General features: G+C 72.5%; 49 protein-coding genes, 1 tRNA gene and 3 pseudogenes (1 of these 53 cut by a window edge). 26 read left to right on the top strand and 27 right to left on the bottom strand.

Annotated features, from left to right (window positions below):
* From IE136_RS16860 to IE136_RS16840, 5 genes are all read left to right on the top strand, one after another.
* Window positions 1-494 carry the end of a carboxylesterase/lipase family protein gene (locus IE136_RS16860; RefSeq protein WP_189600743.1) on the top strand. 1,123 nt of this gene lie to the left of the window's left edge, so the window shows 494 of its 1,617 coding nt (coding positions 1,124-1,617); its start codon lies beyond the left edge, outside the window; the stop codon is at window positions 492-494.
* Between the two features lie 98 nt (window positions 495-592).
* Window positions 593-958: a hypothetical protein gene (locus tag IE136_RS16855; protein WP_158993084.1), complete on the top strand. Its 366-nt coding sequence runs from the start codon at window positions 593-595 to the stop codon at window positions 956-958.
* Between the two features lie 315 nt (window positions 959-1,273).
* Entirely contained in the window at window positions 1,274-2,050 is a 777-nt protein-coding gene (locus tag IE136_RS16850) for a hypothetical protein (protein WP_158993086.1), read from the top strand.
* A gap of 219 nt (window positions 2,051-2,269) precedes the next feature.
* A complete protein-coding gene (locus IE136_RS16845; RefSeq protein WP_158993088.1) occupies window positions 2,270-2,479 on the top strand; it encodes a helix-turn-helix domain-containing protein in 210 nt (69 codons plus the stop codon).
* A complete protein-coding gene (locus IE136_RS16840; protein ID WP_189600741.1) occupies window positions 2,479-3,072 on the top strand; it encodes a Clp protease N-terminal domain-containing protein in 594 nt (197 codons plus the stop codon). The genes IE136_RS16845 and IE136_RS16840 overlap by 1 nt, the downstream gene beginning before the upstream one ends.
* Window positions 3,073-3,148: 76 nt before the next feature.
* On the opposite strand, the gene IE136_RS16835 is transcribed toward IE136_RS16840, so the two are convergent.
* Together IE136_RS16835 and IE136_RS16830 are read right to left on the bottom strand one after the other, a co-directional pair.
* Window positions 3,149-4,699: a glycoside hydrolase family 53 protein gene (locus IE136_RS16835; RefSeq protein WP_158994999.1), complete on the bottom strand. Its 1,551-nt coding sequence runs from the start codon at window positions 4,697-4,699 to the stop codon at window positions 3,149-3,151.
* A gap of 295 nt (window positions 4,700-4,994) precedes the next feature.
* Window positions 4,995-7,016, bottom strand: coding sequence for a beta-galactosidase (locus IE136_RS16830; RefSeq protein ID WP_189600740.1), 2,022 nt, complete (start codon window positions 7,014-7,016; stop codon window positions 4,995-4,997).
* A gap of 189 nt (window positions 7,017-7,205) precedes the next feature.
* On the opposite strand from IE136_RS16830, the gene IE136_RS16825 reads away from it, so the two are divergent.
* The 4 genes from IE136_RS16825 to IE136_RS16810 all read left to right on the top strand — a co-directional run bounded on the left by IE136_RS16825 (window position 7,206) and on the right by IE136_RS16810 (window position 11,533).
* On the top strand, window positions 7,206-8,525 hold the full coding sequence (locus IE136_RS16825; protein ID WP_158993094.1) for an ABC transporter substrate-binding protein: 1,320 nt from the start codon (window positions 7,206-7,208) through the stop codon (window positions 8,523-8,525).
* A 140-nt stretch (window positions 8,526-8,665) separates the two neighbouring features.
* Window positions 8,666-9,568 (top strand): carbohydrate ABC transporter permease, encoded by a 903-nt coding sequence (locus tag IE136_RS16820; RefSeq protein WP_229818916.1) that lies wholly within the window; start codon window positions 8,666-8,668, stop codon window positions 9,566-9,568.
* Window positions 9,565-10,482 carry a carbohydrate ABC transporter permease gene (locus tag IE136_RS16815; RefSeq protein WP_158993096.1) on the top strand — a complete coding sequence of 306 codons (918 nt, stop codon included), beginning with the start codon at window positions 9,565-9,567 and terminating at the stop codon, window positions 10,480-10,482. The genes IE136_RS16820 and IE136_RS16815 overlap by 4 nt, the downstream gene beginning before the upstream one ends.
* Window positions 10,483-10,507: 25 nt before the next feature.
* Window positions 10,508-11,533, top strand: a complete 1,026-nt coding sequence (locus tag IE136_RS16810; RefSeq protein ID WP_158993098.1) for a LacI family DNA-binding transcriptional regulator — start codon at window positions 10,508-10,510, stop codon at window positions 11,531-11,533.
* 68 nt (window positions 11,534-11,601) lie between these two features.
* On the opposite strand, the gene IE136_RS16805 is transcribed toward IE136_RS16810, so the two are convergent.
* Complete coding sequence (locus tag IE136_RS16805) at window positions 11,602-12,381, bottom strand: LysR substrate-binding domain-containing protein (RefSeq protein WP_158993100.1); 780 nt, start codon at window positions 12,379-12,381, stop codon at window positions 11,602-11,604.
* A gap of 58 nt (window positions 12,382-12,439) precedes the next feature.
* Between IE136_RS16805 and IE136_RS16800 the strand changes: the two genes are divergently transcribed.
* Entirely contained in the window at window positions 12,440-12,844 is a 405-nt protein-coding gene (locus IE136_RS16800) for a DUF5997 family protein (RefSeq protein ID WP_158993102.1), read from the top strand.
* A 201-nt stretch (window positions 12,845-13,045) separates the two neighbouring features.
* Window positions 13,046-13,447, top strand: a complete 402-nt coding sequence (locus IE136_RS16795; RefSeq protein ID WP_158993104.1) for a nuclear transport factor 2 family protein — start codon at window positions 13,046-13,048, stop codon at window positions 13,445-13,447.
* Here IE136_RS16795 and IE136_RS16790 read toward each other — a convergent pair.
* From IE136_RS16790 to IE136_RS16775, 4 genes are all read right to left on the bottom strand, one after another.
* Window positions 13,444-14,265 carry an SGNH/GDSL hydrolase family protein gene (locus IE136_RS16790; RefSeq protein ID WP_158993106.1) on the bottom strand — a complete coding sequence of 274 codons (822 nt, stop codon included), beginning with the start codon at window positions 14,263-14,265 and terminating at the stop codon, window positions 13,444-13,446. The genes IE136_RS16795 and IE136_RS16790 overlap by 4 nt on opposite strands.
* 91 nt (window positions 14,266-14,356) lie before the next feature.
* A complete protein-coding gene (locus IE136_RS16785) occupies window positions 14,357-15,052 on the bottom strand; it encodes a type 1 glutamine amidotransferase domain-containing protein (protein ID WP_158993108.1) in 696 nt (231 codons plus the stop codon).
* A gap of 246 nt (window positions 15,053-15,298) precedes the next feature.
* Window positions 15,299-15,559, bottom strand: coding sequence for a hypothetical protein (locus IE136_RS16780; RefSeq protein ID WP_158995003.1), 261 nt, complete (start codon window positions 15,557-15,559; stop codon window positions 15,299-15,301).
* Window positions 15,560-15,564: 5 nt separating this feature from the next.
* Entirely contained in the window at window positions 15,565-16,056 is a 492-nt protein-coding gene (locus IE136_RS16775; RefSeq protein ID WP_189600739.1) for a hypothetical protein, read from the bottom strand.
* Window positions 16,057-16,139: 83 nt separating this feature from the next.
* Here IE136_RS16775 and IE136_RS16770 point away from each other — a divergent pair, with 83 nt between their 5' ends.
* Together IE136_RS16770 and IE136_RS16765 are read left to right on the top strand one after the other, a co-directional pair.
* Window positions 16,140-16,481: a PadR family transcriptional regulator gene (locus IE136_RS16770; RefSeq protein ID WP_158993112.1), complete on the top strand. Its 342-nt coding sequence runs from the start codon at window positions 16,140-16,142 to the stop codon at window positions 16,479-16,481.
* Window positions 16,478-17,176 (top strand): permease prefix domain 1-containing protein, encoded by a 699-nt coding sequence (locus IE136_RS16765; protein ID WP_189600738.1) that lies wholly within the window; start codon window positions 16,478-16,480, stop codon window positions 17,174-17,176. Before IE136_RS16770 ends, IE136_RS16765 begins: the two co-directional genes overlap by 4 nt.
* Window positions 17,177-17,241: 65 nt before the next feature.
* Here the strand turns inward: IE136_RS16765 and IE136_RS16760 are convergent, their stop codons facing one another.
* From IE136_RS16760 to IE136_RS16750, 3 genes are all read right to left on the bottom strand, one after another.
* Window positions 17,242-19,287 (bottom strand): pectinesterase family protein, encoded by a 2,046-nt coding sequence (locus IE136_RS16760; protein WP_158993116.1) that lies wholly within the window; start codon window positions 19,285-19,287, stop codon window positions 17,242-17,244.
* Window positions 19,288-19,316: 29 nt separating this feature from the next.
* Window positions 19,317-20,669 carry a pectate lyase family protein gene (locus tag IE136_RS16755; protein WP_189600737.1) on the bottom strand — a complete coding sequence of 451 codons (1,353 nt, stop codon included), beginning with the start codon at window positions 20,667-20,669 and terminating at the stop codon, window positions 19,317-19,319.
* A 176-nt stretch (window positions 20,670-20,845) separates the two neighbouring features.
* On the bottom strand, window positions 20,846-22,231 hold the full coding sequence (locus IE136_RS16750; protein WP_229818897.1) for a cytochrome P450: 1,386 nt from the start codon (window positions 22,229-22,231) through the stop codon (window positions 20,846-20,848).
* Between the two features lie 134 nt (window positions 22,232-22,365).
* On the opposite strand from IE136_RS16750, the gene IE136_RS16745 reads away from it, so the two are divergent.
* Window positions 22,366-22,956, top strand: coding sequence for an isochorismatase family protein (locus IE136_RS16745; protein ID WP_158993120.1), 591 nt, complete (start codon window positions 22,366-22,368; stop codon window positions 22,954-22,956).
* 69 nt (window positions 22,957-23,025) lie between these two features.
* On the opposite strand, the gene IE136_RS16740 is transcribed toward IE136_RS16745, so the two are convergent.
* Both IE136_RS16740 and IE136_RS16735 read right to left on the bottom strand, forming a co-directional pair.
* Window positions 23,026-23,757, bottom strand: a complete 732-nt coding sequence (locus IE136_RS16740) for a phosphatase PAP2 family protein (protein ID WP_308432422.1) — start codon at window positions 23,755-23,757, stop codon at window positions 23,026-23,028.
* Complete coding sequence (locus IE136_RS16735; protein ID WP_189600736.1) at window positions 23,754-25,112, bottom strand: diacylglycerol/lipid kinase family protein; 1,359 nt, start codon at window positions 25,110-25,112, stop codon at window positions 23,754-23,756. Before IE136_RS16735 ends, IE136_RS16740 begins: the two co-directional genes overlap by 4 nt.
* A gap of 234 nt (window positions 25,113-25,346) precedes the next feature.
* Here IE136_RS16735 and IE136_RS16730 point away from each other — a divergent pair.
* Together IE136_RS16730 and IE136_RS16725 are read left to right on the top strand one after the other, a co-directional pair.
* Window positions 25,347-25,418: transfer RNA gene (locus IE136_RS16730), tRNA-Pro, on the top strand.
* Window positions 25,419-25,420: 2 nt separating this feature from the next.
* Window positions 25,421-27,795, top strand: a pseudogene (locus IE136_RS16725) (hypothetical protein).
* Here the strand turns inward: IE136_RS16725 and IE136_RS16720 are convergent.
* From IE136_RS16720 to IE136_RS16700, 5 genes are all read right to left on the bottom strand, one after another.
* A complete protein-coding gene (locus IE136_RS16720) occupies window positions 27,746-28,357 on the bottom strand; it encodes a TetR/AcrR family transcriptional regulator (protein ID WP_158993124.1) in 612 nt (203 codons plus the stop codon). The pseudogene IE136_RS16725 and the gene IE136_RS16720 overlap by 50 nt on opposite strands.
* Window positions 28,358-28,415: 58 nt before the next feature.
* Entirely contained in the window at window positions 28,416-30,479 is a 2,064-nt protein-coding gene (locus IE136_RS16715; RefSeq protein ID WP_189600735.1) for a galactose-binding domain-containing protein, read from the bottom strand.
* A 166-nt stretch (window positions 30,480-30,645) separates the two neighbouring features.
* Entirely contained in the window at window positions 30,646-30,864 is a 219-nt protein-coding gene (locus IE136_RS16710; protein WP_158993128.1) for a DUF6296 family protein, read from the bottom strand.
* A 109-nt stretch (window positions 30,865-30,973) separates the two neighbouring features.
* Window positions 30,974-32,743: a serine/threonine-protein kinase gene (locus IE136_RS16705; protein WP_189600734.1), complete on the bottom strand. Its 1,770-nt coding sequence runs from the start codon at window positions 32,741-32,743 to the stop codon at window positions 30,974-30,976.
* 64 nt (window positions 32,744-32,807) lie between these two features.
* On the bottom strand, window positions 32,808-33,623 hold the full coding sequence (locus IE136_RS16700; RefSeq protein WP_189600733.1) for an NAD(P)H-dependent oxidoreductase: 816 nt from the start codon (window positions 33,621-33,623) through the stop codon (window positions 32,808-32,810).
* 98 nt (window positions 33,624-33,721) lie between these two features.
* Here IE136_RS16700 and IE136_RS16695 point away from each other — a divergent pair, with 98 nt between their 5' ends.
* Window positions 33,722-34,693, top strand: coding sequence for a helix-turn-helix domain-containing protein (locus IE136_RS16695; protein ID WP_158993132.1), 972 nt, complete (start codon window positions 33,722-33,724; stop codon window positions 34,691-34,693).
* On the opposite strand, the gene IE136_RS16690 is transcribed toward IE136_RS16695, so the two are convergent.
* The gene (locus IE136_RS16690) at window positions 34,640-36,274 is read right to left on the bottom strand and encodes an amidohydrolase (protein WP_158993134.1); all 1,635 of its coding nucleotides are present in this window, start codon (window positions 36,272-36,274) and stop codon (window positions 34,640-34,642) included. The two genes, IE136_RS16695 and IE136_RS16690, sit on opposite strands and share 54 nt — an antisense overlap.
* Before the next feature lie 466 nt (window positions 36,275-36,740).
* Here IE136_RS16690 and IE136_RS16685 point away from each other — a divergent pair, with 466 nt between their 5' ends.
* Window positions 36,741-37,475, top strand: a complete 735-nt coding sequence (locus tag IE136_RS16685; protein ID WP_189600732.1) for a TetR/AcrR family transcriptional regulator — start codon at window positions 36,741-36,743, stop codon at window positions 37,473-37,475.
* Window positions 37,476-37,540: 65 nt separating this feature from the next.
* On the opposite strand, the gene IE136_RS16680 is transcribed toward IE136_RS16685, so the two are convergent.
* Window positions 37,541-38,323 carry a metallophosphoesterase family protein gene (locus IE136_RS16680; protein WP_189600731.1) on the bottom strand — a complete coding sequence of 261 codons (783 nt, stop codon included), beginning with the start codon at window positions 38,321-38,323 and terminating at the stop codon, window positions 37,541-37,543.
* 168 nt (window positions 38,324-38,491) lie between these two features.
* Between IE136_RS16680 and IE136_RS16675 the strand changes: the two genes are divergently transcribed.
* A complete protein-coding gene (locus tag IE136_RS16675) occupies window positions 38,492-39,073 on the top strand; it encodes a DUF6328 family protein (protein WP_229818895.1) in 582 nt (193 codons plus the stop codon).
* A gap of 45 nt (window positions 39,074-39,118) precedes the next feature.
* Window positions 39,119-40,069 carry an aldo/keto reductase gene (locus tag IE136_RS16670; protein ID WP_229818894.1) on the top strand — a complete coding sequence of 317 codons (951 nt, stop codon included), beginning with the start codon at window positions 39,119-39,121 and terminating at the stop codon, window positions 40,067-40,069.
* A 27-nt stretch (window positions 40,070-40,096) separates the two neighbouring features.
* On the opposite strand, the gene IE136_RS16665 is transcribed toward IE136_RS16670, so the two are convergent.
* Window positions 40,097-41,596, bottom strand: coding sequence for a bifunctional phosphatase PAP2/diacylglycerol kinase family protein (locus tag IE136_RS16665; protein ID WP_158993140.1), 1,500 nt, complete (start codon window positions 41,594-41,596; stop codon window positions 40,097-40,099).
* A 114-nt stretch (window positions 41,597-41,710) separates the two neighbouring features.
* A complete protein-coding gene (locus IE136_RS16660; protein ID WP_229818893.1) occupies window positions 41,711-42,151 on the bottom strand; it encodes an ATP-binding protein in 441 nt (146 codons plus the stop codon).
* Window positions 42,152-42,318: 167 nt separating this feature from the next.
* Between IE136_RS16660 and IE136_RS16655 the strand changes: the two genes are divergently transcribed.
* A complete protein-coding gene (locus IE136_RS16655; RefSeq protein ID WP_158995017.1) occupies window positions 42,319-43,122 on the top strand; it encodes a DUF1206 domain-containing protein in 804 nt (267 codons plus the stop codon).
* Window positions 43,123-43,190: 68 nt separating this feature from the next.
* Here the strand turns inward: IE136_RS16655 and IE136_RS16650 are convergent, their stop codons facing one another.
* Together IE136_RS16650 and bdeA are read right to left on the bottom strand one after the other, a co-directional pair.
* Window positions 43,191-46,289 (bottom strand): helix-turn-helix transcriptional regulator, encoded by a 3,099-nt coding sequence (locus tag IE136_RS16650; RefSeq protein ID WP_189600730.1) that lies wholly within the window; start codon window positions 46,287-46,289, stop codon window positions 43,191-43,193.
* Window positions 46,290-46,469: 180 nt separating this feature from the next.
* On the bottom strand, window positions 46,470-47,336 hold the full coding sequence (bdeA, locus tag IE136_RS16645; RefSeq protein WP_158993144.1) for a bis(hydroxyethyl) terephthalate hydrolase: 867 nt from the start codon (window positions 47,334-47,336) through the stop codon (window positions 46,470-46,472).
* A gap of 382 nt (window positions 47,337-47,718) precedes the next feature.
* On the opposite strand from bdeA, the gene IE136_RS16640 reads away from it, so the two are divergent.
* Both IE136_RS16640 and IE136_RS16635 read left to right on the top strand, forming a co-directional pair.
* On the top strand, window positions 47,719-48,513 hold the full coding sequence (locus tag IE136_RS16640) for an RNA polymerase sigma factor SigF (RefSeq protein WP_308432421.1): 795 nt from the start codon (window positions 47,719-47,721) through the stop codon (window positions 48,511-48,513).
* Between the two features lie 294 nt (window positions 48,514-48,807).
* On the top strand, window positions 48,808-49,170 hold the full coding sequence (locus tag IE136_RS16635) for an ATP-binding protein (protein WP_158993146.1): 363 nt from the start codon (window positions 48,808-48,810) through the stop codon (window positions 49,168-49,170).
* A 164-nt stretch (window positions 49,171-49,334) separates the two neighbouring features.
* Here IE136_RS16635 and IE136_RS16630 read toward each other — a convergent pair whose 3' ends face one another.
* Window positions 49,335-49,589, bottom strand: a complete 255-nt coding sequence (locus IE136_RS16630) for a WhiB family transcriptional regulator (RefSeq protein WP_158993148.1) — start codon at window positions 49,587-49,589, stop codon at window positions 49,335-49,337.
* A 164-nt stretch (window positions 49,590-49,753) separates the two neighbouring features.
* Here IE136_RS16630 and glgX point away from each other — a divergent pair, with 164 nt between their 5' ends.
* Window positions 49,754-51,874: a glycogen debranching protein GlgX gene (gene glgX, locus IE136_RS16625; protein ID WP_158993150.1), complete on the top strand. Its 2,121-nt coding sequence runs from the start codon at window positions 49,754-49,756 to the stop codon at window positions 51,872-51,874.
* 141 nt (window positions 51,875-52,015) lie between these two features.
* Window positions 52,016-52,327, top strand: a pseudogene (locus IE136_RS16620) (alpha-glucosidase); the annotation flags it as partial.
* A gap of 18 nt (window positions 52,328-52,345) precedes the next feature.
* Here IE136_RS16620 and IE136_RS16615 read toward each other — a convergent pair.
* The 3 genes from IE136_RS16615 to IE136_RS16605 all read right to left on the bottom strand — a co-directional run bounded on the left by IE136_RS16615 (window position 52,346) and on the right by IE136_RS16605 (window position 55,683).
* On the bottom strand, window positions 52,346-53,695 hold the full coding sequence (locus IE136_RS16615) for a YihY/virulence factor BrkB family protein (RefSeq protein ID WP_189600728.1): 1,350 nt from the start codon (window positions 53,693-53,695) through the stop codon (window positions 52,346-52,348).
* 201 nt (window positions 53,696-53,896) lie between these two features.
* Entirely contained in the window at window positions 53,897-54,931 is a 1,035-nt protein-coding gene (locus IE136_RS16610) for a serine hydrolase domain-containing protein (protein WP_158993154.1), read from the bottom strand.
* Window positions 54,932-55,011: 80 nt separating this feature from the next.
* Window positions 55,012-55,683 carry a LamG domain-containing protein gene (locus tag IE136_RS16605; protein ID WP_229818914.1) on the bottom strand — a complete coding sequence of 224 codons (672 nt, stop codon included), beginning with the start codon at window positions 55,681-55,683 and terminating at the stop codon, window positions 55,012-55,014.
* A 235-nt stretch (window positions 55,684-55,918) separates the two neighbouring features.
* Between IE136_RS16605 and IE136_RS16600 the strand changes: the two are divergent.
* Window positions 55,919-56,434, top strand: a pseudogene (locus IE136_RS16600) (CARDB domain-containing protein); the annotation flags it as partial.
* Between the last annotated feature and the right edge of the window lie 10 nt (window positions 56,435-56,444).

Raw genomic sequence — 56,444 nt, 5'->3', positions numbered from 1 at the left:
CCGTCCGCCTCGCCGAAGCACATGCCCACGCCCACGCCCACGGCAGTGAGGGCGGCCGTGTCTTCCTCTCCCGCTTCGACCGCCGCCGCGGACGTCCCGACGGCAGCCGCGTGCGGGCCTGGCACGCCGCCGACGTGCCCTTCGCCCTCGGCACCCTCGACGCCGAAGGCGTCGACTTCCTCACCGGCGGCCCCGCCGACGAGGACGACCGGGCCCTTTCGCGGCGGATGGTCCGCGCGTGGGCCGACTTCGCGACCCACGGCGACCCCGGCTGGGCCCCGCTCACGGACCCGTCCGCCCCCACGGTCCACGTCTGGGACGTCCCCGCCGACCGCGAGGAGGGCGCGAGCCCGGCGCACGCCCTGTGGCGCGGCCTGCGCGCCGCGCCGCTCCCGACGCCGCCGCTCCCGACGCCCCCGCTCCCCTCGTCACCGCCCTCCGCGGACGGCGCGCGCCCGCACCCGGACGAGGCGTCCACGACGGCCACGGGATAATCACAGGGGTCGCGCCGACCCCGGGTCGCGCGCCCTCGGAACGACGAAGCACCCGACAGGCCGGGCCCCGTGGCGGCGCGGCGGAGATGGAGACCCCGATGGACGTCCAGCACTTCGAGCGCATCACCGCGTTCATCGAGGCCCGGCTGCGCCCCCTCTTCGACCCCGAGAACGGCAGCGACCACGGATTCGGCATGGACGACACCTCCCGTGCCCTGCGGGCCCTCCTCGGCACGGTGAAGGCGGCCGCGGCGGTCAAGGGGCTCGCCGATCAGCGGGCGGCGGCCGACCCCGCGCTGCGCCACATCATCGACCAGGCCCTCGAACACAACTGGGACGTCCTGCGCGGTGTCGCCCGCAATTGGGAGGACCACCCCGACTTCGTCCGGGAGTTCAAGCGCCACGCCTGGGAGCTCGACGAGACCCCCGCCGAGGCCGCCGCCATCACCGCGGTCGACAGCTGACCGCTCGTCATGGAGTTTCCGGCCTGGGCGCGGCACGGGCCGAGGAACCGCCGGTCAGGCCCGTCGTCGAGGCGCGTGGGACGGCGACACCGACGGCTGGACGGTCGACCGGCGCTGGTGACCGAGGCCCCGGCCGCCGAGCAAGCCCGCCGACGAGCCTTCCTGGCAGGCGTTCCGGCCGCGTCCCCGAACGCCCGCCCCGCTCACGCCGGCTCTGCCCCGGTCGGGTGAGTGCGGGGATCCTCCGACAGGGTCGGACACGGATCGGGTACGTATCGCCGCGTTGCCTTCCCCAGCGTCGGAGGATGCCGTCCCATGTCCGCCAGGAAGGGCCGCCCCGGCCCGCGTGTGCTGACCGCCGCCGTGTGCGCGACCCTCGCGCTCGTCGGTTACATGAACGTCTCGTCCGAGGAACCCGCACCGCGCCCGAGCCCACGCCCCGCGGCCCAGAACACGGGTGCCGCGGGCCCGTCCGCGTCGGCCGCGCCCGTCCCCGTCCCCGCCGCCCTCCCCGGCGTCGGCCCGCTCACCCGCACGAGAATCCCGGACGGCACGACGCAGGCGCTCGTGGTGACGGGCGGCGACCGGAACTCCAACACGGCCACGGCGATCCTCTACGAGCAGGACGCGACGGGCCACTGGCGCCGCGCCGCGGGACCCTGGGCGGCGCACAACGCGCTCCGAGGCTGGACGACCGACCACAGGGCGGGTGACCTGCGCACGCCGACCGGCGTCTTCGGACTGGGCGACGCGGGGGGCCGGCTGCCCGACCCCGGCGCCCGGCTGCCCTATGACCAGGACGAGGAGTTCGCCACGTCGGGCGTCGGCTTCCTCGGCGAGCCCCTGGAGGGATCCTTCGACTACGTGGTCGCCATCGACTACAACCGCGTCCCGGGACGGACTCCCCTCGACAAGAACCGCCCCCTCGGCCTGGCGAAGGGCGGCGGCGTCTGGATCCACGTCGACCACGGCGGCCCTACGCAGGCGTGCGTCTCACTTCCCCGTGACGACATGCGCGAGCTGCTGCGCGCGCTGAGCCCGGACCGGGAGCCCGTCGTGGTCATGGGGCCGGCCGCCGACCTCGCCCGGTGACCCCGCCGCGCCGCCCGTCACCAGCGGCGGCCTGAAGGGACAGCGCGGCTACTTCACCCGCGACGAGCACGGGACGGTCGCCGGAGTCGACCTCGCGGGCCGTCTCTTCCAGCGCGTTCCGATGGCCTCCTGACCGCTGACCGCCGACCGCGGGCCGTTGACACCCCCTCCTTGTCAACCAAGGTTGACAAGGAGGGGGTGTCAACGTAGGTTGACATCATGACCGATGCAACCGATCTCGCCGAGCGGGCGGGCGACCGCGACCCACGGGTCGGACTGCGCGCCGTCTCCGCGCTGCGGCGTCTCCTCGAACAGCTGGAAGCCGTCCAGGTGCGCAGCGCTCGTACCCAGGGCTGGTCGTGGCAGGAGATCGCGGCCGAACTGGGCGTGAGTCGCCAGGCCGTCCACAAGAAATACGGGAGGCATTGATGTTCGAACGATTCACGAAGGGCGCCCGGGCGGTGGTGACCGGAGCCGTGACGGTGGCCGAGCGCGAGGGCGCCCCGGTGGTCACCGAGGAGCATCTGCTGCTGGCGCTGCTCGACGCCGAGGGCACGAAGGCGGCCTTCGCACTGCGCGCCCTGGGGGCGACGGACCGGCGGGCATCGCTGGAGGAGGCGCTCGCGGCGGCCCGCCGCCGGGGCGGCCTCTCCAAGGCCGACACGGACGCGCTGGCGGGGCTCGGCATCGACGTGACGGAGATCGTCGCGCGGGTCGAGGAGGCGCACGGCCCGGGTGCCCTCGCGGACGACCGCGAGGACCGGACCCGGCGCTCGGGGCGACGGCCGTTCACCCGCGAGGCCAAAGGGGTGCTGGAGCAGTCGCTGCGGGTCTGCCTCGGCCGCCGCGAGAAGTCGATCGGCGACGAACACCTGCTGCTGGCCCTCACGGCCCGCCCGGGCGTCGTCGCCGAGACCTTGGCGGACCACGGCGTCACCTACGCGGCGGTGGAAGGCACCCTCGGCCGGAGTCAGAGCCGGAGCCAGACTCCGGGCAGGGGTCGGAGCAGAGGCCAGGGATAGCGCGGACGGAGGCCGGCCCCTCACGAGCCGGCCCCCGCCTGTGCGCAACCGTACCGACGGGCCGCAACCGTACCGATCAGCGGTGGGCGAGCCACCCCGCCGCCGGTAGCAGCCTGCTGTCGTAGTCGAACAGCGCCTGGTTCTCCCATCCGTTGCCCGACGACGGATCCGCCGGATCCCATCCGTTGCCGGGGACGGCGGTCCAGGTGGGCTCCCAGTAGACGACCCCGAGCCCGCGGCCGTTCGGCACGGCCTCGACCACGTTCATCACGTCGCGCAGCCAGGCCGCCTGACCGGCCGCACTCGCCGGGTAGCCCGAGATCAGCTCCGCCGAGGTGTCGATGATGTTCTCGTGGCCGTCCTCGCTGTCCAGCCGGAAGGCGTACGCCGTCTCGGCGACCAGCACCTTCTTCCCGTACCGGGCGGAGATGTCGTCGAGATTGGCCTGCAGGTCGGACAGCGGGCCGTGCCAGTAGCCGTAGAAAGACAGGGCGATGACGTCGAAGCTCACGCCCTGCGCGGTGGCGTTGTCGAACCACCAGCGGTACAGGCTGTTGTCACCGCCGTGGGCCAGGTGCAGGGCGACCTGGGTCGAGGAGGACACCGCCTTGGCGGCCGAAGCGCCCGACTTCAGGAGCCCGGCCAGCTGTGACCAGTTGTTCGTGGAGCCCTCTGGCCACAGCATGCCGGTGTTGATCTCGTTGCCGATCTGCACCATGTCGGCGGTGGTGCCCTGCGCCTTCAGTGCGTTCAGGACGTCGTACGTGTGCTGGTACACGTCCGTCGTGAGCTGACCGTACGAGTGCCCCGCCCAGGCGGCCGGCTTGGTCTGGGCCCCCGGGTCGGCCCACGTGTCGGAGTAGTGGAAGTCGACGAGCAGTTTCATGCCCTGGGCCTTGATGCGCTTCGCGGAAGCCAGCACCCGGGCCTTGTCGTTGTAGCCGTCGGCCGGGTTCACCCACACCTTGAGACGGCCGTAGTTGGCGCCCGCGGACTTCAGGATCGCCAGCGGGTCACCCGTGACCCCGGCGGCGGTGCGGTACGTCCCGCCGAGGTCCTGGCTCTTCCTCAGCGAGGAGACGTCGACGCCCCGGACCGGGAGACCGGTCGACCCGGGGCCGAACGCCAGGTCGTCGACGTTGATCCAGTTCCCGGCCCTGGCATCGGAGTTGATGCTCACCGTGCACTGGCCGCCGGTCACCGCGATCGAGGTGACCAGACGTATCCAGGCGCCGTTGGGGGTGGGCGGCAGGTCGGTGCGCTGTTCGGCCGAACCGCAGTTGCGCAGCGCGAGAAAGGCGGAGTTCTGGCCGCCGCTCGAACGCACCCAGGCGCTGAGCGTGTACGTGCCGTTCGTCAGCCCGGTCAGGTGCTGGTACGTCTCCACCTTGTAGGCGGAGGAGGACCAGTGGGTCAGCCGGTGACCGCCGCTGCGGCCGCCGGACTCGGTGAACGAAGCGGCGTTCTGGCCGCTCGCCGAGTAGGCCGACCAGCCGGCCGGCGTCGCCGTGCCTGCGCCGCCCGACTCGAAGCCGGTGTTGGTGAGGGTGGCGGCGGCTTCGGCCGGCGCCGAGGGCAGTGCGGTCAGGAAGAGAGCGGCGATCGCGGAGGCTGCCGCGGCTCGCAGTGACCACGGACCGCGTGAAGTGCGTGAGGTGCGTGTGGTGCGGGGAACGGCGTGCACTGTCGATGTCCCTTCGACGGTGGAGGGAGGGGGGAGTGTGGTGCTCGGTGGTGCCTTTCGCCCGGGGTGGCGGCGGTGTGCCGAGATGCCCCGGGTGGTGCTCGGTGGTGCCGTGCGCCTGGGCGGTCGTCGGTGTGCCGAAGCCGCCCCGGGGCGTAACGGGCCGTGCGGGATGGTGCGGTTCACCCGGGAGCGGTCGCTGCGGGGGCGGCCGCTCCCGGGGAGTAGGGGGAGGAGGTCAGGCGTCGAGGCGTACGACGCGAACAGATCCCGCCGGGACGGGGAGATGCCCGGCCGCGTGCTCGCCGCCGAGGAGTTCGGTGCCGGGGGACTCCAGCGGCACCTTCACGTCGTGCGCGGTGTGGTTGAGCGCGAAGAGGAAGTCGCCCCCGTCGCCGGAGCGGCGGACGACCTCTACGTCGCGGGGCAGCTCCACGCGCGGCTCGATGCCCGCGTCCTCGCAGGCGGCGCTCAGGATCACGTCCAGCGAGGCCGTGTCGAGCCGGGTGGAGACGTACCAGGCGGTGCCCTCGCCCAGGCGGTGACGGGTGACCGCGGGACGGCCGGCCGCCGGTCCGTCGGCGTACGTCCACACGGGCCGGGCCCCGCGCTCCACGACGAACTCGGTCCAGACGTCGCCGGTCAGCGACGCGCCGTCCGGCCCGGTGATCCGTACCGACTCGCCCTCGCCGAGCGGGGACCACTCCTCCACGGTCAGCCCCAGGACGTCGCGCAGGGCGCCCGGGTACGCGCCCGGGTGGACGGCGTCGTGCTCGTCGACGATCCCGGAGAAGTACGAGACCACGAGGGTGCCGCCGTTCTCCACGTACTCCCGCAGGTTGCGCCCGGCGGCCTCGGTGGTGAGGTAGAGCGCGGGGACCACGACCAGGGGATAGGCCGACAGGTCCGCCTCGGGGTGGGCGAAGTCGACGGTCAGGTGCCGGTCGTAGAGCGTCTCGTAGAAGGCGTCGGCGCGCTCCCGCGCCTCGTGGTCCTCGGTGGGGCGCCACTCCAGGCTCTGGGCCCACCAGGAGTGCCAGTCCCACACCATGGCCACGTCCGGGACGGTGCGGGTGCCCCGCAGACCGGCCAGCGAGTCGAGGTCGGCGCCGAGCCGGACCACCTCGCGCCAGACCCGCGAGTCGGTCCCGGCGTGCGGCACCATCGAGGAGTGGAACTTCTCGGCCCCGCGCCGGGACTGGCGCCACTGGAAGAACATGGCTCCCTCCGATCCGCGCGCCACATGGGCGAGGGAGTTGCGGGCCATCTCGCCGGGGCGCTTGGCGGGGTTGCGCGGCTGCCAGTTGACGCCCGACGTGGAGTGCTCGAGGAGCAGCCAGGGGGCGCCGCCGGCGACGGAGCGGGTGAGGTCGGCGGCCATTGCGAGGTTGACGTGGGTGCGGCGGCCGTCGGTGATCAGATAGTGGTCGTTGGTCACCAGATCGACCTCGCGGCCCCAGGCCCAGTAGTCGACGGAGTCGCTCTGGCTGAGGGCGGTCATGAAGTTGGTGGTGACCGGAACGCCGGGGGAGAGCCGGTGCAGGACGTCCCGCTCGGCGCGGAAGTTCTCGCGCATGGTGGCGTCGGCGAAGCGGCGGTAGTCGAGCTGCTGGGCCGGGTTGCCGACGGTGGGCGTCAGGCGCGGCGGGTCGATCTGCTCGTACGAGGTGTAGTGCTGGCCCCAGAAGGCGGTGCCCCAGGCCTCGTTGACGGCCTCCACCGAGCCGTGACGGGCGTCGAGCCAGCGGCGGAAGCCGTCCGCGCAGGTGTCGCAGTAACAGGCGCTGACCGGGACGCCGTACTCGTTGTGCACGTGCCAGAGCGCGAGCGCCGGGTGGGTGGCGTACCGCCGGGCGAGCTGGGTGGTGATCCGCGCCGCGGCCTCGCGGTAGGCGGGTGAGCTGTGGCAGATGGCCCCGCGGGACCCGTAGGAGTACCGCACGCCCTCGCGGCTGACCGGCAGCGCCTCGGGGTGGGCGCGGTAGAACCAGGCGGGCGGGGCCACCGTGGGCGTGCCCAGGTCGACGCGGACGTCGTTCTCGTGCAGCAGATCGAGGATCCGGTCGAGCCATCCGAAGTCGTACGTGCCCGGCTCGGGTTCGAGCAGGGCCCAGGAGAAGATCCCGACGCTCACCATGGTGACGCCGGCCTCGCGCATCAGCCGGACGTCCTCCTGCCAGACACTTTCCGGCCACTGTTCAGGGTTGTAGTCCCCACCGAAGGCGAGCCGGTGCAGGCCCTTGGGAGTGGTCTCCCGCATGCGTGTCTCCTGAGTGTCAGAACGTCGACATCTGTGAACGTACACACATCAGATCTCGATGTGGCAACGCAACATAACCGCACACGATCCACCATTGACAAGTGTCCGGAACGTTTCTCTACTGTGAACGCTCACAGATGCATGGCCGGCCTTCCACCGAGGGAGGCCGCTCGTCAGGGGAGAGGCTCCATGCCCATCGTTTCGCGTCACCGTCGTGCTGTCTCCGTCGCCACCGCCGTCGCCCTGGGCGCGGCCACGCTCACCGCCTGCGGCTCGTCCGACGGCGGCGACCAGGCCGAGTCCGGCCCGGTTTCGCTCACCTACTGGGCCTGGGCGCCCAACATGGACAAGGTGGCGGCGCTCTGGAACCAGAAGAACCCGGACATCAAGGTCACGGTCCAGAAGCAGGCGTCCGGCGACGACCTGGTGACGAAGATCATCACCGCCTCCAAGGCCCACCAGGCCCCCGACCTCGTGCAGGCCGAGTTCCAGGCCCTGCCGACGCTGGTCAGCAACGACGCACTCGCCGACATCTCCGAGGAGGTCGGCGGCGCCAAGGACAAGTTCACCCCGGGCCTGTGGCAGCAGACCACGCTCGGCAGCGACGCCGTCTACGCCGTGCCCCAGGACTCCGGGCCGATGATGTTCTACTACCGCACCGACCTCTTCCAGCAGTACGGGCTGAAGGTGCCCACCACCTGGGACGAGTTCGCCGCCACGGCGAAGGCCCTCAAGGCCAAGGCGCCCGGTAAGTCGCTGACGACCTTCTCCTCCAACGACGCCGGTCTCTTCGCCGGCCTCGCCCAGCAGGCCGGCGCGCGGTGGTGGACCACCGAGGGCCAGAAGTGGAAGGTCGGCGTCGACGACGCCGCCACCCGGAAGGTCGCCGACTTCTGGGGCGGCCTCGTCCAGGAGGGCGCCGTCGACAACCAGCCGATGTACACCCCCGCCTGGAACAAGGCGCTCAACACCGGGCAGCAGATCGGCTGGGTCAGCGCCGTCTGGGCCCCCGGCACCCTCACCACCGCCGCCCCCGACACCAAGGGCAAGTGGGCCGTCGCACCCCTGCCCCAGTGGGACGCGGCCAAGCCGGCCACCGGCAGCTGGGGCGGCTCCACCACCGCCGTCACCACCGACTCCAAGCACAAGGCCGCGGCCGCGAAGTTCGCCACCTGGCTCAACACCGACCCCGAGGCGCTCGCCGCGCTGGTGAAGGAGTCCGGCATCTACCCGGCCGCAACCGCCGCCCAGACCGGCGGCGCCCTCGCCAAGGCCCCGGACTTCTTCGCCAACCAGCCCGACTTCTACGCGCGGGCCGCGGCGATCGCGAAGACCACCGCCCCCGCCGCCTGGGGCCCCAATGTCAACGTCGCCTACACCTCCTTCAAGGACGAGTTCGGCAAGGCCGCCAAGGTCAAGTCCAAGGGAGGTTTCGCCGACGCCCTGACCGCCATGCAGGCCGCCACCGTCGCGGACCTGAAGAAGCAGGGCTTCGAGGTCGCCCCGTGACGCAGCCCACCACGGGCGTGCACCGGTCGTACGGGGCCGAGCCGGCCCCGTACGACCACCCGTCGCCCACCACCGCCCACGAGGGAGCGCGAAGCGCGCCCCCGAACTCTCCGTCGCCCGCAGCCACGAGCACCGCCGGCGTGAAGCGAGCCCGCAGCGCGCCGTACCTCTTTCTTCTCCCGGCCGCCGTCCTCTTCGCCCTCTTCTTCGCGCTGCCCATCGGCTACGCGATCTGGCTCAGTTTCCACAAGATCGAGGTCAAGGGTCTCGGACTGGGCAAGGGCGCCAGGAGCGAGGTCTGGGCCGGCCTGGAGAACTACACCGCCGCCCTCGGCGACTCCGAACTCGGCGCCAGCGCCCTGCGCATCGCCGGCTACGGCATGATCGTCGTCCCTGTCATGCTCGGCCTCGCCCTGCTCTTCGCGCTCCTGCTCGACTCCGAACGAGTGCGCGCCCGCTCCTTCTCCCGGCTCGCGATCTTCCTGCCGTACGCCGTCCCCGGCGTCATCGCCGCCCTCATGTGGGGCTTCCTGTACCTGCCGGACGTGAGCCCCTTCTTCTACCTCCTCGACGCCTTCGGGCTGCCGCAGCCGGACCTGATGGACGGCGGACCGCTCTACCTGGCGATGTCCAACATCGCCGTCTGGGGCGGCACCGGCTTCAACATGATCGTCATCTACACCTCGCTGCGCTCCCTGCCCGCCGAGGTCTTCGAGGCGGCCCGGCTCGACGGCTGCTCACAGCTGCAGATCGCCCTGCGGATCAAGATCCCAATGGTCGCGCCCTCGCTGGTGCTCACCTTCTTCTTCTCCGTCATCGCCACCCTCCAGGTCTTCAACGAGCCGACCACGCTCCGGCCGCTCACCAACGGCATCCCCACCACCTGGAGCCCCCTGATGAAGGTCTACAACGACGCCTTCACCGGAGGGAACATCCACGCCGCCTCGGCCACCGCCGTGGTCCTCGCCCTCGCGACCTTCCTGCTCTCCTTCGGCCTGCTCAAGGCCTCCAACCGCCGTACGAAGCAAGGAGCCACCCGATGAGCGGGCTCGCCTCCCCGCCGCAGGTGCGCAAGGCCGCACCCGCGGCCGGCACCACCCCCGGAGCCTCCCAGGGCCCGCCGCCCACCCGCCGCGTCGCCCTGCTGCCGACGGCGGCCCTCGTGCTCGGCGCGCTCTACTGCCTGCTGCCCATCGCCTGGGTCCTCGTCGCCTCCACCAAGTCGGGCGCCGACCTCTTCTCCACCTTCACCTTCCTGCCCGGCGACGGCTTCGGTGACAACCTCGCCGACCTCTCCGCGTACCGCGACGGCATCTACTGGCGCTGGATGGCCAACTCCGTCTTCTACGCGGGCCTGGGTGCCGTCCTTTCCACCGTCGTGTCCGCCCTCGCCGGCTACGCCCTCGCCGTCTACCGCTTCCGGGGGCGCGAGGCCTTCTTCGACACGATCCTGACGGGCGTCCTGATGCCCCCGGTGATCCTCGCCATCCCGCAGTACCTGCTCATGGCCGAGGCCGGCATGACGGACACCTACCTGTCCGTCCTGCTGCCGCTGATCCTCTCCCCGTACGGGGTCTACCTCGGGCGGATCTACGCCGAGGCCGCCATCCCCATGGAGCTGGTCGAGGCCGGACGGATGGACGGCGCCGGCGAGTTGCGCATCTTCCTGCGGATCGCCGTCCCGATGATGTCCCCCGGCCTGGTGACGATCTTCCTCTTCCAGTTCGTCGCCATATGGAACAACTTCCTGCTGCCGTTCATCATGCTCGGCGACGACGAGAGGTTCCCCATGACCGTCGGCCTGTTCACCCTGCTGAAGCAGGGCGCGGGGCAGCCCGCCCTCTACACCCTGGTGATCACCGGCGCCCTCCTCGCCATCGTCCCGCTCATCGCCCTCTTCTTCGTGATTCAGCGGTTCTGGAGCCTCGACCTGCTCTCCGGCGCCGTAAAGTCCTGAGCACAGGGGAACAGGGGAACAGAGCATGAGCACAGCAGCGAACAGGCGTCGCCCGGCGACCATCCACGACGTGGCGCGCGAGGCGGGGGTCTCGCGCGGAACGGTCTCGCGGGTCCTCAACGGCGGTCACTACGTGAGCCCCACCGCGAAGGCGGCCGTCGACGCGGCGATCCGCAGAACGGGTTACGTCGTCAACCGGCACGCCCGCTCGCTGATCACCGGCAAGTCCGACTCCGTCGCCTTCCTGCTGACGGAGCCCCAGGAGCGGTTCTTCGAGGACCCCAACTTCAACGTGCTGCTGCGCGCCTGTACGCAGGCGCTCGCCGCGCAGGACATCCCGCTGCTGCTGATGATCGCGGGCACCGAGGACGAGCGGCGGCGCAACCTGCGCTACATCGAGGCGGGGCACGTCGACGGCGTGCTCCTGGTCTCCAGCCACTCGGGCGACCCCGTCGTGACGCGGCTCCACGAGGCCGGGGTTCCGGTCGTCGCCTGCGGCAAGCCGCTCGGCCAGACGGCCAAGATCGGCTACGTGGCGGCGGACGACCGCGACGGAGCGCGGGACATGGTCCGCCATCTGTACGAGACGGGCCGCCGCCGGATCGCCACCGTCACGGGTCCGCTCGACACCCCCGGCGGCGTCGAGCGTCTCGCCGGCTACCGCGAGACGCTCGCGGAGTACGGACTGCCCGCGGACGAGGCGCTGATCGTCCAGGGCGACTACAGCAGGGCGGGCGGCGAGTCGGCCGCGGCGCGCCTGCTCGAAAGCGCCCCGGACATGGACGCCGTGTTCGTCGCCTCGGACCTCATGGCCCAGGGGGTGCTGGACACGCTCGACCGGGCCGGGCGCCGGGTGCCCGAGGACATCGCCGTGGGCGGCTTCGACGACTCGCCCGCCGCACTGTCCTCCCGCCCGCCGCTCACCACCATTCGTCAGCCATGGGACCGGATCAGCACGGAGATGGTCAGGACGCTCCTCGCCCGCATAGCGGGAGAGGAACCGGCCGCCGTCATCCTGCCCACGGAACTGGTCCGCCGCGCGTCCACCTGAGCAGACCGGCCGCACCCCGGCCCGTGTGCGGGACGAGGCCCACGGGGCCGCGGCCACGGGTCCGCGGGCTACGGCCGACGGCGCGGCTTGCCGGGCTTGGCTCGCTTGGCACCCTTGGAGGCGGCGGACCCGCCGGATCCGGTCCGGGAGGTCTTTCCCGTCGTCCTGCCGCCCGCTTTCCCGCCCTGCTTGGCGCCCGCGTCCGGGCGCTTGCCCTTCGGCTGGGGAGGTGTCGCGGGGCGGCCCCGCGTGCTGTTCACGGTCCGGCCGCGCACGATCCCGATGAACTGCTCCACCAGGTCCGTGGTCTCCTCCTGCGGCCAGGACAGAGCGACCCGCGACTCGGGCGTGCCCGTGACCGGCCGGTAGGTGAGGTCCTTGCGATGGTGCAGCCGGGCGAGGGACTGGGGGACGACGAGCAGGCCCACGCCCGCCGCGACCAGTTCGATGGCGTCCGCGGTGGTGGCCGGACGCTCGAGCGCCGCAAGCCCCGGAGGCCGATCCCAGTCGAGCGTGTCGTCGAGGGGGTGCAACACGATCTCGTCGGCCAGATCCTCCGGCGCGACCTCCTCGACCGCCGCCACGACGTGGTCCTTCGGGACCACGACCACCGTCGTCTCCGTGTACAGGGGGATCGCGCTGAGATCCGTACGGTCGACAGGGAGGCGTACGAAGCCCGCGTCGGCGCCGCCCTCGCGCAACAGGCCGAACGCCTCGGCGGCGGTCACCTGGACGAGGGTCAGGGGGACGTCGGGCAGCCGCTCGTTCCAGATCCGCACCCACTTCGTGGGCGTCACTCCAGGGACGTACGCGAGCCGGAACGAAGGGGATACTTCCGAGCCTGTCACTCCGCCAGGTTACCCGTCGTGGTCACGGGTCGTGCACACGCTCGATACCCTTGACACCATGACGTCGCACCAGAGCACCCAGACGATGAAGCCCGCGACCGCGGCGAAGAAGCTGGGTGTGTACCTCGAGGCCACCCCCGCCGAGTTCCAGGAGGGTGTCGTCTCGCGCACCGAGCTGAACAACCTGCAGGCCGATCCGCCCGAGTGGCTCCGCGAACTGCGGCGCAACGGCCCGCACCCTCGCCCGGTGATCGCGGCGAAGCTCGGCATCTCGATCTCCGGCCTCGCGCGGGGAGGCATCACGGACGCCCTCACCACGGAGCAGATCGAGGCGCTGAAGAAGGAGGAGCCCGAGTGGCTCCAGAAGGAGCGAGCCACCCAGGCCGACGTGCGCAAGGAGGCGGCGCGGATCAAGGAGAAGAACGCGCAGCGCGCCGAGCAGCCCGAGAGCCGGCGCTCCTGACCCACGAGGTCGCGACCTGCCCGAGGGTCGCACCGGGCGCTCCTCCATGAACGGAAGCAGGGGCGGTCCGCCCCGCCGATACGGCGGGGCGGACCGCCCCTTTCGTCGTCTCCCGGCCTCCCCGAGGGGTGGACGGTGACAGCGGCGAACCCCTACCCTCCGAAGCACCTATTAACTTTGGTGACTATGGAGGTCGGTCTCATGCACCCGTTCCGCAAGGCCGTCGAAGAGCGTGACGCGGCCGCCGTGGAGTCCCTGCTCGCCGACGACGTGCTGTTCACCAGTCCGGTCGCGTTCAAGCCGTACCGCGGAAAGGCCTTCACCGCCGCGATCCTGCGAGGTGTCCTGCGCGTCTTCGATGACTTCGCCTACACGCGCGAGATCGTCGACGCGAACGGCCGGGACCATGCCTTCCTCTTCACGGCCACGGTCGACGGCAAGCGGATCCAAGGGTGCGACTTCCTCCACTTCGACGAGGAGGGGAAGATCGACGACTTCACCGTGATGGTGCGACCGCTCTCCGCCGCCCAGGCGCTGGCCGAGGCGATGGGCGCCCAGTTCGACCGCGTCACGGCGGAGGCGGTGGCGGGGCCCACCCCCTAAGGGGAGGCCGGCGGGTCGGTGGGCGGGAGCGTGAGCGGCAGCATGTCGGGGCGCTTGGCCGTGCGACCGTCGCCCGAGGAGCGCCCGCGCAGGCGGCGGCCGATCCACGGGCCGAGGAAGGTGGCGGTCCAACGCAGCTCGGCGAGGACCGCGCGCAGGGCGTTCGACGGGGTGTGCGGCCGCTCGGGGAGCGGGTGGGTCCACTCCTCGCCGCTCCCGGGCAGGGCGAGCGCGTGGGCGAGGGCGGCGGCGATGCGCGCGTGACCGAGCGGGCTCGCGTGCAGCCGGTCCGGGCTCCACAGGCGGGAGTCGGTGACGACGGCGTGCGGGAAGGTGTCGGCCACGAGGACGCCGTGCAGGCCGGCGGCCTCCCGGATGCGCGCGTTGAGCGCGGCGACACGGGAGCCGACCGGCCGGGCGAGCGGGACGATCCGCGTGGCGTCCGGGAAGGTGACGGTCGCGACCGTCACGCCCCGCGCCGTGAGCGCGGCGAACATCGCCTCCAGGTGCCCGGCCACCTCGTCGGCGTCGAAGCGCGGCCGCAGAAGGTCGTTCATGCCGGCGACGACCGTGGCCACGTCCGGGCGGAGCGCGAGGGCGGGCGCGAGCTGTTCCGCCCGGACCTGCCCGGCGAGACGGCCCCGCACTCCGAGGTTGGCATAGGTGAGGTCCGGGCTGGTCTCCGCGATCCGCTCGGCCAGGCGATCGGCGAACCCGCGAAGCCCTGTGGTGTCCTCGCCGTCCCCGAGGCCTTCCGTCTGGCTGTCGCCCAGGGCGACGTAACGCGTGTACGGGCCGTCGTGCGCGGGCCTGTGCATGGGCCTTGCTCCTCCGTGAGGCGTGGTGACGTGCGCGGCACGTCGATCCTACGCAACGCGGAGAGTATTCAATTCCATTAATAGGAGGGCATCAGGTCAGCTTCTTGAGGACCTCGGTCGCGAGCGGAGCGGATGAGGCCGGGTTCTGGCCGGTGACGAGATTGCGGTCGACGACGACGTTCGGGGCCCACGGCTCGCCCACCCGGACGTCCACGCCGGCCTCGGTCAGGCGGGTCTCGAGCAGCCACTCGGCCTTGTCGGCGAGACCGGCCTGGGTCTCCTCGGCGTTGGTGAAGGCCGCCACCCGGTAGCCGGCGAAGGCGTTGGTGCCGTCCTCCTTCGTGGCGGCCAGCATCGCGGAGGGTCCGTGGCAGACGACGGCGAGCGGCTTGCCCGACTTCAGGGCCTCGATCAGGAGGCGGCCGGAGGCGGCGTCCACCGCGAGGTCCTCCATCGGCCCGTGGCCACCGGGGTAGAAGACGGCCGCGTACTCGTCGAGGTTCACCTCCTCCAGCGCGATCGGCTGCCGGAGTTCGGTGATCGAGGCGAGCGCGGCGGCGATCCGGTCGGCGCCTTCCTGGCCGCCGTTGACCTCCGGTGCGAGGCTGCCCCGGTCCACGGTGGGGACGACTCCGCCGGGGGTGGCGACGACGATCTCGTGTCCCGCCTCTTTGAATGCCTCGTACGGGGCGACGGCCTCCTCGGCCCAGAAGCCGGTCGGGTGCTTGGTTCCGTCGGCCAGGGTCCAGTGGTCGGCGCCGGTCAGCACGAAAAGGATCTTCGACATGGAATCACTCCGGGGTGGGGTTCGCAGGGCCGTCGGGCGGTCTTCGTGTCGCGCGCCGCGCCGTTCGGTGAACGCCGACGCTCCGGACCGACCCGGACCGTCGTGCGGCGACGTCTTCGACGGTAGGACTCGCGGCCATAGGTTTCCAATGAGGAATCCAATGCCACCCATTGGAATCCCGATGGAGCGCCCCACGGCCCCGAGGCCGGGCCACGGCGACGCGCCCCGCCGCGGTCCGCTCGCCCGTCACGCTCGTGCCGAAAGGCTCGCCCGGAGACGCCTCAGGGCGAGCAGTCCGCCGACGCCCGGGACGACGGCCCGCCGGCGGGCACCCAGCGGGGCGGCTCCGGTGAGCTGCCAGGTCACCGCGATGACGACGAGATAGGCGGAACCGTGAACGGGGCCGGTGAGCGACGAGATCACCTCCGCGTGCGTGGTGAGCAGGTTGGCCGGCAGGAGCGCGAGGGAGGCGGCTTCGACGCCCGCCGCGATGTGCAGGGTGCGCATCGCGCTCACGCTCCCGTGGTGGAGCCGGGACGGACGATCATCAGAACCACGACGATCGCCCAGAGCAGGTTGAAGATGCCCGTGAGCATGCTCAGGCGGGCCGCCGTCGGCTCGGGCGCGCCGCCGCCGCTGCCGGCGCTGCCGCCGCCACTGCCGGCAGGGGCGAGCAGGTGCTGCTGGCCGGGCAGGATCGCCAGCGCCAGAAGGGCCGCCGCGAGGGCGGTCAGCGCCAGCGAGGCGAGGAGCCAGGCGTCGGTGAGGACCCCGAGCTGGAGGGCCGTGGCGATCCCGAAGACCGGAACGGCCACGCCCGCGACGGCGTAACCGCGACAGATCCGGTGCAGGAGCGCGGCGATCCCGCCGACCCGCGCATCCGGTTCCGGGCCGGCGTTGACCGCCTGACGTCCGTACCGAGGGAAGAGGGAGGCGGCCACGGCGATCGGTCCGACCACCAGAATCGCCGCGAGTACGTGTATGGACAGCAGCAGCTTCGTCACTGTGAACCCCTTCAGCCGCTCATTAATATGTTGGCTGCCAATAGATAGCACGCCTACTGCGGCGATGTGTAGGCTGCCTACTCATGAGGGCAGACGCGGTACGAGGACACCTGGACGGCCTGTTGCTGGCCGTGCTCGAACAGGGGCCGCTGCACGGGTACGCGATCATCGCCGCGGTGCAGCAGCGCAGCGGAGGTGTGCTCGACCTGAGGACGGGCACCATCTATCCGGCGCTCAACAGGCTGGAGCGGCTGGGTTTGCTGACCAGTAGCTGGGACGCCGTCGGCGAGCGCCGCCGGCGCTGTTACGCGCTCACCGACGCGGGACGGAGCAGCCTCGCCGGCGAGCGGGCGGCCTGGCGGGAGTTCACGACGGCGATCGGCTCGGTCCTGAACCCGGGCGTCCAGCCCCGGCCCGCGACGTGAACGCCTCCCGCCGGGCGGGCGACCCCATCGAGGAGTACGTCGCGGAGTTGACCGGAGTCCTGCACGGCCCGTCCCGGACCAAGGCGCGGATGATCGAGGAGATGCGCGACGGCCTCGCCGACACGGCCGCTGCCTACAGAGAGGACGGGCTGCCCCACGACCACGCCGTGCGGCGCGCGGTGGAGGAGTTCGGTACCCCCGAGGAGCTTGCCCCCGCCTGCCAGCGGGAACTGACCGTGGCCCAGGCCCGGCACACGGCCCGTACGGTCGTCCTCACCGCGCCCTTCCTCGTCGCCTGCTGGTACCTGCTCCTGCCGGCCGGGTCGGGCGTCGAGCCGCTGGGGCCGCGCACCGTCCAACTGCTGGCCGTGCACCTGGCCGGCGTCGCGGGCGTCGCCGCCCTCTTCGCCGCCGCCGCGCTGGCCGCCACGGGCGGCCTCGCCCGCCGCCTGCCACTGCCGCACCGCCTGCCGCTCGCCGTCGCGTGGGCAGGTACCACCGCGAGCGTGGCCATGGCACTGGCCACCCTCGCCCTCGCCGTCGCCTCCCTCATGGCGGCCGACTGGCCCCTTGTCGCGCTCGCCGGCGCCCTCGCGGCCGCCTCCCACGCACTGACGGCGCCCTCGGCCCGCGCCGGCCGGAGATGCGCCCTCCTGCTCACCCCCCAGCCCGTCGCGACCCGCGTCGGCGGGTGACGACGGAATGCCCCGGGCCCGCCCGTACGAAGGTACGGGCGGGCCCGGGGGCCGGGAAGCCGGGTTCACCGGGAGCGCTGTGGGGCCCAGCCGTCGTCGCCCGCGAGGTAGTGGGCCGTGGTGTGGGTGGCGGCCTCGGTCGCGGTCATCTGCGGGCGGTCGGGGGTGAGGAGCGCACCCGGCCCGGTGTTGCGGTACTCGGCGAAGCGGGCGTCCCGCCAGGAGAAGCCGCTCATGTCCGTCCACGGTGACGCCTTGACGGCGGCGGGGAGTTCGGTGTCGCGGACGAGGACCTGGCCGACGGCCCGCGGCTCGCCTCCCGGGTGCCACGGCCGGCCGAGGTGGAAGGACCCGGCCGGCGCGTCGCTGACGACCTTCGAGCGGCTGATGAGGATGCCGTAGGGGTTGCCGGCCCAGGTCGAGGCGGCGGTGATGTAACCGTTGTTGCTGTCGGACCCACGGCTGAGGGCCTTGATGACGGAGTCCTCGATGACCGCCGTGGCCCGGCCGTAGATGAAGTCGACGTCCCCCTCCACGAAGGAGTCGTGGACGTAGACGCGGCTGCGCGTCGTCAGCTGCGGGGTGTCCACCATGAGCGTGTCCTGGTTGCCGAGGAAGGCGGTGTCGTCGAAGACCAGCCGGTCACCGGTGGTCTTCACGGCGAGTGCCTGCTCTCCGGCGATCTCGACGGCCGCCTCGTCGAAGTCGTTGGAGAAGGTCAGGTTGCGGGCGGTGAAGTCGTTCCCCTCGACCAGGACGGTCGCGCTGCCCCACGAGCCCTGGGTGCCGCCCCCGGGCTTCGGCGCGCCGGCGGGCGTGTCGTGGACGACGAGCGTGTCGGAACGGCTCCGGCCGGTGCCGAGGAGCGTGACGTGGTGGCGGTCACGGCCGACGCGTACCTTCTCCCGGTACGTTCCGGGGGCGAGGCGGATCGTGATCTCCGTGGCGTTGCCCGCGGGCACGGCGTCGACCGCCGCCTGCACGGTGGAGTAGTCGGCGGGGACGTCGAGGGTGGTGTTCGTGCCGATGGTCTTCTGCGGCCCCGAGAACCGCGTGACCAGCGCCGGGACGGCGGAGGCCGGGTCGAGGCGGTACGCGTAGAAGGCCCGTGGGTCGAAGGCGGCGCCCCATGTGTCGTGGCGGCCCGTCGTCCCCTTCAGTACGGAACCGCGCTGGACCAACTCCGCGGTCGCGTCCGCCTGGTAGGGGTGCTGGATCCCGTCGTAGTAACTGTTCTCGATGACCATCCTGGTCCTGCCGCGCGCGTAGTTCCCGTACGTCCAGACCGGGTCGCCGTCGTCGACCTGCGCCGACAGGTAGTTGTTGTAGAGATGGGCGTAGGCGCAGTTGTCCGCGGAGGGATTGCGCTGCTTGGTGCCGTCGAACCAGTTGTGGTCGATGGTGACCTGCGTCTTCACGTTGCTCGTCCAGCCGATGCCGAACGCCTTGTTGTGGTTCTCGAACCGGTTGTACGAGACGGTCACGTACCGACTGTCCTTGCGCAGGTCGATCAGGCCGTCCCCCATGCGCGTGAGACGGTTGTGGTCGATCCAGACGTGGTCGACCGTGTCCATCTGGATGGCGTCGAAGTCGCTCGTCTTGCCGTCCCAGTCGCCCTCGACGTACGAGTCGCGGATGGTGAGGTTACGGATGATCACGTTGCTGGTCCCCGGGCCAAGATGCAGCTCCCCGTGGACGATCTCGCCCGTGGTGCCGATGCCGACGATGGTCTTGTCGGACGTCACGTCGATCTCCGAGCCGAACGGTTCCACCTCGATGGTTCCCTCGACCCGGATGATGTACGGCTCGGGGGCGCCCGCGTACGCCTTGAGTGCCGCCTGGTCGGTGACAGTGACGACCTTTCCGCCGGCGCCCCCGGTGGTGCCACCGGCGAGCGAGGCGAAGCCGTGGGCGGTGTCCGACCACCTGGCGCCCGCGGTGGGACCGGATGGCTCCGCGCCGGACCGGGTGGTGGCGGCTGGGGCGTCCGCCCGCGCTTCCTGGGCGGCGACGGAGGTGGCCAGGGCGGCGAGCAGGGCGGTGGCGGCGGCCACCGCGGCCCGCACTCCGCCTCTGCGGCGTGTGACGGACGGGAGGAGGATGTCTCGCATTGCGGCTCCCAACAGGCTCTGATGGACGGTCAGTCGGTGGACGGGGTCGTGGTGCGGTCCGCGTGGGCCGTCAGCCTTCCGGCGCCCGCACCGCGCGCCACGGCACGGTCGGCCTGCTCGGCGGTGTCGATCGGGCCGTGGAGCGTCGGCGTCCAGCCGACGTCGGGCGTCAGGTCGCGTTCGCTGCCGGAGTTGTAGCTGTTGTTGAGGGCGACCAGGTCGACCGGGAACCCGTTGAAGAGGGTCCCGGTGGCGTGCAGGGCGCTGCCGTTCCAGCTCTTGACCACGTCGGCGGCCTCGATGTGGCCCGGCGTGGTGAACGCGTTGTTCTCGGCGCGGACGCGGGACTCGGTCGAGATGCCCAGGAAATAGCGGTGGTCGTGCGCGTCCGGCGGCACCACGTAGCGGTTGTTGTAGACGTGCACCTGCCCGAAGCGCACGCGGGGGGCGCGCTGCACGACCGAGCTGAACTCGTTGTGGTGCAGGGTGACCCGCAGCTTCCCGCGGTCGCCGGTCGCCGTGTCGCTGTTGCCGATGAGCATCGCCTTGTCGTGATCGGCGAACCGGCTCCACTCCACGGTGATCAGGTCCGAGCCGTTGGTGATGTCGAGCAGCCCGTCGTGGCGCAGATAATTCCGGCCGAAGTACGTCGGCTCCTCGGCGTCCGGACGCCCGGCGTCGGAGGCGGTGATGTGATCGATCCACACGTGGGTCGCCCCGCGCAGCCACAGGTTGTCGTAGGCGCTCTTCCAGTCGCCGAGGCCGCCGGTGTTCGGCTGCCAGACGGGGAAGCAGTCGTAGGCGTCGCGGAACTCGAGGTTGCGGATGATGACGTTGTCGGCGTTCTCCACCTTCAGGCTCGCGCCCTTCAGGACGGCGCCCGAGCCGATGCCGACAAGGGTGGTGTGTGACCCCACGGACAGCTCGACGCGTTCCGCCTGGCGCCGGGCGGACGCCTGGCGCGCCTCCTCCTGCGGCCCCGCGGGCTTGGCGCCGCCCCAGGTGCGGGGGTCGTAGGCGGCCAGGTACCTCCTCAGGTCGTAGCCGTCGACGGCGTAGTCCTCGCAGTCGAGGCGACGGCCGCGGTCGTCGGTGTTGGCGTCGATCGTCCCGACGACGCGGATGATCTTCGGAGTGTCGCTGCCGCCGTCGAGAGCGCGCACGAGCCCCTCCCGGTCGTGCACGGTGAAGACATGGGCGTCGTCGGCGGCCGCCCCGCCCGTGGTCCCTCCGCCCGCGGCGGCCCAGCCGTCCCGGGCCGGCAGGGTCTCACGCTCGACGCCCCGGCCGCCCTCCCGGCCGTCGGCGGAGGCGGGCACGCTCAAGGCCGCCAACAGACCGGCGGCCACGGTGACATGCAGGACATGACGCACGAGCGGCATGGGGCACCTCTCACGTATGAGATACGAGATTCAGCTCGCTGAACGTAGAAGCGCGACCCCCCTTTAGTCAACGCTCCTAACAAAAGGAGATGCTGTCTATGTCCGTGGAGGGTTCCCATATACGTGAATGTGCTGCGATGGCGCGAAGCAGGGCGACGAGGCGCGGAGGGGCGCTGTCAGAGGGCCGGCGAGGCCGTGGGCGAGGATGCGACCGGGACGCGCAGGGGTGCGCGGAAGGACAGCAGGTCGAGGACGGGTGAGTGGGCCGCCTCGGCCGTCAGCCGGACGCCGGGCAGTCGGCGGGCGGCCGCGCGGAGCGCCACCGCCGCTTCGGTACGGGCGAGAGAAGCACCCGGGCATCGGTGGCGGCCCACGCCGAAGGCCAGGTGGTGGCGGGAGTTCGCGCGGTGGGGGCGCATCTCCTCGGGGTTCTCGAAGACCTCGGGATCCGAACCGCTGCCCATGAGCATCAGCAGCAGTTCGGCGCCGGCCGGCAGCGGCGTCCCGCCCACCTCCACCGCGTGCGCGGTGACGCGACGCCACGTCGTCACGGGCGGTTCGCGGCGCAGCACCTCCTCGACCCACGCCTTCGCGAGGCCCTCCTCGTGGCCCGGGCGCGGCCACAGGCCGGGCTCGGCGAGCGCGCTGCGCAGGACGGTGGCGATCAGCTGCCCGGTCGTGGACTGCCCGGCGATGAACACGAAGAAGCAGGCGCCGACGGCGGTCTCCAGGTCGAGCAACTCCCCGTCGGGCAGACGGTGCCGGACCAGGGCTCCCACGAAGCTGTCCGCCGGGGCCGTACGGTCGCTCACGAGCGAGGTGAGCCACTGGTGGAACTCACCGACCAGCGCAGCCAGTTCGAGCTGACGCTCGGGGGAGGGGCGTCCCCAGAAGAGCTCCAGCGACGCGTCGCTCCAGCGGACCAGGGTCGTGGTGTCGAGACCGTGGATGCCGAGCAGCTCCATCATCACCCGGCAGGGCAGGGTGTGCGCGAAGGCCCCGAAGAGGTCGCTTCCGTCGGTCGTGTCGATCTCCGTACACACGGTGTCGAGCAGTTCGTCGGCGACGCGCTCGATCACCGGCACGGCGGCCGCGACCCGCTCCGCGTTGAAGAACCGGGTGACGACACGGCGCAGGCCGGCATGGCTCGCGCTCGCGTTGTTCGCCAGCGCGGGGCGCACCCGGAAACCCGCCCGGGCGAGCACCCGGAGAGCCGGAACACCCAGTGGGGTGATCGCGTGCTGGGCGTTGTCCGGACGGAAGGCCGTCGGGTCGAGCAGCACCCGGCGGATGTCCTCGTAACGGCTGATCAGCCACAGCCCGGTGGCGGGATCCCGGTGGACCGGCGCCTCGGCCCGCAGGCTGTCCAGCCAGGGGTACGGGTCGCGGACGAAACCCTCGCCGAAGAGGTCGAGCAGCCCGAACGGATCCTGGAGCCCGCTCGCTCCGCCCCTACCTGCCACATCGCTCGCTCCGGCCGCACCGCGCGTCGCCTCACCGTACGGACAGAGTCCGGACGCGGTGTCCGTGAGGGCGGCGGGGCGGCTGGGGGCGGAGGTCACGGTGGCGGACGCTAGCACGCCGACGTGTACGTACCGGGCGGTGTGTGCGGGGGATCACCCGGAACCCGCACGACCGGCACGAGGACGGCGGAAATTCGGCGGCGGGAGACACGGCAGCCGGACAGGATGGCGGGATGAGCCATCCCGCATCCTCCCCATCTCCCGTAGACGCGCTCCTCGTTGTGGACGTCCAGTCGGCCTTCGTCACCGGCGACGGGGCCGTCCCCGCGGCGGCCCGGCTCCTGGAGCGGACGACCGACCTGATCGCACGGGCGCGACGCAGCGGAGCGATCGTCGTCCACCTCCAGAACGACGGACCGCCCGGATCGGACGACGAGCCGCACACGCCGGGCTGGGAGCTGCGCCACCGCGTCGAGAGCGGCCCCACGGAGGTCGTCATCCGCAAGACCAGGGACGACGGCTTCGACGGCACCCCGTTGGCCGGCCTGCTGACCGAAGCCGGGGTGACGTCGCTCGCCGTCTGCGGCGTGATGTCCGAGATGTGCGTCCAGGCGACGGCGCGTACGGCCCTGGAGCTCGGCTACCGCGTCGTGCTGCCGCACGACGCCCACGCCACGCAGGACATCCCGGCAGCCCCCGGCATCAGCGACCGGGTCCCCGCCCACACGGTCTCGCGCGTCGCCGCATGGGCGCTGGGCGACGACGCGGAGGTCACCACGCCGGCCGCGGAGGTCACGTTCGGCGCCGTGCCCGCGCGGACCTGAGGCGCGACCGGGAGCAGGACCCCGCGGGCGACGGTACGCCGGGCCCGGTTCCGCGCTGCCGGCCCCACGTCAGGTGAGGGACGAGACCGCTGATCCCAGCCGCTTCAGCAGGCGCATCCGCGTGGTGAACGGCAGCGCGTCGAGGGCGAGGACGGCCGCGGCGCTCGCGACCCCGAGAACCGCGCCCGCGGCGACGTCGCCGGGGTAGTGGACGCCCGTGTGGACACGGGAGTAGCCCACCGCGCAGGCCAGCGCCCCCAGGGGGATCGCCGCCGGCGGGACCACGACCCCCACGGCGGTGGCGAACGCGACGGCGGAGGCGGTGTGCCCGGACGGAAAGGAGGCGGACGTCGGCATGGGCACGTGGCGGTCGGCGCTCACCCGCGCCGCCTCCCGGTCCGGGCGGGCCCTGCGCACCAGGCGCTTGCCGAGCAGGTTGGCCGAGGCCGAGGCCGCGGCGACCGCTCCGACGCCCAGGAACGCCGCCCGTCGGGCGCGGCCACCGCCCACGGCCATCAGGGCGGCGATGCCGAAGGAGATCTTGGACTTGTCCGCCGCGGCGGACAGTCGGCGCAGTCCCGCGTCGAGCGTCGGGGTGGGCGTGGCGGCCACCGCGGCGTACACGGCCCCGTCGACGGCGCGCAGGTCCCCGAGCACGGCGGCGAGATCACGGCGCGGTTCGTGTCGTGGCCGACAGCGCGGCTCGTGGCCCAGCGCCCGGGACGTCGTGTCCTCCTCGGTCATGTTCTTCTCCTCAGGGCTGATCCGGTGGATCGGGTGCATGCGCTCGTCTCCCGTCATCGATCATCTCCGTCATGTCGGTCATCTCCGTCGGTCACCGGCCGGCCGAGTGCGAGTGTCAGGACGCGCCGCCAGTCGAGCGGCGGAGCGACCGGCGGAACCCCCGGCCTGTCACGGGGGACAAGGACCCGCAGGGCGCCCGGGCGGACGGCGCAGGTGACGGGCACGGTCAGCGTCAGCGCTTCGCCGTCCACCGCGACCGCCACGGTCGGGGTGGTGGCGGTGACCTCGACCCGATGGGCGGTCAGCACGTTCAGGCCGTCCGACAGGGAGCCCCGCACGGCGAGTTCGGCCGCCCCCGCGGCGCCGTCCACCCGGACTCCGATCACGCCCAGCCGGCCCCCGTCGAGCCGGGGCCGGCGGCCCGCGCCCAGGGGATCCGCCGTCGCGTACGGGTTGTTGCTCACGAGCAGGGCCTGCTGGGCCGGGAGCGGTGTGCCGTCCACGACGGCGTCGAGACGGTCGCCGGCGCCCCCGAGCAGGAGATCGGGCATGACCTCGAGCGCCGTTCCGGCCTTGGCATCGCGGTACTCGGGGTGCTGCACGACCTGCGCGTACACCCCGAACGACACCGTGTTGACGAAGGCCCGGCCCGCGACGGTGCCCAGGTCGACCCGGAGTTCCTCGCCGTCGGTCAGGGCGTCCAGGCAACGAGAGGGGTCCGTGCGGTCCAGACCCAGGTCCATCGCGAAGTGGTTGCGGGTGCCCGCGGAGATCACCAGGAACGGCACGTCGTGCTCGACGGCGACCCCGGCCACCAGCGCCTGCGTACCGTCGCCGCCCGCGACCCCCAGCAGGTCCGCCCCCTCGGCCACCGCCTCGCGGGCGATCGCCGCCACGTCGGCCCGAGCCGACGGGTCGAGCAGGATCACCCGGGCGCCCAGCTTCTCCGCCCGCGCGGCCAGACCGAAGCGTTCGACCTTGCCGCCGCCCGAGGCCGGGTTCATCAGGAGGACCGGCTGCCGGGGAGGTGCCACCGCCCGCCCTCGTCCCCCGGCCGGGGGAAGCGGCTTGCGCACAGCGGCCCGGGCGCAGGCCAGGGACACGCTCCACAGGGCGAGCGCCATCAGCGCCGTCGACCACAGCCCACTGCGCACGAAGAGGACGAGGACGCCGGCGGGCGCCGCGCCCATGAGCATCGATCCGCACAGCCGCAGCGGCCCCCGGTGCGCGAGCACCCACCAGGCGCCGACGGCCGTGACGACCAGGCCGGCAAGCCCGCTGAGGAGCACCAGGAGCCCGCCGCCCCCGAGGCCGAGAAGCAGAACGGCGACCGCCGCCGCGGCCGCCAGCAGGGCGATCCGGGCCGACCACCGCGCCACCCCCGCCGCGTCTCTCGTACCGTTCACCGTCATCCCTGCCTCACGCCCTCCGCCTTCACCGCCACCGTCTGCGCGGCCGCCCCGCCGCCACGGCTACCCCGCTGCGTACCGTCGTCAGCCCAGCCTGCCCCCGACCGGCCCGAACGACGCCCCGACGAAGCCCGGTGGGGTCGTCAGGGTGACACACCCCACCCGTCGGACCGGTGACCGGCGGCCCCGAAAAACGGGTTGAGCGGGCGGTGACGCGGTCCGTAGGGTCGTGATCATCGACGTGTAGCTCAGAAGGAGAGCGCCGGGCTCGGGACCCGGAGGGCGCGGGGGCGGAGCCCGCCACGTCGGCTATGGACGACGACGCTGAGCAGCAGCATCAGAGCATTCCGACCCCGGCCGCCGCGGTGACCGCGGCACCGTCGTACGCGCGGACCGAATGGGCGAAGGCCTTCAGGACCGCGCTCACCCACGACGACGCCGCGACGCGTGACCGCGCCGTCGAGCGGGGGCGACGCTGGCGCGCCGTGCTGGCGGGGATGGCGGAGGGCCGCTTGCGCATCGGATCGCGCACGCCCGTCGAAGGCCTGCCCGCCTGGGTGACCCCCGAGGTCGTACGGGGCGGATTCGCCACCGGCGCCGCGAGCGCCGCCGGACCCCTCCAGCCGTACGAGACGGAGGCGGCGCGCCGGTTCGGCGTGCCCGCCGAGCGGGCGGCGCTGTTCGCCCACTGCCTGACCGAGCCCGGTCTCGCCTGGCTGTCGGACCTCCTCGACAGCGGCCACTACGAAGTGACGCTGCCCGAGGAGGCCGCGCTGCTGACGGTGGCCTGGCTGGTGCGGACCGGCGAGGTGGCAGGCGCGGTCGACCTGGCCGAGACGCTCGAACCCCACGCCGGCACGGTGCGGTTCCTGCCCCGCCCGTCCCGGATCCCCGCCGCCGCTCCCGGGCACGTCCACCGCCGCACGGTCGCCGACGCCCGCCGGACCCTGGAACGCAGGCGCCCGAACGAGGCCGTGGAGACGCAGCGCGAGGCGCTCGCGGTCTGGAACCCGTTCGCCGACGACGTGCTCCGCCACTGGCTGGAGACGACGGGCACCGGACGCGTCCTCGACGTGGCGCCCGACGAGGACTGGTACGCACGGGGGGCCGCCCTCCTGACGCGCCGCCGCACGCTTGCCGCCGAGCACATCCGCTGCCGCAAGCACCGCGACCCGAAGGAGAACCTCGGCATCCTGATCGCCGCCCTCGAGGAGAGCGTCGCCCGCCGCCCGCTGGATCCGCGCCGTCTCGGACTGCTGCGCACGGCCGTCGAGGCCATGGTCCGACGCCGTGGACTGCCCGGCTCCCCGCGCCATGCCGACCTCCGTCGCCGGCAGTCCGCGCAGGCGGCGCTGCCCTCCCACCACGCGCTCGCGGGGCTGGCGGCCCGACGGCTCGCCGCACTCCCGCAGGAGTCCGGTGCAGTCGACGTCGGGCCGCCGACCGCCGAGGTGAGCGCCGGGGAGAGCCGGGAGACCGCGCTCCCCGTCGGCGCGGTCCTCCCCGCGTCGGTCCGCCGGGTCGTCGAGGGGACGCTCAGCGCGCCGCTCGCCACCCTCGTAGAACGCGGGGTCGTACCGTCCGCCGAGGTGCTGGCCGAGCTGGTGCCGCAACTGGTCGCCGCGACGACGGCCCGGTCCTACCCCGACGGGCCCCTGCGCACCCTCATGGCCGCGCACCACCGCGCGTTCGGCAACCGCCGCTCGCTGCTCCTGCTCAACCTGGAACGGCAGGTCCGCGCGGAGGAGCTCCCCTGGGTCCGGGCCGTGACGGCCTTCCGCTCCGACCCCGACGGCGACCGGGCGGCACTCGACGCGCTGCGCGAGCTCGGCGAGATCGCGGTACGGAGCTTCCCGGGGACGATCCTGCCCAACCCCCTCGTGCGTGAACTCGCCGTCCTCGTCCGCCAGGCCGACCTCGGCGCCCCCTGGTGGAGGAGCTGGCCGCGGACATCTTCATGGGCACGTTCAGCCCGAAGTTCCTCACCTCGGCGCGCGTCGCGGCCGAGCTGCTGCGCGGCACGCTGTACGAGCGGTACTACGGCATCGACTACGCCGCCGTCCGCGACCTGGCGGTCGTGGAGGCCGGCCGGAACCTGTTCCGCTCGTCCGACCCCCGCAGCGCAGGCGCCCGCACGTCACCCGGGTTCGCCGCACTGTGCGCACGGCGCGCCGAAGACCCGGGCTCCTGGTCGGTGGCGGGCAACGGCAAGGTGATCGAGCAGGCGCAGATCCTCACCACGCACAACCTCGCCACCCTCGTCCATCGCGTCGGCATCACCTCCGGCCCCGGCGGCTGGTACGGCCTCGCCCTGCGCTGCTTCGCGGCCGTCTGCCGGCTGACGGCCCGCCTGGAGAACCACCGGCGCCCCATGACCACGGTGAAGGACGCGGCCTACGCCTGGCGGCAGATGTTGTTCCACCTGTCCCTGTGTGATCCGTCGGAGCTCGCGAGCGCGCCGGAACGGCTGGCCGAGGAGGGGGCCCGCCATCCCGCGCACGTCGCCGCGCGGCTCGCCCCGGCCCTCGCCGGCCTCCGCCTCGTCGCGGACGGCGGCCGCTTCGGCCCCGACGGGAGTGCCGAGGGCGGGAGGGCGCGCCGGTTCCTCGGCTGGAGCACCGACGGCCACTGGCTGCTCACGCCGGAGGCTTCCCGTCGTGGGCCGGCGCGGCGACCTGGTCCGTGATCAGGTCGAGGATCGTCGCCGAGACGGCCGGGTCGTGGCCCAGCACGAGGAAGTTCAGGGTCAGGCCGTCCGTCACCGAGGCCAGGTAGCGGGCGAGGACCGGGACGGGGACCTTCAGGCCGAGCTCCATCGTGGCGCCGAGCTGCTCGATCAGCTCCTGGTAGATCTCGGCGTACCGTTCGTGCTGGCGACGGGCGAGCGGCTCGAACCCCGGGGTGCGAAGGGCGTACTGGGTCAGCTCGTACGTGAGCATGTGCTCACCGGGGTGGGCGCGCACATGCTCCCAGTACGCCCCGAAGCCGGCCCGGACGGTCTCCCTGAGCGTGCCGCGTGGCCGCAGCGCCTCCTTCACCACCCCCACGTAGTGGTCGGTGATCGTCGTGATCACCGACTCCAGGAGGGCCTGCTTCGAGTCGAAGCAGTAGTGGAAGACGCTCAGGGAGACACCCGCCTCGGCGGCGATGGACCGGGTCGTCGTCCGGGGGACGCCGTCCCGGGTCATCGCGCGGATCGCCGCCTCGGTCAGCTGCCGACGCCGATCGGCGAGCGGCATGCGGGTCATACGGTCGTTCCTCTCCTGCTCCCGACATCTCCCGGTGAAGGAGCGGGTCGAGAAGCCGTCAGCTGCCGAAGACGCCGACCTCGACGAGCGAGTACCCCCACCCCGTGCCGCGCTGCACGCCCTGGATCCGTACGTGGCGGGCGGTGGTTCCAGGGAACCGAGCGGTGTCCAAGCCTCCGTCGCCGCTCGCGGTCGACCAGGCGGTTCGCCACGTGGTCCCGTCGTCCGACAGCTCGACGCGGTACGCCTTCGCGTACGCGCGTTCCCAGTCGAGCGTGATCCGCTCGACCAGCCGCGGCGCGCCGAGGTCGATCCGGAGCCACTGGCTGTCGCTCCATTCGCTCGCCCAGCGCGTGCCCCGGTCGCCGTCCACCGCGCGGCCCGGCGCGTAGGAGACGAACGGGGTCCACCACTCCGAGGTGGACGCCGAAGCCGGCGCGTTCGCGGCCAGGTTCACCGCCGCCCGGTGCCCCTCGGAGGCGCCCCAGGTGTCGAGGTACGACTCGGCACCCCGGAAGAGGTCGTCCACCACGTCCTGGCCGCCGACCAGCCGGACGTCCTCGATCCAGTCCGGGACCAGGCCGTAGTGCGAGGCGCCGTCGGTGTTGAGGTCCCAGGTGCGCAGGCCGGTGGTCTGCCGGTCGAGGACAGAGCCGCCGTCGGTGCTGCGGAAGGGGTAGCGGACGGGGTTCGCAGTGTCCGCGCCACGCGGTCCCGGCCAGCCGCCGACGCCGTTCATGTCGGTTCCGTAGCCGTATCCGACCCCGTACTTCTCGCGCAGGGCGTCCGTCCGTTTCGCCTCGGCGGCGAACCCCTCGGCGCCGTGCATGTACTGGGCGATGAACCCGCCGAGTCCGTAGACCCGCTCGGTCCAGTCCAGGTCCATCCAGCTGTGCGAGGAGAGCACACCCGGGTAGGACTCGGACTCCAGGATGTCCAGCGCCCGCCCCGCCGCCTTGACGCTCATGTGGTCGATCTCGAGCATCATCTTGCGTTGCATCATGCCGCGCACGGCGTACTCGCCGAGTTCGGTGAGCCCTCGGGTGTTGCAGCGCGCGTCCGCCGCGTACGCCGGGACGCTCACCCCCGCCGGCAGTTCCCGCTCCGCCGTGGGCGCCGCCGCGAGTCCGATCGGGTTGTCCTGCTGCGGGCCGGTGCACTTCTCCGTCTTCCAGAAGGTCCCGGTCGAGAGGAACTGGCCCACGTTGATGGCCGTGCCCAGCGCCCCCTCGTCGAAGCGGACGCCGCACAGCGCGTTGTCGAACTTGTGGCAGAGGAACATGCTGCGGACGCCGAGCCGGTGGAGTTCGTCCAGACCACGGTCGATGTCCTCCCGGTCGCACTGCGCCACGTCCAGGATCTGCTTGCAGCCGAAGGGCTCGGAGGTCTCGACGCCGAGGACGACCGCCAGCTTGCCCTGCTCGACCACCTCGCGGGCCTGTGCCGAGTCGGTGACGATCCGGAACCAGCCCTTGCCCGGTCCGCCGTACATCCGGTCGACGTACTCCTGCATCTCGTACGTCTTCCTGGCCTGGAGGCGGATCGACGTCATCTCGTCGCAGCCCCGGTCCTTGAAGAAGTAGACGGAGCAGATGACTCCGTTGGTGACCAGGTCGTTGACGAGCACCCGCTGGCCGCCGCGCCAGGCGCGCTCGATCCAGGCGTAGTAGTTCTGCTGGTGGGTCAGGGAGTCGTGCGCGGGCCAGTCCTTGAACGTCGGCCAGCCGGCGGGGTCGTGGCGGCCGTCGCCGCCCTTGGTGATGAAGTCGAAGACGGCGAGCGAGCCGTCGGGGTAGTGCTCGGGGCAGTCCTGGAGCGCGTCGGCGACGCCCCGTTCGGAGAAGGGTTTGCCGCAGATCAGACGGCCGCCGAAGGCTTCGTTGGACATGATGTGGTTGTGCGCGTCGACGAATCCGCGCACCTCGCCCCGGGCGTTCGTGCCCTTGAAGGGCTCGCCCGTGACATTGACCTCGGAGTCGGGTGCGGGCCGGGCGACGGGGTTCCACCAGGAGGTGTCGTCGGCGGCTGAGCCGGGTGCGGGGCCGAGCAGCACGGCCAGCGTCGCGAGGAGCAACGACAGTACTGCCAGGGGCCTGCGCCTGCGGTGCGTGGGTCGCGTCATGGACATCACTCACGTCTTCGGTGGGGAAGGGCGCGCGAAAAGGTGCGTCGAGAATCCCCACTGCCGCAACCGGAGTCAAGAGTCCGGGACGGATGACCTGATGGCCCGTCGGGTCCCTCCTCGTTCACGGAAGACGGATCACGGAAGACGGATCACGGAAGACGGCTCACGGGACGGGGACGGCCCGCACGGGTACGTCATGACTCTGGTGGCCGCCGCTGGCCACCATGCGCACCTGGCCCTGCTCATTGATCTCGGCCTGCACGATGCCGGTCTCGTCGGCGTAGACGGGATGCCCTCCGGCACCCTTGCGCTCCGTGCGGGAGACGATGATCGAGTCACCCGACACGGGAAAAGTCAGCTCGTACCGTTCGACGCTTTCCATGCGGCTTTTATACCGATACCTAAGGCAGTGCTATGCATGTGCCAGAAGATTGTGCCCACGCGGGTGTCGGAAACCGGTCATTCGGCGCCCCGTCCATAAGGCGCCCCGTTCAGGAGGAGGTGCCCGCGGCGTTGCGCCAGACGGTCAGATCGAGCGTCAGGTACGTACTGGGGGAGTCCTCGGTCGAGAAGCCCCGGACCGTGACGAGCCCCATGTGCCCCGTTCCCGTGGTGACGCAGACCTGTCGGCCCTTCGAGAGCTTGTTCACGTAGACCTCCTTGGTGAACCGGGTGTCCGCGCGGCAGGCGGCGAGGGAACCCTCCTGGCCGGGATCGAGCAGCACCAGATTCCCGTCCTGGCTCTCCGCGTCGAGATACCCCCCGGTGTCGTAGGAGAGCTCGTACCAGCCGTCCTCGCCCGCCTGCGGCCGGACCTCGTCGTCCCCGAGCGTCAGGTGGTAACCGGCGGTGAGGTTGACACCCTTGTAGACGACTGGCTTCGGCTCGGACTTGGTGGCCTTCGGTGTCGGCGTCGCGCCGGCCTGCGTGCCTCCGTCGCCCTTCTGGTCGCCCTGCGCGGAGCCGCCCCCTCGCGTCGGCTGCTCCTTGTCCTTGAGCAGGAGATACGCCGTGCCGCCGCCGGCGACACCGAAGACCAGCGCGGCGGCGAGGGCGATGAGGACACCTCGCCCGCCCGCGCCCGCCGAGGGACGCGGCGCCGACGACGGCACGGGTGCTCCCGGGTACGGCGGTGCCTGTCCGGAGAACTGCGTCGGTGCGTGGGCATGGGCCTGGGCGTGCGCCGGTGGCGGTGTGCGGTACTGCGGGTGAGGCTGAGGGGCCCGGGACGGGCCGTGGTTCGGCGCCGTGGGGGAGTAGGGCGCGGTGGGGGAGTAGGCCGGGGAAGGGGGCGCGGACGGGGCGGCCGCCGGGGGCGGCGGGGTCTGGACCGGCGCGGGAGCCGCCGCGCGGACCGTGATGTCGGCCGCCACCGCGCCCGGCAGCCAGTCCTCCGGCCGCCGCAGCACCGTCTCCGCGTTCGCCGCCTGGCACAGGGCGATGATCTCGGCGATCGACGGCCGCTCCGCGGGATCCTTGGCGAGAGCCCGCGTGACCAGCTCCATCAGCCGTTCGGGCACCCTGGTGAGGTCGGGCTCCTCCTGGACGATGCGGTAGAGCACACCGTGCGAGGTCCCCTCGCCGAAGGCCGGCGTTCCCGTCGCCGCGTAGGCCGCGACCTGGCCGAGCGCGAAGATGTCGGTGGCGGGGGTGACCCGGCTCCCCGTCGCCTGCTCGGGGGCCATGAAGGAAGGCGTGCCGATGATGACGCCGCTGCCGGTGAGCGAGGTCGCGTCGGCGGCATGGGCGATGCCGAAGTCGATGACCCGGGGCCCGTCGGCCGCGAGCAGGACGTTGGACGGCTTCAGGTCACGGTGGACGATGCCCGCGCCATGGATGACGTGCAACGCCTCGGCCATGCCGGCGACGAGCAGCAGGACCGTCTCGGCGGGCAGCGCCCCGTGCGCGACGACGGCGTCGGCGAGCGACGGGCCGGGAACGTAAGCGGTCGCCAGCCACGGCCGCGGGCCGGCTGTGTCGGCGTCGATGACCGGCGCGGTGAACAGCCCCTGCACGCGCTGCGCCGACTGCACCTCCTGGGCGAACCGACGCCGGAACGCGGGGTCCTCGCCGAACTCGGGCCGGATCACCTTGATGGCGACGGGCCGCCCGCCGGGCGTGTACGACAGGTACACCTTGCCCATGCCGCCCGCGCCGAGCTTCGCGGCCAGCCGGTAGCCGGCGATGGTGGTGGGGTCGTCCTCGGCGAGCGGCTGGAACACCTGAGGGGCTCCGCTGCGGTCTGGCTGCTGACCACTCATCAACTCATGTCTCCCGCACAGAACGCCGACCTGTCGCACGGCACCCTATCCAAAGAGCCGGCCTTCAGCGGCGCGGGCCGACGTGAAGGTCCAGGCCGTTCGTTCCCGGGACCTCCACGCCCGGCAGCAGCCGCATGTCACGGCCGTAGTCGCCGCCCACCAACGGCCTGAACGGCACCGGCTCGTCCGTGAACAGTCCGTCGAGCCGTCGTGCGTACGCCTCGCACGCCGCAGCGAACCGCTCCGCCGGCAGCTCGTTCGCTTCGTACACCGCGAACGGTTCGAGCGGCGCCATGCCGGTGAACCAGAACAGGCCGTGCTGCAGCGGGTGGAGGACGTCGGAGAGCCGCCCGTGAACGCCCCGGTCGGAGAAGGCCGACCCCCGGGCACCCGCCGTCACCGACAACAGCGCCCGGCGGCCCGCCAGAACGCCGTCGCCGTACGGCGGGGGGAGGGCCGGCCCGTAGGCGAAGCCGCTGGTGAAGACCCGGTCGATCCAGCCCTTCAGGATCGCGGGGGCAGAGAACCACCACATCGGGAACTGGAGGATCACAGCGTCCGACCAGAGGACCTTCTCCTGTTCGGCCGCGATGTCGGGCGACAGCCGGCCCGACAGCGTGTCCTGTTCGGAGGCCGCCATCACCCGAAGCCGCCGGTCGGCTGCGTGTCCGGGGAAGTCGTCGGCGTCGACCGTGGCCTTCCACTTCATCGCGTAGAGGTCGGACACCCGTACCTCGTGGCCCGCCGCCCGCAGGTGCTCGACCGCGAAGACGGTCAGAGCGGCGTTGAGGGAACGGGGTTCCGGGTGGGCGCAGACGACGAGGATCTTCTTCGGCCGAGGCTGATGCCGCTGCTGGGACGTTGACGTTGCTTCGTTCATACGGCCACGTTCTCCCGGGCGGGCCGGGGTAGCCAGAACCCTGTTCAACCGGCGGAACGGCGATCCTGGTACTGCCAGGGCCACGCATACTGGAACGCATGAACGGGGCGGACCGGATCGAGCGGACGGGCGGCGCGGGCGACCGAGTCGAGGGGATCGGCGACACCGGACGGGAACTCGGCGCCTTCCTGCGCGCCCGGAGAGGGCGCGTGGCGCCGGAGCACGTCGGGCTCGCCGGGGGCAGACGCCGTCGCGTACGGGGGCTGCGGCGTGAGGAGCTGGCCCAGCTGGCCGGGATCAGCGTGGACTACTACGTACGCCTCGAACAGGGCCGGGCCACCCAGCCGTCCGCCGAAGTGCTCGACGCGCTCGCCGGCGCCCTCGGTCTCGACACCGCGGAGCGCAGACACCTCGCCACTCTGGCCGCCCACCGGCGCGACCCCGCGCCCCGGGCCCAGGTCGGCCCCGCCCTGCGACGGATCCTGGACGCCATGGCGCCCCTGCCGGTCTTCGCGACGAACCATCGCCTCGACGTGGTGGCCTGGAACCGTCCGGGCGCCGTTCTGCTGGGCGGCATGGGCGAGCCGGGCCGCCGCGACGGGAACAACGCCAGATACCTCTTCCTCGACCCCGCGGGCCGCGCGCTCCATCCCGACTGGGAGGACCGCGCGGCCGAGGCCGTGGGGCAGCTGCGCGTCGCCGCCGGACGGTACCCCGACGACGCGGAACTGGCCGCGCTCATCGCCGAACTCTCCACCCGCAGCGTCGAGTTCCGGCGGATCTGGGCCACCGGCGAGGTGCTGATGTGCACGGCCGGCCGCAAACGGCTGCGCCACCCCGAGGCCGGGCTGCTCACCCTCGACTTCGAGACACTGCATGTTCCGGCCGCCCCCGGCGAGACCGGCCTGGTCGTGCACGTGTACAGCGCCGAGGCGGGAAGCCCGGAGTCCGCCGCCCTCGCCCGCCTCGCCGCGACCCACGGCGGCACCGGCACCCCGGCGAGGCGCCCCGCCGTCTCAGGATCCGAAGACGCGCCGCCCACCGACGTAGGTGGCCTCGACCCGCAGTGACGCCAGCTCCGCCGGGGGCACGGAGTACGGGTCCCGGTCGAGAACGACCAGGTCCGCGAGGTGACCGGGGCGCAGGACGCCCGTGTCGTCGAGCCCGTTGACGTAGGCGGAACCCGACGTGTAGGCGGCGAGGGCGGTCGTCAGATCGAGCCGCTGGCCGGGGAGGAACGGCGGCAGGTCGCCGCCGGGGAGGATCCGGTTGACGGCGACATGGATGCCCTCCAGCGGGTTCGCGGAGCTGACGGGCCAGTCGCTGCCCGCCGCCAGCCGGGCCCCGGCCAGGTGGAGGTCGCCGAAGGGGTACTGCCGTTCCGCGAGGTCCCCGCCCAGGAACGGGCTCGTCAACTCGTCGAGTTGGGGCTCGTGGGCCGCCCACAGCGGCTGAAGGTTGGCCACCGCGTCCAGCCGCGCGAAGCGCGGTACGTCCACGGGATGGACGACCTGGAGATGGGCGAGATGGTGGCGGTTGCCGCGCCGCCCGTTGGCAGCGCGTGCCGCCTCGACCGCGTCGAGGGCCTCGCGGACGGCCCGGTCGCCCAGCGCGTGGAAGTGGACCTGGAAGTCGAGGGCGTCGAGCTCGGTGACGTACCCGCGCAGCGCCTCGGGATCGACGAAGCTGAGGCCACTCTCGGCGGTGGCGCAGCCGCAGGCGTCCTTGTAGGGCGCCGTCATGGCCGCCGTGCGGTTCTCGGCGATGCCGTCCTGCATGATCTTCACGGTGTCGGCGCGGAACCGGCCGCCCGACCGCAGCGCCTCGCGGCGCTCGACCAGACGCGGGATCTGCTCGGCGCCGGCCTCCCTGTCCCACCACAGCGAGCCGACGACCCGGGCCGTCAGCAGGCCGCGCCCGGACGCCGTGAGGTAGGCGCCCGAGACGTCGGGATGACCGCCGTACTCGCCGAGCAGGGCGTCCTGCCAGGCGGTGATCCCGTACCCGTGCAGCAGGCGTTGGGCGCGCAGCAGGCCGGCCAGGAGATCTTCCTCGGTGGGCCGCGGGGCAGCGCGCCCGACGAGTTCCACCGCCCCCTCCTGGAGCATCCCCGAGGGCGTGCCGTCTGCTTCGCGCTCGATGCGCCCGTCGGCCGGATCGGGGGTCGAAGCGGTCACCCCCGCCAGCTCGAGGGCCCGGGTGTTGACCCAGGCGCCGTGGTGGTCGCGGTTGGCGAGCAGGACGGGGCGGTCGGGAACGAGCACGTCGAGCAGCTGCCGGGTCGGCATGCCACCGGGGAAGCTCTCCATCGACCAGCCGCCGCCGGTGATCCAGGGCCGTTCGGGGTGGGCGGCCGCGTAGGCCGTGATGAGCCGCCGGTATTCGGCCAGGTCCGTCGTCCCGGTCAGGTCGCAGACGCCCAGTTCCAGACCGCCGAACACGGCGTGGACGTGCGCGTCCTGGAAGCCCGGCAGCAGAGCCCGCCCCGCCAGGTCGACCACCTCGGTGTCCGGACCGATCAGCTCGCGCACCTCCTCACCCCCGACCGCGGTGATCCGCTCCCCGGTGACGGCCAGGGCCGTGGCGTCGGCGAGCGAGGGATCCATGGTGATCACGGAACCGGAGGTGAAGACGGTGTCTGCGGGGCTCATCGGAGCTGCTCCTTGAAAGGCTGGTTCATGCCGGTCGGTCGTGCGGTCGGTCGCGCGGTGGTCAGGAGGAGCGGGGCGGGGGAGACGGGTCAGGGCGCAGCGCACGCCGCTCGCGGTCGAAGTAGGCGGCTCGGCGGCCCTACTTGGCCCACAGCGCGGCGGGGGCCCCAGCGGCGAGGACGACCACCGGAACGAGCGTCAGAAAGCGGCCGTTGTCGGCCGTGAGGGCGTCGGCAGGGGCGGGAACCGCACCGGGGGGAGGGTGGTGGTGGGTGACCGGTCATGGGCTTCTCCTGGCTCCTGCGAGGGGGGCGGGCACGTGCCGGTGACGGGCGCCGGGCGGCAGCGTGGCAGGATCCCGACAGCGAGTCAACAGCGATGACAACATCGTTGACTCAGTGACCGGCCGGAGCGGTAGGGGCTCGGACGGCACAATGGAGCCGACCGGAGCGAAAAGGAGTGCGCAGTGGCGTCACCTACGGGGAAGAAGGCCGCGCCGGCCAAGGGGCGGGGGAGCGCCGCGGGCCGTACCCGGCCGTCGCTCAGCCCCCGGCTGATCGTCGAGGCATGCCTCGAACTGCTCGACGCCGAGGGGGCCGACGCTCTCACCTTCCGCCGCATCGGCGCCCGGCTCGGCGCGGATCCGACGGCCGTCTACCGCCACTTCCGCAACAAGGACGACCTGCTCCTCGCCGTGGCGGACCACCTGCTGGAGGAGAGCCTCGAAGGCTTCGAGCCGGCGGCCGACTGGCGGGAGACGCTGCGGACGCTGTTCGTCCGTAACCGCACGGTCTACCTCTCTCACCCGCGCGCGGCCGTCCTGGCCACGGTGCGCATCACCCGGCGCCCGGCGGAGATGCGGGTGATCGAGATGGTCCTCGCCGCACTGTCCGACGCCGGCTTCCCGCCCGAGGAGGCGGTACGCCATTACCGCGCGCTGGTGGACTTCATGCTGAGCTGGTCGTGCATGGAGGCCACCTACCTGGCGCTCGACCCGGGCACACGGCACGACGACGAGTCGGCCTGGAGCGGTGCGTACGCGGCCGTGCCAGCCGGCACCCACACGCACATCGCGGCGGCGGCGCCGTACCTCGCCTCGGTGGAGGACGACGCCAACTTCCACTTCGCCCTCGCACTGATGCTGGACGCCATCGCCGCCCGCGCGCCCAAGGTCGCCGGCGCTCCCGAAGCCCACGGCTGAAGCGGGCGCGAGCGCCTCCCCCCGTCCCGGTACCGCCGCTGCCGGGTCGTCATGGTCAGGGTCCGTCACCCCGTCTCGTCGGCCCGGCGGGGTGCCTCGCCGCGGCCGTCGCGCGGGCCGAAGATCCGGAGCGCCTCGGCGTCGGTCGCCCGTGCGCGCAGGAAGTAGTCGGCCCACTCGGCGATGTCCGGATACGCCGATTCCCGGGTGAGGCGGTCGACTGCGGCCTCGATGTCGAAGTGCGTCGTCCGCAGCTCGACGCCGGGGCCCAGGAGCGCCCAGTGGGCCCCGGTCCGTCCGTACGGCATGCCGACGCTGCCCGGGTTGACGACGAGCCGGCCGAGGGCGAGGCGGACGTAGGGCATGTGGGTGTGCCCGAGGACCACCGTACGGACGCCGGCGTCGAGTTCGCCGAACACCTCCGCCCAGCGCTCGAGACGGGAGTCGACCAGGACGACCTCCTCGTCGTCGCGGGGGGTGGCGTGGCAGAAGAGGACGTTCCCCATGCCCCGTACCGGCAGCGTGAGCGCCCGGGGCAGGCGGGCGAGCAGGTCCAGGTGATCGGGGCGGAGTCGCTCGGCGGCCCAGGGGGCGATGGGGTCCGCGACGGAGTCCCGCACGCCCCGGCGGTACTCGAGGAGTTCGCGGTCGGCGTTCCCGCCGACCCATGTGACGCGCTCGCCGAGACCGGTCAACAGGTCCAGGACTTCGGCCGGTTGCGGGCCTGCGCAGATGTCCCCGGTCAGCACGACACGGTCCGCGGCGCGCACCTCCGGTTCGTCGAGCACCGCTTCCAGGGCGGGCAGCACGGCATGGATGTCGGACAGGACGGCCACTCGGTTCACCATGGCCACCACTCTGGGACGACGCAGGGCCGTCCGGGGCACGGTTCGCTCTTCGCGTAGTCGCGTCGTCCTGCGGGGGCGAGACAGGGGTGTGTGTGTTCGAAGGTGGGGAAGCCGTGCCTGGTGGCACACCCTGTGAGGGTCGAGGACGTTCGAGGAGGAGGCAGCCCCATGGAGGGACGAGAGAGCACGGTCGGCCCCGAAAGGCGAGCGGACGCGCGGTATGACGCGGGGCCGGACGTGCGAGTGGACGTGAGGGAGAACGGTTCGGTGGACGCGCGGGAGGACGGACGGCGCGAGACGGAGGACGAGCGGGCCGACCGGCGCTGGCAGGAACTCATCCAGGAGATACGCGTGGCGCAGACCGGCGTCCAGATCCTCCTCGGCTTCCTCCTCACCGTGGTCTTCACCCCGCATTTCCAAGGCCTGGAACAGATCGACAAGACGATCTACCTCGTCACCGTCGTCCTCGGCTCCCTCGCCACGGGCGCGCTCATCGGCCCGGTGGCCTTCCACCGGCTCGTCTCGGGGCGGCGGATCAAACCCCAGGCCGTGGCCTGGGCGTCCCGGCTCACCTTCACCGGACTCGTCCTGCTCCTGGCGACCCTCACCTCGGCGCTCTTCCTCATCCTGCGCGTCGCCACGCACGACACCTACGTGCCCTGGCTGGTCTCCGGTGTCCTCGCCTGGTACCTGGTCTGCTGGTTCGGCCTGCCCCTGTGGGTCCGGATCCGCTACACCAGCGGGGACTGAGGCCCGCGCCCGGCCGCCCGTCGCGCGTGTGCGAGGGTGGGGCCCGTGACCACGAGTGAGAAGCCCGACCGTATCGTCCTCGGCTGCATGGGCCTTGGCGGTGCGTGGGACACGAGCCCCGCCACGGCCGCCGACATCGACGCCGCGGAGGCGGCCGTCGAGGCGGCCCTGGAGAGCGGCATCACCGCCTTCGACCACGCCGACATCTACCGGCACGGAAAGGCCGAGTCGGTCTTCGGCGAGGTCCTCGCCCGCTCCGCCGGCCTGCGCGAGCGGATCACCCTGCAGACCAAGTGCGGTATCCGGCTCGCCGAAGGCGACCGGCCAGGACTCTACGACCTGCGCGGCACGACGGTCGTTCGGAAGGTCGAGGAGAGCCTGTCCCGGCTGCGCACCGACGTCCTGGACGTCCTGCTCCTGCACCGCCCGGACCCGCTCGCCGACCCGGCCGACGTCGGCGAAGCCCTGACGTCGCTCCACCGGCAGGGACTCGTCCGCCGCTTCGGCGTCTCCAACATGAATGCCGCACAGATCGCCCGGATCCAGGCCCACACCGAGCTGCCGCTCGTCGCCAATCAGCTGGAGATGAGCCTGCATCGGCGCGCATGGCTCGAGGACGGTGTCCTCGTCAACACCCCCGAGTCGGCAGCCAACGGTTTCCCCGCCGGCACCGTCGAGCACTGCCTGGCCCACGGGATCTCGCTCCAGGCGTGGGGGGCGCTCGCCCAGGGGCGGTACACGGGGCGGCCGGAGACACCGCAGGAGCGGGCCACCGCCGCCCTCGTCGCGTCGCTCGCCGAGGCGAAGGGCACCACCGCGGAGACGATCGTCCTCTGGTGGCTGCGACGCCACCCGGCGCGCGTCGTCCCGGTGATCGGCACGTCGAACCCCGCACGCATCCGCGCCTGCCGCGACGCGGCGCGGAGCGAGCCCGACCTGAGCCACGAGGAGTGGTACGCGCTGTGGGTGACGGCCCGCGGCGCCGCCCTTCCGTAGAGGTGGGAGGACGGGAGCCGCTCGGCCTCAGTCGGTGAACGGCCGGTAGACGGTCAGGGCCTCCGGCAGCTTGTCGAGGCGCAGCGAGCGTGGAGCGGGGACCACTTCACCGTCGTACGCCATGTGCGTGCCCTCCGGCAGACCCGTCACCCGCAGCGAGGTCGGCCGGGCCGCGGCGTGGAGCCGGGTCCTGGCCAGCCCTCCGGCCAGCGCCGTCGCGAGCAGCCGCGTCCGGGCGAACCGGCCGCCGCGCGCGATCCGCACGTCCAGCATCCCGTCCGCCAGGTCGTGGCGCCGTAGCGGGGCGAGCCCCACACTGCGGTAGGCGCCGTTGCCGGCGAACAGCAGCCACATGGACGTGGGCCTGCCGTTCACCACGGCCCGCAGCGGCCGGGAGGTCCGCAGGACGTGCGCCACGCCGAGCAGGGACGCCACCGGCCCCCCGATACGGGGCGACCAGCGCTCCCGGAGCCGTACGAGCTCCGGATAGACACCGAGGCTGAAGGTGTTGAGGAAGTACGCCGGCTCCTCACCGCTCTCGCCGGTGATCCGGCCGACGTCGGCCCGGACCGCGTGCCCCTCGGCCAGCGCCGCGCAAGCCTCGGCGATCGTGTCCGTCCCCAGATCCACCGAGAAGTGGTTGAACGTCCCGCCGGGCACGACCAGGAGCGGCACACGGTGCCGCAGAGCGGGCGCCACCGCCGCGTTCACCGTCCCGTCCCCGCCGCAGACCCCCAGGACGCCGCCGCGTGCGGCCGCCTCGGCCGCGGCCACCTCCAGCACCTCCGGCAGCGAACCGGCCTTCTCCTCGTACAGGACGACCTCGGCCCGGGGGAGCAGGGTGCGCAGCTGCCGTACCGGATCCATGAGCTGCGACTGCGCACCGGAGGAGGGGTTGACCACGACGACGAGACCGTCGCCGTCGGGCCGGGCGGGCAGCTCGACGCGAGGCCGGGCGGGCGTGGCGACCAGGTCCCGCGTCGGCGCCAGGCCGCGGACGGCGTACGCGGCGCCGACACCCAGACCGGCGCCCACGAGGACGTCGCTCGGGTAGTGAACGCCCGTGTAGACCCGGGAGAAGGCGACCGAGGCGGCCATGGGAAGGACCGCCGCCCCCCAGCCCGGCGACTCCAGGGCCACGCCGGCCGTGAAGGCCGCGGCGGAGGCCGAGTGGCCGGAGGGGAAGGAGGTCGTGAACGGCTGGTGCGGCAGCCTGCGGACGAGGGGCACGGTGTCGATCAGCGGACGCTGACGGCGCACGGCGCTCTTGGCCAGCGTGTTCACGGTGACCGACGCCAACGCGAGCGAGGTCACGCCTCGCACCGCCGCGCGCCGTCCCTTCGGCCCGCCGAAGGCCCACATGCCCGCGGCGAACCCGAACCACAGGAGGCCGTGGTCGGCGCTGCGGCTGAGCCGGGGGAGGACCGGTTCCGCAGCAGGCCAGGACCGCCCCGCCACGTGTCCGAAGAGCGTGCGGTCCCACGCTCCGAACGCCTTGCGCACGCGGCCTCTGGCGACCTGGCCCATCACATCTCCTCGTCGTCGGCGCCGGAGCCCGTACCGGCGCCCGGCCAGCGCCAACGTACCCGTCCGGGCGCGAACGACACCTGCTCGGGCCCCGGCGGGCGCGGGGCACCGCGGTCACTGTTCGAGCGGCACGACCGCACGGATCGTCTTCCCTTCGGGGTGGACCGACACAGCCACCTCACGGCACAGACGCAGGACGACGGGCCAGCCGAAGCCGCCGGCCGCCGGCTCCTCGCGACGCCGGACCACCGGCCGCTCGCCGCTGCGGTCGCTGACGCACACCGTCGCGGTGTCCCGCTCCAGAGAGAGGCCGAAGCCGGTGACACCGCCACCGTGCCGCAGCGCGTTGGTCACCAACTCGGACACGACCAGCAACAGGTCGTCGACCTGAGCCGGCTCCATCGGCCGGATGCCCGCCAGCCGTCGCCGGGCGGCCTCTCTGGCCTCGGCCGACGTCCGCACGGCCGCGTTCCGGCCGTCGCGGGCCGGAAACCCAAGAGGGTCCGGACGCGTCGGTGTACGGGACGACCAGGCGTCACCCGTGGGCTGCATCATGGCTTCCCTTTCTCCCGATTTCTGGTCATGTGCTCACCTCTCGCCTTCCCCGGCGCGCGCGGCGGACACGCAGCGTACGGGGCCGGTGTGGGGAGGGGTTGCGACCAGCCGGGCGGGGCACCCGAAGAGTCCGACACACCGGCCCGAGGGAGGCGTCAGACGTGACCATGGCGAGGAGAGCGGCCCGCGGCGACGCGGTGCGGGCGGGTGCCCGCGCGGGCTTCGTGGCGCGCGGAGTGCTGTACCTGCTCGTGGGCGTGCTGGCCGTACGCATCGGCCTGACGGGCGCGAACGAGCAGGCGGACCGGGGCGGAGCCCTGGCCGAGGTCGCTGCCACTCCCTTCGGCGCCGTGCTCCTCTGGGCGCTCGGCGCGGGGCTCGCCGGCATGGCGCTGTGGCGCCTGACGGAAGCCGTGTACGGGGCCGCCGGACCGGACGGAGACAAGCCGGCCAAGCGGGCCCACTCCGCCTTCCGTTTCGTCTTCTACGCCTTCGTGTCCTTCCTCGTGCTGTCCTTCGCCGCGGGCGCCAGGAGCAGCGGGGCGGGGTCGAGCGACCAGCAGAGCCAGGACGTCACCGGCCGCCTGCTCGGCCTGCCCGGCGGACAGTGGTGGGTCGGCGCGGCGGCGGTCGGCATCCTCGTCACCGGTCTCGTCATCGCGGGGCGCGCCGCCCTGCGGAAGTACCGCAAGCACCTGACGTGGGCGCGGCTGTCGAAGAACCAGCGCCGTCTCATGGACGTCACCGGCATCACCGGCGGCGTCTCCCGCGGCGTGGTCTTCGCCGCCGTCGGCTTCTTCGCCCTCAAGGCCGCGATCCAGTTCGACCCCGCCGAGGCCAAGGGCGTGGACGACGCGATCCGCTCGTTCGCGACGGCGCCGGCCGGACAGTGGCTGCTGGTCGCCGTGGCGATCGGACTGGCGCTGTTCGGAGTGTTCTCCTTCGGCATGGCCAGGTGGCGCAAGTTCTGAAACCCGGCGAGGGTCTGGCCACCTGCCACCTGCCACCTGCCACGGCCGGAGGAACCGGGGCCTACGCGTCACGACTCGTCCGTCACATGCCGGGCGGCCCGCACCATGACACCCGACAGTTCCACGCGGGAGCGGACCCCGAGCCGGGCGAAGACGTTCCGCAGATGGTGGTCGACCGTCCGGGGGCTGATCGACAGCCGGTCGGCGATCTCCCGATTGGTCGCTCCCTCGGAGGCGAGTGCGGCGATGCGCTGCTGCTGGGGCGTGAGGTCGTCCGGCGCCGCGGCGCCGGACGACCTCCCGGCCGCCCCGCCGGTGGCGCGCAGCTCCGCCCTGGCCTCGGCCGCCCAGGTGTCCGCCGCGGCCCGCTCGAACGTGACGAGCGCGTCGCTCAGCCGCACCCGTGCCTCCAGCGGGCGTCTGCGCCGACGGAGCCACTTGCCGTACGCGAGCAGGGTCCTGGCCCGCTCGAAGTCGTTGCCGGACTCCTCATGACGCCTCATGGCCTCGCCGTACCAGTGCGCCGACTCCTCCGGTTCCTTCAACAACGCCCGACAACGAGCCAGTTGGGCCGGGGCCTGCAGGTCGATCCCCTGCGCGGCCCAGACGGCGAACTCCTCCGCCGCGGCCTGTGCCTCGGCCCTCCGCCCGGCCGCGTCGGCCGCCTCCACGAAGCACGGCACGGCCAGCATGCGGAGCGCGAAGTGGCCCCCGCGAGGGCCGGACCCCACGAGAGGAGCGAGTCGCGCCGCGGCCTGGACGGCGAGACCACGGCCGAGTTCGGCCCGGGCCAGCGCCCACTCGGCGAGCGTCGCCGCCTGGACCAGTCCGTGCGGACGCGCGACCGTGAGCGCCCGGCGCGCGTGTTCCTCCACCGCATGCGCGTCGCCCGCGACCGAGGCGACCAGGGCGAGGACGGCGTGCTGATGGGCCGCCACATTGTGCTGCCCGGTGAGCTCGGCCGCCCGTAACCCCTCCCGGGCGTGCGCTCCGGCGCGGCCGTGGCGACCGGCCCGCAGTTCGGCGTAGGCCAGATGCTCGAGGACCCGGGGCAGCAGCGCCGTACGCCCCTCCGCGCGGACGCGGGCCAGGGCGCGGGCGTGGACGTGGGCCGCCGCGGCCGTGTCCCCGAGCACCAGCGCCGCCGAGCCCGCCCGCAGCAGGAGCCGCGGTTCGTCGGCCGCGCCGTCGAGCGCCACCACCCGGGCCAGCGGGGCCCGCGCCTCGTCGAGCCGGACCGCGAGAGCGCTGCGCATGCCGAGGAGGAAGTCCCGCTCCGCCCCGTCCTGGCCGCCCGTGGGCCAAGGGGCCTCGAGCGCGGCGTCGGCATCGCCGAGAGCGGTCAGACAGGCGTCGGGATCTCCCGCGGCCCAGGCCGCCTCCATCGCGAGGAACCTGGCGTCGGACGCCTCCTGCGGAGCGCCGACCCGTAGCAGCGAGGCCGCGAGCAGCAGCGCCTGATACGCGTCCATGGCGGGACCGTCCGCCAGAACCCGCAGCCCCCGTACGAGTTCGTCCCGCCCGCGCGCCACGTCCGTACGGGACCGGGCACTGCCGGAGGCGCGCAGTCGGTCCACCCGATGGCCCCGCGCCCGCAGAAGCCAGGGTGCCTGCGAGGTCTCGGGGACGGATGGCTCCTGCGACCCGGTGACGGCGCGTCGGGGCGCGGGGACCCCCGCCCCGGCGGCCGGCGTCCCGCCGGAGCCCGGCCCGCCGGTTTTGGGACCTGCACGCGAGCCCATGCCCGCCCCCTGGGCGGCCGGGCGGCCGGCCGTGTGGAGCGGACCTGTACGCGCTCCGGAGTCCGAACCCGCCTTGGGGCCGTCCGGTCGGGCCTGCCTCTCGCCGCCGCGACTCGCGGCGGCGAGAGCAGGCGGCGCGTCGGGGCGCGGGCCGCTTGTGCCGGGAGCCGTACGCCCGCCGGGGCCCGTGTCCGTAGGCGGGGCCGCACTCGCCTTCCGGTCGTTCGGGAGGGCGGGACGCGTTTCCGTGCCCGACCCCGAACCCGCCTCCGGGGCGTCGTGGCCGTCGGGCCTCTCGCCGCCGTCGGCGACAGTCTCCCGCCTCGGCGGGTCGGCACACGCGACGTCGAGGACGGCGGCGCCGGGCTCGGCCGTGCCGTCCCCCACCGCCGCGAAGACGGGGTGTGCCGAGCGTCGCCATGCCTGCGGGGTCGCCGCCAGGACGGCGCGCCGCAAGAAGGGGTCTTCGAAGCGGAGCGCCGCGCGCGGGCCTGTGAGCAGACCGTCCGCGAGCAGGTGGTCGAGCGTCTCCGGAGACGTCCGCAGCACCCGCGCGGCGGCGAGGACGGTGTCGGAGTCGACCGTGGGCCGCTCCGGGCCCGCGTCCGGCCCGCCGCCGTTCGCCTCGCCCGCGAGGGCGACCAGTCCGAGCATGCGCCGCCATTGCACGGGGAGGGAGTCCAGCAGCCCGCCGTACACCTCGGTGAGGACCGACGCGTCGGGCAGCGGCCGCGGAAGCGGGGCCGCGCCCGCCAGCTGCGCGGAAGAGAGGCGGCGCGCCATGGCGGTCAGCACGCCGGGATGCCCCGCGGCCTCGTCGAGGAGCCTCGCCCGCACGGCCGGTGCCGGGGGCGAGGGACACACGTCGTCGAGCAGCCCGCCCGCTCCCGACCGGCTCAGCCGGGTCAGCCGCAGCAGCGGCGCTCCGGGCACGGCCGGAGGGCGGTGGTGACGGGCGAGTGACACGACCCAGCCCACACCTCGTAGGCCCCCCTGGACCCGCCAGGCGGAGGCGAGTGCGGCGCGCGAGTGGGCGTCCCACAGATGGTGGTCGTCCACGCACAAGAGCAGTGGCTCCCCGGCGCGAAGCGCGGTCACAGCCGCGGCGAGGCCCTCCGAGCCCCGCGCGGACCGCAGCGCCCGGCGGGCCGCCGACGGTGTGCACCCCAGCGTGGAGAGCAGCACCCGCACACCGCTCCAGGGAACCCGGTTCCCGACCGGTGCGGCCACCAGATGAGCCCGGCCGGCGAACTCCCGTACCGCATGCCGAAGAAGCGCCGTGCGACCCGCTCCGGGGCTCCCGGAGATCAGCAGCACGCCGCCCGATCCGGCGGCGACGCGTGCCGAAAGGGTGTCCACGGCGGCGAGTTCGGTCGTGCGGTCGTGCAGCCGCACCGGGGCCGCCGCGCTCGTCCCTCCGCTCACGGCCGCCAGGTTACTGTCCCGTAGGTGGCGGCGGTAGGCCCCGGTGGGCGCCCGCCCACGCGCGGGGGCGCTGCTCTGTGAGCGCGCACAGACGGACCGCCCCCTCCCGCCACCGGGCCCTGGAGCGATCCGGCACCGGAGGCGGAAGGGGCGGGGAGGTGCGAGGAGGAGCGGCGTCCGTCAGGAGGTGTGCGGGCAGGTGCCGCGGTACTCCTCGATCGACAGACCGGGCCGGGGGAGCGGGCAGAGGAACTGCTCGTAGCGGGTGTCGTTGTCGATGAAGCGCTTGAGCCACGAGATGCTGTACTTCGCGATCGTCGTGTCGGACGTGTTCGGCGTGAAGTGGCTGGCGTTGTTGAGCTCCAGGTACGCCTTGTCGAGCGTGCGGGGAAGGCTCTCGTAGAACGGCTCCGAGTGGCTGGCGACAGGTGCGACCGTGTCGCCGTCGGCGCCCACGACGAGTGTGGGCGTCTTGATCTCCGGCCAGGACTTGTCCGTGTTCCAGCCCGTCAGGGGGATCGCCGCCTGCAGCGACGGCCGGGTCTTGGCCGCCTCCAGCGCGCCGCCGCCGCCCATCGAGTGGCCCATCACGCCGAGCCGGGTGCCGTCGACGCGGCCGCGGACCGAGCTGCGCTGGGTCAGGTAATCGAGCGCGGCCAGGAGTTGCCGGCCGCGGCTGTCCGGCTGATCCATCGTGGTGAGGGTGTCGATGGTGAAGACCACGAACCCCTGGGAGGCGAGGCGCGGACCCAGCCAGGCGATGGACGACTCGTACGCGGTGAACCCGGGCGAGATGACCACCGCGCCGAAGGTGCCGTCGGCGGTCGAGGTCGGGTAGTAGATGGTGCCTCCGCCGAAGCCGGTGACGGCGAGGGAGGAGACGCTGGTGTCGGAGACGGCGTACGGACCGCGTACCGCCTCGATGCTGCTGTTGGTGGGGGCGGGGCCACGCTCGTAGGGGTTGTCCGCAGCCTGGGCTCCGGGCGCGGTGAGTACGGTGAGACAGCAGACGGCGGCGGCCGCGGCCGCGGCGAGGTGTCGTTTCACGACTGAGTCGTCCTCTCGTGTCGTGGACGGCCGCCGCCGAAGGACCGGGGCGGCCGGTGGGGGAGTCTGGCTCGGGCCACTGTCGGGGTCACGAGGGACGAAGGCATCGGCAGAACCACCGGCCTCGACGCCGTCCGGTCGGCCGGGGGCGAGAGGTCCGGCAGAGGTCCGCAGACGGCCGCAGGTGGTCTGCGAGGAGCCGGGAGAGGCGGCGGGACACACCCGCCCGAAAATTTGTGGGTGTGGCCCGGGAATCCCGGGGTAGGCGACGCCCCAACGGGGAGGACGCTGTACTCGATGGAAGAGGGAGGTCATCAGAGTGCCGACTGAGGTGACGACGGAGACGAGGGCTGGCTTCGAGACCGGGATGGGGGACCTTCCCATGCTCGAAGCCCCCCGCAAGGTCGCCCCGAAGGACGCACGTGAGCTGTCGAAGCTGTTCTTCGACAAGCTGGCGGTACTGGAGGAGGGGACGCACGAGTACCAGTACGCGCGGAACACGCTGATCGAGATGAACATGTCCCTCGTGCGCTACGCGGCCGGACGGTTCCGGGCCCGGGGCGACGAGATGGAGGACATCGTCCAGGTCGGCACGATCGGCCTCATCAAGGCCATCGACAGGTTCGACATCTCCCGTGAGGTGGAGTTCACCAGCTTCGCCGTGCCTTACATCGTGGGCGAGATCAAGCGCTTCTTCCGCGACACCTCCTGGGCGGTCCACGTGCCGCGCCGGCTGCAGGAGGCCCGGGTGGAACTGGCCAAGGCGACGGAGGAGCTCAGCTCCCGGCTCGGCCGGGCACCGAGCGTCGCCGAGCTGGCGTCGTTGATGAACCTCTCCGAGGACGAGGTGATCGAGGCGCGGCTGGCCTCCAACGGCTACAACTCGACGTCGCTCGACGCGGCCATCGGCGGAGAGGGCGAGGACGGCGAGGCGGCGCTCGGCGACTTCATCGGGGTCGAGGACCCGGCGCTCGAGCTCTTCGAGAACTTCCACACCCTCGCGCCCCTGCTGGTCGAGCTCGACGACCGTGACCGCAAGCTTCTGCACCTGCGTTTCGTCGAGGAGCTGACCCAGTCCGAGATCGGCAAGCAGCTCGGGATCTCGCAGATGCACGTCTCCCGGCTGCTGTCGCGCAACCTGGCGCGTCTGCGTAAGGGCATGCTCGACACCGCGTGAGAGAACCGCCGTGGAACCGCGGCGGAATCGCGGAGGACGGACGGTCAGTTCGCGAAAGGACCCGGGCCGGCGGGTGTGAGATCCGGAAACGGGGGCAGGCGCACGTCATCCCCCCCCACGGGACGTCGCCTTCATGGGACGAACGGCGAACGGCCTCACCAGCCCCCTTCTGGTGAGGCCGTTCGGGTGGGCGGTGACGTACGAGGAAGGCGAGCGAGGGACGACGTGAGCGAGCTGAGTTCCACAGGGCTGACTTCCAGGGAGCGTCGACCGGGCGGTGTCCGAAGGGCCGCCATGGAGTTCGGCCGGACGGAGGGTGCCATCGCCCACGCGCGGGACTTCACCGTGGACTTCCTGGAGAGGTCGGCCTCGGCCGTCGCCGGATCCGTCGACGCGGCCCGGCTCGTCGTGAGCGAACTCGTCACCAACGTCGTGAAGTACGCCCCCGGCCCGTGCCGGCTGGAGCTCGTGCTGCACGCCGGCATGCTGGAGATATGCGTCCACGACACGTACGGGGCGCTGCCCGTGGCCCGCCCCAGGGACCCGGAGAGGGTGGGCCGGCACGGAATGGAGATCGTGATCGCGATCTGTACGGAGGTCGAGGTGGAGCCCACGCCGAACGGCAAGCGCGTACGGGCCTTCCTCCCCCTCCGGTGACGGTGAGGCGGCCCCGCTGCCCCTGCGCCCGCTTCCCGTGAGGCGCCCTCGCTCCCCGCTCGCCCCAGGTGCCCGTCATACCCGTGCCCGCTCGTCGAGCGCATCCCCCGCAACCCCCATGCCACCCGTCGCCCTCGCGCCACCGCCCCTGACCTCCGCTCCCGCTACTCAGCCGGGCTCGTGCGGCGTGAGCGTCGCTTCAGCGACCGCCGCTCGTCCTCGGTCAGACCGCCCCAGACGCCGGTCACCTGACGGGAGTCGTCCATCGCCCAGCGCAGGCAGGCCGTGCGGACGGGACAAACCTGGCATACCGCCTTCGCCTCCTCGGCCTGGACCAGCGCGGGCGCGCCGGTCCCCACCGGGAAGAAGAGGTCGGGGTCGACGTTCTGACAGGCCGCGGACGCGCGCCAGCTCTCCATCGGTGCCTCCAGTCGTATGGGGAAAAGAACCGCTCCCTTTCGGCTCACCGGACAAAGGCAGTTGAAACGCCCTCAGGGGGAAGGGCCGGATTGTTTCGGTCGGAACGCCGCTCGTCCGGCCCTGTGGTGATGCGGGCCGACCCCTGGGCCCGTAGCGTTCTGCCGTGCGCATATGGACCGGACGCCCCTGGCCCCTGGGTGCGACGTTCGACGGCGAGGGCACCAACTTCGCGCTCTTCAGCGAGGTGGCAGAGCAGGTCGTGCTCGTGCTCGTCCACGACGACGGCACTCATCGCGAGGTCACCCTGACGGAGGTGGACGGTTTCGTCTGGCACTGCTATCTGCCGGACGTCCGGCCCGGCCAGCGGTACGCCTATCGGGTGCACGGCCCGTGGGACCCGGACGCCGGGCACCGCTGCAATCCGGCCAAGCTGCTGCTCGACCCGTACGCCAAGGCGGTCGAGGGCGAGATGGACAACCACCCCTCGCTCTACGAGCGCGCGCCCGACGGCCCCGCGCCGGAGGACAGCGCCGGGCACGGCTTCCTCGGGGTCGTGGTCGACCCCGCCTTCGACTGGGGCGAGGACCGCGCGCCCCATCGGCCGTACGCCGACTCGATCATCTACGAGACCCATGTCCGCGGCCTGACCTTCAGCCACCCCGACGTGCCCGCCGAGCTTCGAGGCACCTACGCGGGCCTCGCCCATCCGGCCGCCGTCGAGCACCTCACCCGCCTCGGCGTGACCGCCGTCGAACTCATGCCCGTCCACCAGTTCGTCCACGACGGCGTGCTCACCGACCGCGGCCTCACGAACTACTGGGGCTACAACACGATCGGGTTCTTCGCCCCGCACGGCGCCTACGCCGCCCGTGGCACGCGCGGCGGGCAGGTGACCGAGTTCAAGTGGATGGTGAAGGCACTGCACGCCGCCGGTCTCGAGGTCATCCTCGACGTGGTCTACAACCACACCGCCGAAGGCAACGAGTACGGTCCCACGCTCTCCTTCCGGGGCATCGACAACGCGTCGTACTACCGGCTCGTCGAGGGCGACCCCCGCCACTACTACGACACCACCGGTACCGGCAACAGCCTCCTCATGAGGCACCCGAACGTGCTGCAGATGATCATGGACTCCCTGCGGTACTGGGTGACGGAGATGCACGTCGACGGCTTCCGCTTCGACCTGGCCGCCACCCTCGCCCGGCAGTTCCACGAGGTGGACCGCCTCTCCGCCTTCTTCGACCTCATCCAGCAGGACCCCGTGATCGGCAGGGTCAAGCTCATCGCCGAACCCTGGGACATCGGCGACGGGGGCTACCAGGTCGGCAACTTCCCGCCGCAGTGGTCGGAGTGGAACGGCATGTACCGGGACGCGGTGCGCGACTTCTGGCGCGCCGGCGAGCACAGCCTGGCCGAGTTCGCCTCCCGGCTCACCGGCTCCTCCGACCTCTACGAGCGGGACCGGCGGCGCCCCCGCGCCAGCATCAACTTCGTCACCGCGCACGACGGATTCACGTTGCGCGACCTCGTGTCGTACAACGACAAGCACAACGAGGCCAACGGAGAGGGCAACGAGGACGGCGAGAGCGACAACCGCTCCTGGAACTGCGGCGCCGAAGGCCCGTCGGACGACCCGGGCATCCTGGTACTGCGGGCGCGCCAGCAGCGGAACCTCATCGCCACCCTGCTGCTGTCGCAGGGCATACCCATGATCGCCCACGGCGATGAGCTGGGCCGCACCCAGGGCGGCAACAACAACGCATACTGTCAGGACAACGTGGTCTCCTGGATCGACTGGAACCTCGACGACGAGCGGCACGACCTGCTCGACTTCACCCGCCGGGCCGTGGCGCTGCGCCGCGCCCACCCGGTCCTGCGCCGGCGCCGGTTCTTCCGCGGCGACACCGCGACCGACGAACGCCAGCCCCTGCCCGACCTCGTGTGGCTGCGGCCGGACGCCCGCGAGATGACGGACGAGGACTGGGGCCGGCCCGACGACCACGCCATCGCCGTCTTCCTCAACGGGGACGCGATCGCCGAGACCGATCCGTACGGCGGCCGCGTCGTCGACGACTCCTTCCTGATCCTCGTCAACAGCTACTGGGAACCGGTGACCTTCCGGCTCCCCGGCACGGCGTACGGCGAGCGGTGGACCGCCCGCGCCGACACCGCCGACCCGCAGGGCCTGCCCGACGAGTCGGAACGCAAGGCGGGCACCGACGTCACCGTGGAGTCGCGGAGCCTCGTGCTGCTCTCCCGCCCGCCCCGCACTCGACAGCGCTGACGCCGCGGCTTCGCGCCCTTCTCGGCGGTCGACGTCAACGATGCGTCCAGAAGGCCGCCCGCCGCCGGCCGCCGTACGGATACGCCGCACCGACGCAAGCCGCTTGCGGGGCTTGCGCTGGTCTTGCGTGTATGACGCGACCCGCAGCCGGAGGGCTGGTCGCGCTTCGCGGCCGACCGGCAGAGCCTCGACCCGTCCTCGATGCTCATCCTCTACCGCCAGGCCCTGCTGCTGCGCCGTTCCACGCCGGGCTCCGGCGACGGGCCCCTGCACTGGCCGCCCGCTTCCGGGGGAGTCCTGGCGTTCGGCAGGACCGACGGACTGATGTGCGTGGTCAACCTCGCCGAGGGCTCGGTGGAACTCCCGCCGCACCGCACGCTCCTGCTCGGCAGCGGCCCGCTCGACGGGGACGGACGGCTGCCGAGCGACACGGCGGTCTGGCTGCGGGCCTGATCGCCGCCGGGTCCACCGTCACATCAGCGGACCGCTGTAGTAACCACCGAGCATCCGGTGGTAATCGGTGTCCTCCAGATGCCGCTCCCGCACGAACTCCGGAGCGTTCTTGATCTGCTCCTTCGTACGGTTGACGTGGACGACCCGCTCGTCCGGTTCGATCCGTGTGATGGTGCCGGCCGGCAGCAGGACCTCCTTGCCGAAGATCCAGACGCCGGTGTCCACCACGAGCCAGGCCGAGCCCGCCTCGTCCGAGTGCTTGTCGACCTTTCCGATGGAGCCGTCCAGCGCTTCGACCTTGTAGCCGCTCAGCACGACCCCCGCCGCGTGGCCGGAGGTGTCGCTGTACGCCCACATGTTCTCGGTCATCTGCTCGCTCCCTTGCTCGTGATCGTGTGGTCGGTCCGTGCGTCGCCTCCCTCCGTCAGGAGAGGGAGGCGACGCGGACCCTCCGGCTTCCCCGAGTCCGCCCTCGCATGCCAGGGACAGCTCCGCGGTGAACTGCGCCCCGGCGAGCAGAGAGAGGTGGGCGCTCCACAGCCAGACGAGGAAGACGATCACACCGGCGAGCGAGCCGTAGAGCCTGCTGTACGTGCCGAGACTCGTCGCGTACAGGGCGAAGGCCGCCGAACCCGCCAGCCAGAGCAGCACTGCGAGCGTCGCTCCCGGCACCGCGTGGGCGCGGGCACGGGCCGAGGCGGGTCCGGTACGGAAGAGGACGAGGACGAGCATCGTCACCAATCCCACCAGACCCACCCATTTCACCAGCGCCCAGGCGGACGCCCAGGCGGGCCCCGAGGCCGTGTCCCAGCGCAGCCACGCACCGAGCAGCCGCGCGAGGGGCTCGGTGACGACGACCACTCCGGCACTGGTCACCAGGAGCACCAGGAGAAGCGCGGCGTTCAGCAGGATGATCGGCGCGGTGTGCAGCGCCGGCCGTTGGTCCTTGACCCGGTGCATCGCGTGCAGCGCGCGCCTGAAGACCGCGAGGTAGCTCGATGCCGACCAGAGCGCACTGACACTGCCCGCGACGATCAGCATCCACGCGGCGGTCTGCTCCTGCGCGAGACCCCGCAGCGTCTCCCCGAGTGTGCCGCCGGACTCGGCGGGCGCCCACGAGGCCACGTGCGAGATCAGCCGCTCGGTGGCCTCCGGGCTCACCAGGCCGGTGAGCGTCACCGCGACGAGCAGCGCGGGCACCAGGGCGAGGATCGCGTAGTACGTCAGGGCGGCCGCCCAGTCGGCCACGTCGTCGCGCCACATCGACACGGGCGTGGCGCGCAGCGCCGGCCACCAACGGCGAGTCGACCGCGCGATGCGAGCGCGGAAGGCCGCACGGCCGGCTGGGTGGGAGCGAGGAGTCGTCATCGGGGCAGCTTCCAGGTGTCGCGCGCGAACGGTACGAGTTCGCCTACCCGGTACGCCGCAGGTCAGGCGGCTCCCGAGTCTGTCATCCGGCACCGCACGCGGCTCACCCGCCCTCGCCCCGGCCGGAGGCCCCGGTTCCGCCGGGCGCCGAGGCCCAGTATGCCGGAGGGAGGGCGGCGTCGACGGTCTCGTCGGGCGACCTCAGGCGAAGGCGAGGGAGCGGAACGCGGCGCGCAGCCGGGCCACCGGGACGCCGTCGCGGGTGAAGTAGAGCTTGTTGGTCAGCAGTACGGCCCAGCGCCCGCGCGCCGGGGAGACCCACATCGCCGTGCCGGTGAAGCCGAAGTGCGCCCACACGTCGTGCCGGGCGGCCGTCGTGCCGGGGTCGGGGTGCCAGAAGAGACCGCGGGCGGGCCTCAGTTCGCCGGTGCGGACGCGCAGGGACCGCTGGACCCAGGAGGCACCGAACGCGGACCGCCCCGGTGACAGGGTGTGGTGCAGGAAACGGCAGAGGTCGTCGCGGGGCGCGAAGACGCCCGCGATGCCGCAGGCGCCACCGAGCAGACGGGTGGAGAAGTCGTGCACCGTCCCCTTCAGGTGAGTGCCGGTCGCGTCGTCGAACTCCGTGGGGGCGCAGCGCGAGGCGACGTCCGCTGCCAGCGGGCCGTACCGGGTCTCCGTCATGCCGAGGGGGTTCCAGACCCGGGCGGCCGCGAGATGGGCGAGTCGGCGGCCCGTGAGGTGCTCGGCCAGGTAGCCGAGGACGAGAGCGGCCCGGTCGGTGTACGCGACGGCCTCGCCCGGACGGTGGCGCAGCGGCTCACCGAGCACTCCCGCGCGGACCTCGTCCGGATCGCTCCCGTAGTGGAACCGGAGATTGGCGCGCAGCGGCAGCCCCGCCGTGTGGGTCAGGAGATGGTGGGCGGTGGCCGCGCCCAGCGGCCGGCCCGCGACCTCGGGCCAGAACGAGCCGAGCGGGCGGTGCAGTTCGAGAACCCCCGACTCGACGAGGGTCCCGGTGACGGACCACACAGCGACGATCTTGGTCAGGCTGGCGAGGTCGAAGAGCGTGTCGGCTCGCATCGGCTCGTCCGGCCGTGCGGGGTCGAGGAGCCCCGCGGCTCCGCCCGCCGACGTGCCCGAGGCGTCACCGACGGCCCAGACCGCGCCGGGACAGACCCGGGCGCGCACGGCGTCGAGGACGAGCGACTCGATGCTTTCGGTCTGCGGTCCCATGAGCCCCCCGGGGTGCGGTCGGGCGTCCCGAAGGCGCCGGGCTCAGTCGGTATGCCCCGCGCCGCACGGAAGGACACGCCCTACGGTCGGTACACGCGCAGCTCCGTCACCTCGAACGACATCTCGGACACGCCCTCCTCGGGCGGGGGATGGTACCGCCCGGCACAGACCGACAGGTTCACGATGAGGTACGCCCGCCAGCTCCGGCCCACTCCGCGCCCGTCGGAGAAGGCCGTCACGCCGTTGACGGTCCACACCACCGAGCGGGCGCCGAACTCGATCCTCAGCTCCACCCACGCGCCCGGCCGGATGGCCGGATCGCGGAAGTAGAGGTGGCCACCGCGCACGCGGTTCGACAGTTCCAGCAGGTCGGGGTTGTCCGGGTGGTACTCGAAGACGTCGATCTCCTGACCGCCGTCCCGCCAGGTCCAGATCGCCGGCCAGGCTCCTGTTTCCTCGGGCAGCCGCACCCGCGCCTCCAGGACGTCACCGGCGCGGACCATGAAACCCTCAGCGCTGCCCTCGGTCGTGAGGAGGCCCGCGTCCCACTTCCCGTCGGAGCGCCTGGTCGCCCTGAAGACCCCCGAGCGGCTGTACGCGGGGTCCGCGACGAGGTGATCGAGCTTGTTGTCCCCGGGGTTGGTCGGGCCGCCGTTCGGATACGCCCAGGACCGGCCCGCGACCCACTGCTCCTCGGAGGAGAAGTCAGCGGTGAGCGCCGGGGTCTCCGTCCGTTGTGAAGGCAGGGACACGCTGTCCGGCCCCTCACGGCCTCCCTTCCGCCGATGCTTCTTCAGCCGGTCGATGATGTCTGAAAGCACGGCGGGCTCCTCCGGTCGGCGTGGACCACTGTGAAGTCGTTCTGCCCACCCGGACGGCGCTCACGCGGGATCATTAACTCTCTGTCGTGAAGTCGTCACGCAGGATTACGCCCCCCTGGTGGAGAAGCCGCAGCGCCCGGGAACGGCCCTAGCCGTGCGGGCGCCCATCTCGCAGCTCCGGGGGCCGGGCGACGGCCTCGAGTTCCCCGGCATGCGGATCCGTAACACCTACGCCGACGGCATCAACTTCGCCAACGGCACCCGCAATTCCACCGTCCACAACTCGTCCTTCCGTAACGCCGGCGACGCGCCCTTTGATCGCGAACAACGCGCTGCACCGCACGGGCGGGGCGTTCTGGAACGAGGACCAGGAGTTCGGCGCCATCACCCTCTTCGCCCAGGGCCAGGACATCCCGGGCGTCACCATCCGGGACACGGAGATCCTCGACTCGACGTACGACGGCTCCAGTTCAAGACGGGTGGCGCCGCCAAGCCGGGGGTGAAGATCACGAACGTCCGGATCGACGGGTCGAACAACGTCTCCGGCATCCTCGCGATGAGCGGCGCCCGCGGCAACGCCACACTCACGAACGTGACCATCACCGACTCGGCCGAGGGCCATGTCCTCGTCGAGCCGGGCTCACAGTTCGTCTTCGACGGGTCGGCGAACACCGGCCCGTGATCCCGGCGCC

This window comes from Streptomyces lateritius, assembly GCF_014649715.1.
Classification (GTDB): domain Bacteria; phylum Actinomycetota; class Actinomycetes; order Streptomycetales; family Streptomycetaceae; genus Streptomyces; species Streptomyces lateritius.
This window is presented reverse-complemented; position numbering and strand designations above follow the sequence as displayed.

Bases quoted from the DNA above. Each gene is read 5' to 3' on its own strand.
- IE136_RS16855 (WP_158993084.1), top strand. From the start codon at position 593: ATGGACGTCCAGCACTTCGAGCGCATCACCGCGTTCATCGAGGCCCGG.
- IE136_RS16850 (WP_158993086.1), top strand. From the start codon at position 1,274: ATGTCCGCCAGGAAGGGCCGCCCCGGCCCGCGTGTGCTGACCGCCGCC.
- IE136_RS16845 (WP_158993088.1), top strand. From the start codon at position 2,270: ATGACCGATGCAACCGATCTCGCCGAGCGGGCGGGCGACCGCGACCCA.
- IE136_RS16840 (WP_189600741.1), top strand. From the start codon at position 2,479: ATGTTCGAACGATTCACGAAGGGCGCCCGGGCGGTGGTGACCGGAGCC.
- IE136_RS16830 (WP_189600740.1), bottom strand. From the start codon at position 7,016: ATGCGGGAGACCACTCCCAAGGGCCTGCACCGGCTCGCCTTCGGTGGG.
- IE136_RS16825 (WP_158993094.1), top strand. From the start codon at position 7,206: ATGCCCATCGTTTCGCGTCACCGTCGTGCTGTCTCCGTCGCCACCGCC.
- IE136_RS16815 (WP_158993096.1), top strand. From the start codon at position 9,565: ATGAGCGGGCTCGCCTCCCCGCCGCAGGTGCGCAAGGCCGCACCCGCG.
- IE136_RS16810 (WP_158993098.1), top strand. From the start codon at position 10,508: ATGAGCACAGCAGCGAACAGGCGTCGCCCGGCGACCATCCACGACGTG.
- IE136_RS16800 (WP_158993102.1), top strand. From the start codon at position 12,440: ATGACGTCGCACCAGAGCACCCAGACGATGAAGCCCGCGACCGCGGCG.
- IE136_RS16795 (WP_158993104.1), top strand. From the start codon at position 13,046: ATGCACCCGTTCCGCAAGGCCGTCGAAGAGCGTGACGCGGCCGCCGTG.
- IE136_RS16790 (WP_158993106.1), bottom strand. From the start codon at position 14,265: ATGCACAGGCCCGCGCACGACGGCCCGTACACGCGTTACGTCGCCCTG.
- IE136_RS16785 (WP_158993108.1), bottom strand. From the start codon at position 15,052: ATGTCGAAGATCCTTTTCGTGCTGACCGGCGCCGACCACTGGACCCTG.
- IE136_RS16780 (WP_158995003.1), bottom strand. From the start codon at position 15,559: ATGCGCACCCTGCACATCGCGGCGGGCGTCGAAGCCGCCTCCCTCGCG.
- IE136_RS16770 (WP_158993112.1), top strand. From the start codon at position 16,140: ATGAGGGCAGACGCGGTACGAGGACACCTGGACGGCCTGTTGCTGGCC.
- IE136_RS16760 (WP_158993116.1), bottom strand. From the start codon at position 19,287: ATGCGAGACATCCTCCTCCCGTCCGTCACACGCCGCAGAGGCGGAGTG.
- IE136_RS16755 (WP_189600737.1), bottom strand. From the start codon at position 20,669: ATGCCGCTCGTGCGTCATGTCCTGCATGTCACCGTGGCCGCCGGTCTG.
- IE136_RS16745 (WP_158993120.1), top strand. From the start codon at position 22,366: ATGAGCCATCCCGCATCCTCCCCATCTCCCGTAGACGCGCTCCTCGTT.
- IE136_RS16740 (WP_308432422.1), bottom strand. From the start codon at position 23,757: ATGACGGGAGACGAGCGCATGCACCCGATCCACCGGATCAGCCCTGAG.
- IE136_RS16735 (WP_189600736.1), bottom strand. From the start codon at position 25,112: ATGACGGTGAACGGTACGAGAGACGCGGCGGGGGTGGCGCGGTGGTCG.
- IE136_RS16720 (WP_158993124.1), bottom strand. From the start codon at position 28,357: ATGACCCGCATGCCGCTCGCCGATCGGCGTCGGCAGCTGACCGAGGCG.
- IE136_RS16715 (WP_189600735.1), bottom strand. From the start codon at position 30,479: ATGACGCGACCCACGCACCGCAGGCGCAGGCCCCTGGCAGTACTGTCG.
- IE136_RS16710 (WP_158993128.1), bottom strand. From the start codon at position 30,864: ATGGAAAGCGTCGAACGGTACGAGCTGACTTTTCCCGTGTCGGGTGAC.
- IE136_RS16705 (WP_189600734.1), bottom strand. From the start codon at position 32,743: ATGAGTGGTCAGCAGCCAGACCGCAGCGGAGCCCCTCAGGTGTTCCAG.
- IE136_RS16700 (WP_189600733.1), bottom strand. From the start codon at position 33,623: ATGAACGAAGCAACGTCAACGTCCCAGCAGCGGCATCAGCCTCGGCCG.
- IE136_RS16695 (WP_158993132.1), top strand. From the start codon at position 33,722: ATGAACGGGGCGGACCGGATCGAGCGGACGGGCGGCGCGGGCGACCGA.
- IE136_RS16690 (WP_158993134.1), bottom strand. From the start codon at position 36,274: ATGAGCCCCGCAGACACCGTCTTCACCTCCGGTTCCGTGATCACCATG.
- IE136_RS16680 (WP_189600731.1), bottom strand. From the start codon at position 38,323: ATGGTGAACCGAGTGGCCGTCCTGTCCGACATCCATGCCGTGCTGCCC.
- IE136_RS16675 (WP_229818895.1), top strand. From the start codon at position 38,492: ATGGAGGGACGAGAGAGCACGGTCGGCCCCGAAAGGCGAGCGGACGCG.
- IE136_RS16665 (WP_158993140.1), bottom strand. From the start codon at position 41,596: ATGGGCCAGGTCGCCAGAGGCCGCGTGCGCAAGGCGTTCGGAGCGTGG.
- IE136_RS16660 (WP_229818893.1), bottom strand. From the start codon at position 42,151: ATGATGCAGCCCACGGGTGACGCCTGGTCGTCCCGTACACCGACGCGT.
- IE136_RS16655 (WP_158995017.1), top strand. From the start codon at position 42,319: ATGGCGAGGAGAGCGGCCCGCGGCGACGCGGTGCGGGCGGGTGCCCGC.
- IE136_RS16640 (WP_308432421.1), top strand. From the start codon at position 47,719: ATGCTCGAAGCCCCCCGCAAGGTCGCCCCGAAGGACGCACGTGAGCTG.
- IE136_RS16635 (WP_158993146.1), top strand. From the start codon at position 48,808: ATGGAGTTCGGCCGGACGGAGGGTGCCATCGCCCACGCGCGGGACTTC.
- IE136_RS16630 (WP_158993148.1), bottom strand. From the start codon at position 49,589: ATGGAGAGCTGGCGCGCGTCCGCGGCCTGTCAGAACGTCGACCCCGAC.
- IE136_RS16615 (WP_189600728.1), bottom strand. From the start codon at position 53,695: ATGACGACTCCTCGCTCCCACCCAGCCGGCCGTGCGGCCTTCCGCGCT.
- IE136_RS16610 (WP_158993154.1), bottom strand. From the start codon at position 54,931: ATGGGACCGCAGACCGAAAGCATCGAGTCGCTCGTCCTCGACGCCGTG.